The organism is Nitrosospira briensis, from assembly GCF_900115125.1.
GTDB classification, from domain to species: domain Bacteria; phylum Pseudomonadota; class Gammaproteobacteria; order Burkholderiales; family Nitrosomonadaceae; genus Nitrosospira; species Nitrosospira briensis_A.
The window spans coordinates 55,521-106,635 of the sequence record NZ_FOVJ01000008.1; the positions used below are offsets into that span (position 1 = coordinate 55,521).

Annotated in this window: 43 protein-coding genes (1 of these 43 running past the window's edge); 38 read left to right on the forward strand and 5 right to left on the reverse strand. The window is 54.5% G+C overall.

The window, feature by feature from the left end:
* Positions 1-2,588 carry the 5' portion of a phosphoenolpyruvate carboxylase gene (gene ppc / locus BMZ14_RS13070; RefSeq protein WP_074798312.1) on the reverse strand. The gene continues 223 nt to the left of window position 1, outside the view, so 2,588 of the gene's 2,811 nt are visible here — the first part of the coding sequence; the start codon lies at positions 2,586-2,588; its stop codon lies beyond the left edge, outside the window.
* A 120-nt stretch (positions 2,589-2,708) separates the two neighbouring features.
* Between ppc and hemC the strand changes: the two genes are divergently transcribed.
* From hemC to BMZ14_RS13090, 4 genes are read left to right on the forward strand one after another with little or no spacing between them, the layout of a single operon-like run.
* Positions 2,709-3,674 (forward strand): hydroxymethylbilane synthase, encoded by a 966-nt coding sequence (gene hemC, locus BMZ14_RS13075; protein ID WP_074798410.1) that lies wholly within the window; start codon positions 2,709-2,711, stop codon positions 3,672-3,674.
* Entirely contained in the window at positions 3,671-4,474 is an 804-nt protein-coding gene (locus BMZ14_RS13080; RefSeq protein WP_074798314.1) for a uroporphyrinogen-III synthase, read from the forward strand. Before hemC ends, BMZ14_RS13080 begins: the two co-directional genes overlap by 4 nt.
* Positions 4,471-5,532 carry a uroporphyrinogen-III C-methyltransferase gene (locus BMZ14_RS13085; protein ID WP_074798316.1) on the forward strand — a complete coding sequence of 354 codons (1,062 nt, stop codon included), beginning with the start codon at positions 4,471-4,473 and terminating at the stop codon, positions 5,530-5,532. Before BMZ14_RS13080 ends, BMZ14_RS13085 begins: the two co-directional genes overlap by 4 nt.
* On the forward strand, positions 5,529-6,740 hold the full coding sequence (locus BMZ14_RS13090) for a heme biosynthesis HemY N-terminal domain-containing protein (RefSeq protein WP_074798317.1): 1,212 nt from the start codon (positions 5,529-5,531) through the stop codon (positions 6,738-6,740). The genes BMZ14_RS13085 and BMZ14_RS13090 overlap by 4 nt, the downstream gene beginning before the upstream one ends.
* Positions 6,741-6,862: 122 nt before the next feature.
* Here the strand turns inward: BMZ14_RS13090 and BMZ14_RS13095 are convergent, their stop codons facing one another.
* Positions 6,863-7,900, reverse strand: a complete 1,038-nt coding sequence (locus BMZ14_RS13095) for a CDP-6-deoxy-delta-3,4-glucoseen reductase (protein ID WP_074798319.1) — start codon at positions 7,898-7,900, stop codon at positions 6,863-6,865.
* A 58-nt stretch (positions 7,901-7,958) separates the two neighbouring features.
* Between BMZ14_RS13095 and BMZ14_RS13100 the strand changes: the two genes are divergently transcribed.
* The 4 genes from BMZ14_RS13100 (at position 7,959) to BMZ14_RS13115 (ending at position 11,860) form a co-directional block, all read left to right on the forward strand.
* On the forward strand, positions 7,959-8,963 hold the full coding sequence (locus BMZ14_RS13100; RefSeq protein WP_083396796.1) for an SDR family oxidoreductase: 1,005 nt from the start codon (positions 7,959-7,961) through the stop codon (positions 8,961-8,963).
* A 10-nt stretch (positions 8,964-8,973) separates the two neighbouring features.
* Positions 8,974-9,255, forward strand: coding sequence for a divalent-cation tolerance protein CutA (gene cutA, locus BMZ14_RS13105; protein WP_371265776.1), 282 nt, complete (start codon positions 8,974-8,976; stop codon positions 9,253-9,255).
* A 16-nt stretch (positions 9,256-9,271) separates the two neighbouring features.
* Positions 9,272-11,218, forward strand: coding sequence for a protein-disulfide reductase DsbD (dsbD, locus tag BMZ14_RS13110; RefSeq protein WP_074798323.1), 1,947 nt, complete (start codon positions 9,272-9,274; stop codon positions 11,216-11,218).
* A 93-nt stretch (positions 11,219-11,311) separates the two neighbouring features.
* Positions 11,312-11,860 (forward strand): TlpA family protein disulfide reductase, encoded by a 549-nt coding sequence (locus BMZ14_RS13115; protein WP_074798325.1) that lies wholly within the window; start codon positions 11,312-11,314, stop codon positions 11,858-11,860.
* Positions 11,861-11,990: 130 nt separating this feature from the next.
* Here BMZ14_RS13115 and BMZ14_RS13120 read toward each other — a convergent pair whose 3' ends face one another.
* Entirely contained in the window at positions 11,991-12,968 is a 978-nt protein-coding gene (locus BMZ14_RS13120) for a sulfite exporter TauE/SafE family protein (protein ID WP_074798327.1), read from the reverse strand.
* Between the two features lie 159 nt (positions 12,969-13,127).
* Between BMZ14_RS13120 and BMZ14_RS13125 the strand changes: the two genes are divergently transcribed.
* Both BMZ14_RS13125 and BMZ14_RS13130 read left to right on the forward strand, forming a co-directional pair.
* Positions 13,128-13,502: a DUF2784 domain-containing protein gene (locus tag BMZ14_RS13125; RefSeq protein WP_074798329.1), complete on the forward strand. Its 375-nt coding sequence runs from the start codon at positions 13,128-13,130 to the stop codon at positions 13,500-13,502.
* A gap of 129 nt (positions 13,503-13,631) precedes the next feature.
* A complete protein-coding gene (locus tag BMZ14_RS13130) occupies positions 13,632-16,757 on the forward strand; it encodes a DUF748 domain-containing protein (protein WP_256208627.1) in 3,126 nt (1,041 codons plus the stop codon).
* 80 nt (positions 16,758-16,837) lie between these two features.
* Here the strand turns inward: BMZ14_RS13130 and BMZ14_RS13135 are convergent, their stop codons facing one another.
* Entirely contained in the window at positions 16,838-18,544 is a 1,707-nt protein-coding gene (locus BMZ14_RS13135) for an OprO/OprP family phosphate-selective porin (protein WP_074798333.1), read from the reverse strand.
* A gap of 290 nt (positions 18,545-18,834) precedes the next feature.
* Here BMZ14_RS13135 and BMZ14_RS13140 point away from each other — a divergent pair, with 290 nt between their 5' ends.
* The 4 genes from BMZ14_RS13140 to BMZ14_RS13155 all read left to right on the forward strand — a co-directional run bounded on the left by BMZ14_RS13140 (position 18,835) and on the right by BMZ14_RS13155 (position 21,298).
* The gene (locus tag BMZ14_RS13140) at positions 18,835-19,092 is read left to right on the forward strand and encodes a DUF2024 family protein (RefSeq protein ID WP_074798411.1); all 258 of its coding nucleotides are present in this window, start codon (positions 18,835-18,837) and stop codon (positions 19,090-19,092) included.
* A gap of 82 nt (positions 19,093-19,174) precedes the next feature.
* Positions 19,175-19,969 (forward strand): S1 family peptidase, encoded by a 795-nt coding sequence (locus BMZ14_RS13145; protein WP_074798335.1) that lies wholly within the window; start codon positions 19,175-19,177, stop codon positions 19,967-19,969.
* Between the two features lie 153 nt (positions 19,970-20,122).
* A complete protein-coding gene (locus tag BMZ14_RS13150; protein WP_074798337.1) occupies positions 20,123-20,605 on the forward strand; it encodes a response regulator transcription factor in 483 nt (160 codons plus the stop codon).
* 81 nt (positions 20,606-20,686) lie between these two features.
* On the forward strand, positions 20,687-21,298 hold the full coding sequence (locus tag BMZ14_RS13155; protein ID WP_177186989.1) for a response regulator transcription factor: 612 nt from the start codon (positions 20,687-20,689) through the stop codon (positions 21,296-21,298).
* A gap of 9 nt (positions 21,299-21,307) precedes the next feature.
* Here BMZ14_RS13155 and BMZ14_RS14915 read toward each other — a convergent pair whose 3' ends face one another.
* Complete coding sequence (locus BMZ14_RS14915; protein ID WP_143072003.1) at positions 21,308-21,508, reverse strand: hypothetical protein; 201 nt, start codon at positions 21,506-21,508, stop codon at positions 21,308-21,310.
* 817 nt (positions 21,509-22,325) lie between these two features.
* On the opposite strand from BMZ14_RS14915, the gene BMZ14_RS13165 reads away from it, so the two are divergent.
* From BMZ14_RS13165 to BMZ14_RS13280, 24 genes are all read left to right on the forward strand, one after another.
* A complete protein-coding gene (locus BMZ14_RS13165; protein WP_074798342.1) occupies positions 22,326-23,723 on the forward strand; it encodes a TIGR03013 family XrtA/PEP-CTERM system glycosyltransferase in 1,398 nt (465 codons plus the stop codon).
* A 42-nt stretch (positions 23,724-23,765) separates the two neighbouring features.
* The gene (gene prsK / locus BMZ14_RS13170; protein WP_074798344.1) at positions 23,766-25,847 is read left to right on the forward strand and encodes an XrtA/PEP-CTERM system histidine kinase PrsK; all 2,082 of its coding nucleotides are present in this window, start codon (positions 23,766-23,768) and stop codon (positions 25,845-25,847) included.
* Positions 25,848-26,059: 212 nt separating this feature from the next.
* Positions 26,060-27,412 carry a PEP-CTERM-box response regulator transcription factor gene (prsR, locus tag BMZ14_RS13175; RefSeq protein WP_074798346.1) on the forward strand — a complete coding sequence of 451 codons (1,353 nt, stop codon included), beginning with the start codon at positions 26,060-26,062 and terminating at the stop codon, positions 27,410-27,412.
* 37 nt (positions 27,413-27,449) lie between these two features.
* Positions 27,450-29,042, forward strand: a complete 1,593-nt coding sequence (locus tag BMZ14_RS13180) for an acyl-CoA ligase (AMP-forming), exosortase A system-associated (protein WP_074798348.1) — start codon at positions 27,450-27,452, stop codon at positions 29,040-29,042.
* The gene (locus tag BMZ14_RS13185) at positions 29,039-30,274 is read left to right on the forward strand and encodes a pyridoxal-dependent decarboxylase, exosortase A system-associated (protein ID WP_074798350.1); all 1,236 of its coding nucleotides are present in this window, start codon (positions 29,039-29,041) and stop codon (positions 30,272-30,274) included. Before BMZ14_RS13180 ends, BMZ14_RS13185 begins: the two co-directional genes overlap by 4 nt.
* A 125-nt stretch (positions 30,275-30,399) precedes the next feature.
* Complete coding sequence (locus BMZ14_RS13190) at positions 30,400-32,238, forward strand: asparagine synthetase B family protein (protein WP_074798352.1); 1,839 nt, start codon at positions 30,400-30,402, stop codon at positions 32,236-32,238.
* 299 nt (positions 32,239-32,537) lie between these two features.
* Complete coding sequence (locus BMZ14_RS13195; protein ID WP_074798354.1) at positions 32,538-33,662, forward strand: PepSY-associated TM helix domain-containing protein; 1,125 nt, start codon at positions 32,538-32,540, stop codon at positions 33,660-33,662.
* Between the two features lie 243 nt (positions 33,663-33,905).
* Positions 33,906-36,125 carry a TonB-dependent receptor gene (locus BMZ14_RS13200; protein WP_256208629.1) on the forward strand — a complete coding sequence of 740 codons (2,220 nt, stop codon included), beginning with the start codon at positions 33,906-33,908 and terminating at the stop codon, positions 36,123-36,125.
* Between the two features lie 515 nt (positions 36,126-36,640).
* Positions 36,641-37,384: a TIGR04282 family arsenosugar biosynthesis glycosyltransferase gene (locus BMZ14_RS13205; protein WP_074798356.1), complete on the forward strand. Its 744-nt coding sequence runs from the start codon at positions 36,641-36,643 to the stop codon at positions 37,382-37,384.
* Positions 37,371-38,057: a TIGR04283 family arsenosugar biosynthesis glycosyltransferase gene (locus BMZ14_RS13210; RefSeq protein ID WP_074798415.1), complete on the forward strand. Its 687-nt coding sequence runs from the start codon at positions 37,371-37,373 to the stop codon at positions 38,055-38,057. The genes BMZ14_RS13205 and BMZ14_RS13210 overlap by 14 nt, the downstream gene beginning before the upstream one ends.
* 22 nt (positions 38,058-38,079) lie before the next feature.
* The gene (locus tag BMZ14_RS13215; protein WP_074798358.1) at positions 38,080-39,132 is read left to right on the forward strand and encodes a methyltransferase domain-containing protein; all 1,053 of its coding nucleotides are present in this window, start codon (positions 38,080-38,082) and stop codon (positions 39,130-39,132) included.
* A gap of 2 nt (positions 39,133-39,134) precedes the next feature.
* On the forward strand, positions 39,135-40,088 hold the full coding sequence (locus BMZ14_RS13220) for a radical SAM protein (RefSeq protein WP_074798360.1): 954 nt from the start codon (positions 39,135-39,137) through the stop codon (positions 40,086-40,088).
* Between the two features lie 70 nt (positions 40,089-40,158).
* The gene (locus tag BMZ14_RS15530; RefSeq protein ID WP_256208631.1) at positions 40,159-40,827 is read left to right on the forward strand and encodes a TVP38/TMEM64 family protein; all 669 of its coding nucleotides are present in this window, start codon (positions 40,159-40,161) and stop codon (positions 40,825-40,827) included.
* 12 nt (positions 40,828-40,839) lie between these two features.
* Positions 40,840-42,309, forward strand: coding sequence for a dihydrolipoyl dehydrogenase family protein (locus BMZ14_RS13225; protein ID WP_256208633.1), 1,470 nt, complete (start codon positions 40,840-40,842; stop codon positions 42,307-42,309).
* Positions 42,310-42,330: 21 nt separating this feature from the next.
* Positions 42,331-43,170, forward strand: coding sequence for a phosphate ABC transporter substrate-binding protein (locus BMZ14_RS13230; RefSeq protein ID WP_074798362.1), 840 nt, complete (start codon positions 42,331-42,333; stop codon positions 43,168-43,170).
* Positions 43,142-44,002, forward strand: coding sequence for a phosphate ABC transporter permease subunit PstC (gene pstC, locus BMZ14_RS13235; RefSeq protein ID WP_256208635.1), 861 nt, complete (start codon positions 43,142-43,144; stop codon positions 44,000-44,002). The genes BMZ14_RS13230 and pstC overlap by 29 nt, the downstream gene beginning before the upstream one ends.
* Position 44,003: 1 nt before the next feature.
* Positions 44,004-44,861, forward strand: a complete 858-nt coding sequence (pstA, locus tag BMZ14_RS13240; RefSeq protein WP_256208636.1) for a phosphate ABC transporter permease PstA — start codon at positions 44,004-44,006, stop codon at positions 44,859-44,861.
* Between the two features lie 48 nt (positions 44,862-44,909).
* A complete protein-coding gene (locus BMZ14_RS13245; RefSeq protein ID WP_256208637.1) occupies positions 44,910-45,761 on the forward strand; it encodes a phosphate ABC transporter ATP-binding protein in 852 nt (283 codons plus the stop codon).
* An 84-nt stretch (positions 45,762-45,845) separates the two neighbouring features.
* A complete protein-coding gene (locus tag BMZ14_RS13250; RefSeq protein WP_074798369.1) occupies positions 45,846-46,082 on the forward strand; it encodes a hypothetical protein in 237 nt (78 codons plus the stop codon).
* Between the two features lie 338 nt (positions 46,083-46,420).
* Complete coding sequence (locus BMZ14_RS13260) at positions 46,421-46,948, forward strand: cupredoxin domain-containing protein (RefSeq protein WP_083396794.1); 528 nt, start codon at positions 46,421-46,423, stop codon at positions 46,946-46,948.
* Positions 46,949-46,960: 12 nt separating this feature from the next.
* Positions 46,961-48,448, forward strand: a complete 1,488-nt coding sequence (locus BMZ14_RS13265; protein WP_074798375.1) for a cbb3-type cytochrome c oxidase subunit I — start codon at positions 46,961-46,963, stop codon at positions 48,446-48,448.
* Positions 48,449-48,471: 23 nt separating this feature from the next.
* Positions 48,472-49,089 (forward strand): SCO family protein, encoded by a 618-nt coding sequence (locus BMZ14_RS13270; RefSeq protein WP_074798377.1) that lies wholly within the window; start codon positions 48,472-48,474, stop codon positions 49,087-49,089.
* 74 nt (positions 49,090-49,163) lie between these two features.
* Positions 49,164-49,709, forward strand: a complete 546-nt coding sequence (locus BMZ14_RS13275; RefSeq protein WP_256208638.1) for a hypothetical protein — start codon at positions 49,164-49,166, stop codon at positions 49,707-49,709.
* A gap of 35 nt (positions 49,710-49,744) precedes the next feature.
* On the forward strand, positions 49,745-50,590 hold the full coding sequence (locus BMZ14_RS13280) for a formate/nitrite transporter family protein (RefSeq protein WP_074798381.1): 846 nt from the start codon (positions 49,745-49,747) through the stop codon (positions 50,588-50,590).
* Positions 50,591-51,115 lie beyond the last annotated feature (525 nt).

Here is a 51,115-nt window from a genome sequence, read left to right on the forward strand (position 1 = left end):
CAGAGTCGCCATTCCTCCTCTATACGTCCGAAAATTTCTTCTCGCAGGGCAGTATCGGTAACCAGTTCAGCATAGCGGGAGGCAATGCCCATATCGGTCTTGGCCAGCACCATATCCATGTTGGACAGCAGCGTTTGCAGGAACGGCCAGTTACTGTGCATATCCTGCAGGAATCCCAGGCCGTTTTCGCCCCGGCCTTCGCGCTTGACGAACAGCTCCACGGCCGTGCCGAAACCGTACCAGCCAGTGATCATGGCGCGATTTACGCTCCAGCTGAACGTCCAGGGGATGGCGCGTAAATCTTCTATCAAATCGGATTTCTTGCGCGATGGCGGACGGCTGCCAATATTCAGGCCGGCAATTTCCCTGATCGGGGTCGATTCCTGAAAATAGCGTGTAAACCCCGGTGTCTCGTATACCAGGTTGCGATAGGCCGCGAGCGCGTCGCCGGCCAGCACTTCCATGATCCGGTAATAATCGGCAGCACGCTCACCGAGGGTGTCGTGGCTCAACAGTGTAGCCTCGACTGTCGCCGCGACCAATGTCTCCAGGTTACGCCGCCCTATTTCCGGATCGGCGTATTTGCTGCCGATGACTTCACCCTGTTCCGTGATGCGTATCTGGCCATTTACACTAGCCGGGGGCTGAGCCAGTATCGCCTGATAGCTGGGACCGCCGCCCCGGCCGACGGTACCGCCGCGTCCGTGAAACAAACGCAGTTCAACCTTGTGTTTCGCGAAAATCTTCGTCAGTTCCGTTTCAGCTTTATAAAGCTCCCAATTTGCGGCAAGAAAGCCGCCGTCTTTATTGCTGTCGGAATAACCCAGCATCACTTCCTGAACGTTGCCGCGCGAATCCAGCAATTTGCGGTAATAAGGCAGCGAAAACATCTTGTCCATGACGATGCCGCAACCGTGCAAGTCCGCAATGGTTTCAAATAACGGGACAATATTGAGATGCAGGCGTGGTCTTTCTCCGGCTCGCAGGAGGCCAACTTCTTTCAGCAATAGCGCAACCTCCAGCATGTCGGAAACGCCGTCGGCTTTAGAGATAACGTAATTTGGCAATGCGGCGGGGCCGAAACGTCTGTGAATTTCCGCTGCCGTTTGCAGAATACACAGTTCGCTTTGAACAATTTCGGAATAGTCCAGATAAGGCGAACGCAAGGGGCGGGGGCTGCTGATCTCGGTCAACAGCCACTGTACGCGATCTTCCTCGGCGATTTCGGAATAATCGCTTCGACCTGCGCCAAATTTGAACAATTCCGCCACCACCTGCTCATGCACATTGCTGTGCTGGCGCATATCCAGGGGCGCAAGGTGAAACCCGAACACGTCCGCTGCCCGCCGTAGATGGCGCAAATCTCCGCGCGCCAGCAATTCGGATTTGTGCTGCTTGAGGGAATGGATGACGATATCGAGATCACGAACGAGCTCCGCGCTTTCCGTATAGGGCTCGGCGGGCCCGACCGGACGGCGTTGCCGGATGACGTGACCAAGGCCTTCGCTAGTGGCAGCAAGACGTGCATAAATACCGATCAGGGCGCGGCGGTAAGGCTCGTCCGCGCGGCTTATCGCACGGTCAGGGGATGCCTCGGCCAATTTGGCCAGGTCCGCATCGACATCCACCAATCGCTCTGTGAGGCTTAGCCTGCGGCCAATTCGATGTACCTCACCCATATAAAAATCCAGGGCGAGCGCGGACTGACGCTCAGCCGCATGCAGCATTACCTCATGGGTGACGAATGGATTACCGTCGCGATCACAGCCTATCCAGCTACCGATGCGCAGAAATGGCGGAATATGAGGAGCTTCGGCTCCCATCCGGCGTTCGAGCAGATCCTCGATCTCTGCATAAAGACGCGGTACCTCGGTAAGAAAAGTATAGTGATAATAGGCCAGGCCGTTCTTGATTTCATCATATACGGAAAGTCTCTGCGAACGCAGCATGCGAGTCTGCCACAATATCTGAATCGCGCAGCGCAACCCGTCTTCGTTGTTCCGTAACTCATCCGGCGTAAGCCGGACCCGGTCGCGCTCGTTCAACAGGTGTGCAATAGTCAACTGGCAATCGAGTATGCTTCTGCGTTGCACTTCTGTTGGATGGGCTGTCAAAACCGGTGAAACGACCGCTTTGGCGAAAAATCCGGCTAATGCGGCGCCACTCGTTCCGCTGGAGAAGACCCGCTCCAGTGCCATTGCGACGCTACCGGCCTGCGGTCGCGATCCGGCCAGAAGATAGCTGCGGCGGCGGCGATTGTGGTGCATATCCTCGGCAATGTTGGAAAGTTGCGAGAACTGGCTGAATGCCCGCACCACCGCTTCAGTCGCCTTGTTGCTCAACTGATTGAGCATCATATCCAGTTCATGACGAGCCGTCAGGTCCTGCTCCCGGCGAAATCGAATTGCGGTCTGGCGGATGTTTTCAACGAGATCGAAGGTAGATTCGCCTTCCTGCTCGCGCAAAGTATCGCCCAGCATGCGGCCCAGCAGACGAATGTCGTTACGTAAAGGATTATCCTTTTCGTTCTCTTTATCGTCGACATCGTTTTTTTCAGAATCTCTGCTTCGGGAAGGAAGGGAGCTCATACCATAACCTCTTCATAAACGCGGACCGAGCGGATGCGTGCGCACTTCATCCGGCTGGACGCCCAGCATGCTAAAATGGGCACCCGAAGCAATTCCGTCACTTTCTCATTTGTAATAATAATGCCTAATTCATCCATACCCGCAAAAATCGTTATTGCAACGCGTGAAAGCGCACTTGCCTTGTGGCAGGCAAATTTCATTCGTGATCGGCTTGCCAAATTATACCCGCAAACCGAACTCGACATATTCGGTATGACGACCCGCGGCGATCAGATTCTTGATGTGTCCCTTTCTAAAATCGGCGGCAAGGGATTATTCATCAAGGAGCTGGAACAGGCACTGGAAGAAGGACGCGCCGATATCGCGGTGCATTCCATGAAGGACGTGCCGATGGATATGCCGCCTGGATTCGCTCTGGCAGCTATCGCCGAACGGGAAGACCCGCGAGATGCCTTTATTTCCAATCGACACGCGAACCTCGACGCCCTGCCTCCCGGCAGTATAGTGGGGACTTCCAGCCTGCGGCGCGAGAGTCAGTTGCGCGCACGTTTTCCGCATTTGCAGGTGCAGCCCTTGCGCGGCAATGTACAGACCCGGTTGCGCAAGCTGGATGAAGGACAATTTTCGGCAATTATTCTAGCAGCTGCCGGCTTGAAACGGCTGGGGCTGGCGGGTCGCATTACGGCTCTGCTAAGCCTTGAGCTGAGCCTGCCTGCAGTTGGGCAGGGTGCGCTCGGAATCGAATGCCGGGCAGAGCGGACCGATTTGATTCGGCTCATGGCGCCATTGCATCATCTTCCGACGGCTCAATGCGTCGAAGCCGAGCGGGCCATGAGCCGCGCTCTGGGCGGAAGCTGCGAGGTACCGCTGGGAGGCTTTGCGGAAATCAGCGGGGGCATACTCCGGCTACGGGGATTCGTCGCCAGCCAGGATGGAGCCCGCATGATAAGTGATGAAGTAAGCGGTGATCCTGGCATGGGGATGGGAATGGGCGCACAACTGGCGCAAAACTTGAAGATACAGGGTGCGGAAGAAATTCTGACGGCGCTGGGATCGAGAGCAGCTGAGCCCGTGAGCCATCCGTGAACCATCCGCTGGCCGGGATCCATGTCCTGGTCACGCGCCCGGCTCATCAGGCGCGCGCGCTTGCTGATCGTATACAGGCAGCGGGAGGTGATCCCATTTTATTTCCGGTGCTGGAGATCCTGGATATGGCGAATCAGCGTCCCCTGCTGGATTTGACCGAGCGTCTGGATGAGTTCGACCTTGCGGTCTTTGTTAGTCCCAACGCCGTCCGCAAGGCGATGAACCGGATAAGAGAAAGGCGGACATTGCCGTCCCGCTTGAAAATCGCGGCGGTCGGCCAGGGAACTGCAAGGGAGTTGAGAAATTTTGGCGTCAATGAAGTAATCGCGCCAACCATACGTTTCGATAGCGAGGCCTTGCTGGACACGCTGGAATTAACGCAGGTGGAGGGTAAGCATGTCGTCATTTTTCGCGGGGACGGGGGGCGCGAGTTGCTCGGTGAAACATTGCTGGAGCGGGGCGCCAGCGTAGAATATGTTGAATGCTATCGCCGCATCAAGCCGAATTCCGATGTCGCTCCACTATTGCTGGCATGGACAACTGGCAGGATAAATGCGATTACCATAACCAGCAGCGAAGGACTGCGCAATTTGTGCGATATGGTTGGCGAGGCTGGTCAGGCGCCGCTCAAGAAAACACCATTGTTTGCTTCCCACGAGCGAATCGTTCAAGCTGCAAGGAAGCTCGGGTTTGGTCAGGTAATCCTAACCCCTGCTGGAGATGACGGCCTGATGGAAGGCCTGTTGCATTATTTTCGGCCGGAAGCCAGCGGCGAGAATCGTGTTTCAACGAAAATATGAGTGCACAGACTCAATCCGTCGATACCGGCAAGCCACCTCGATCAGGCAAAAGATCGCGTTCGTGGCTGGCTGCGCGCGTCAACCCTTTTTTGCTGCTTGCCCTGATCTTTATCCCCGTGATGGCGTGGCAGTGGTATGACACCCGCGACCAGATCGCCGGATTGCAACATGAGTTGGCAAAACGGCTGGCCGAATCGGATGCGTCCGGCAAGGAGTCGCGCAATGTCGCGGTAGAGGCGACGGAGGCAGGGCGGCGGATAGAAACCAAGGTGAATTTGCTGGAAGCCAAACTGGCTGAATCGCAGAGCCAGCAACTGGCGCTGGAGGCGCTGTACCAGGAGCTTACGCGTAATCGTGATGAAGCAACGCTGGAGGAAATCGAGCAGTTGCTTCTTATTGCGAATCAACAACTGCAACTGGCAAGTAACGTTAAAGCTGCTCTCATCGCGATGCAGGAAGCCGATGCCCGGCTGCAGCGGATTGATCGTCCCCAGTTATCCCCATTACGCAAAATTCTCTCGCAGGACATGGATGTTCTTAAGTCCGCCCCGTATCTGGATACGGTGGGGATCAGTCTCCGCCTGGACAATCTTGCTGCTTCGGTGGATGCTTTGCCCCTGGAGATGGAGCTTCGTCCAAAGGAAAATGCCTCTTCCGGGGGTGCAATTCCAGAGACCGGCAACATTTGGCTCAGATTCGCGCGCGAAGCCTGGGAGGACGTAAAGCGCCTGGTCCGGATTCAATACATGAACAAGCCCGATATAGCACTGCTATCGCCATCGCAGGCATATTTCCTGCGTGAGAATTTGAAGCTGCGCCTGCTGTCGGCTCGACATGCGCTGCTCGCGCGCGACGTCGCCAGCTTCAAGGCTGATCTCGACGCATCCGTCGATTGGATCAGCCGGTATTATGACAACGAGTCGAAACCGGTCGCAAATATTCTCGAATCGCTGCATCAGCTGCGCAACAGCGAAGTGGGTATCGAGCTGCCACGTATTTCCGCGAGTCTCGATGCCGTGCGCAATTATCGCATCGCGCGCGATCGAGGAAATAGATGAAGTGGGCGCTCTGGCTTCTGGTGTTGTTTTCCGTCGCGGTGGCGGTGACACTCGCCGCCAGATATAACAGCGGGTATGTACTGGTAGTGGCCCAGCCTTATCGGCTCGAACTATCGCTCAACCTAATGGCGGTATTGCTGCTGGCGCTATTTTTTTTAACCTATTTCATCCTGCGGCTTGCCGTCATTACCCTCCGACTGCCGGCGGAGGTAAAGGAATTCCGCTCTCGCCGGCGCCGCGAGAAAGCACGCAGCGCGATGCTGGACGGGCTCAAGGCGTTCTTCGAGGGCCGCTACGCCAAGGCCGAGAAATCTTCTGCTGCCGCACTGGAACTGAAAGAATCTCCCGTCATTAGCGCGATCAGTGCGCTGATCGCCGCCCGGTCCGCGCACGAACTGGGAAAATATACCCGCCGCGATGAGTTTATTGCCATGGCGGAAAGTAACGCACCAAAGGAAATAACCGTCCGGCTGATGACACAGGCTGAATTGTTGCTGGATGAACACCGTCCTGAAGAAGCGCTGAAGATATTGCGGTCCCTGCACACCGCGGAAACGCGTCAGCATGCCGCTGCGCTGCGGTTGGAGCTGAAAGCGCAGCGGCAATTGAAAAACTGGGACGCGGTACTGAGTCTGCTCCCGCAACTGGAACAGCTTGACGCGACAGACATAACGCGGATGAAGCAACTACGCCGCCAAGCTCATGTGGAAAATCTCAAGAGCAGAACGTTGAATCCGCAGGCGCTGCAGGAGTATTGGCAGAATACTTCTTCAACTGACAAGAGAGACAGCAAGGTGGCCGCCGTTGCTGCCCGTGCGTATTCCTTGATGGGTGATTGTGCAACTGCCCGTCAGATTATCGAGGAGAGCCTGGACAGCCAATGGGATTCCGAACTGGCGGAGTTGTACGCGCAATGTCTCGGCGATGATGCCATCAGGCAAATTGAGCGTGCTGAAACCTGGCTACGCGCTCATCCCAATGACGCAAGCTTGCTGCTTGCGCTGGGCAGGCTTTGCGTCCAGCGCGAGTTGTGGGGCAAGGCGCAGAACTATCTGGAGGCGAGCCTTTCAGTGGAACCTGGTTATCCCGCTCATCTCGCATTGGCGAAATTGAACGAGAAACTTGACCGGCCTGAATTGGCAAAGGATCACTATGGCAAGGGACTGGAACTTGCGTTGAGGCGACTTGATGCGCGGGAGCAAGCTTAAGCCAAAGGGGACCCAGGGCAGACAGTAGCGCAAATTCCAGAGCAGATGGAATGCTTTTCCCGCAAATAACTGCCGGAGTGGGTTCTTCCTGGATTGCAGGGTTCAGATGGGACGAGACAAATTCAGGGCTTTGGCTGGCTGGCCGATGTAGTAAATGCATCGGAAAAGAATTCATCTTCGGGGAGGCCGCGCAGCCTGGTGAAATCCCTGTGGGCGGCTTCCACCATTGCCGGGGTGCCACACGCATATACCTGATACCCGCTGAGATCATCGAAATCCTGCAGCACGGCTTGATGCACCAGCCCGGCCCTTCCACTCCAGTTATCCGCGGGTGGGGACTCGGAAAGCACCGGGATAAAGGTAAAATTGTCATGCTCCTGCTGCCAGCTTCCAGCCAGTTCCGCCATATAAAGATCCGCGCTGGTGCGGTTACCCCAGTAGAGCACCATCTGCCGGTAGCCGTGGAGGTTCCGCCCATGAAATACATGCTCGAGTATGCTTTTAACCGGCGCGAAGCCTGTGCCACTGGCTACGAAGATGATCGGTTTGTCTGAATCCTCACGCAGGAAAAATGTGCCGAGTGGTCCTTCGAAGCGCAGGATGTCCTTCTCCTTCATCCGCGTGAACACATGCTCGGCGAACGCGCCACCGCTGTAGTTGCGGACATGCAGTTGCAGCAGTTCGTCATCGTGCGGCGCATTAGCCAGCGAGTAACTTCGGCGCTTGCCGTCCTTCATGAGAATATCGATATATTGCCCGGCGAGGAACTGCAAGCGTTCGTTGGCGGGAAGCTTCAGGGAAATAACCATCACGTCGGGCGCGACCCGTTCCAGCTTTTGAACACGGCACGGCAGCGTTTTGATTTTGATATCCTTTATTGCCCCGATCTCGCGGCACTCAATGACAAGTTCCGACAGTGGCACGGCGCAGCAAAACAAAGCCATCCCCGCCTGCTTCTCGATTTCCGTAAGCGTACTTTCGTTATGGCTGCCGAAATCGACCTTTCCCTGTATGATTTTGCCCTTGCAAGTGCCACACGCGCCGTTTCGGCACCCATAGGGAAGTGAATAACCTTCGCGAAGCGCCGCTTGCAATACGGTTTCACCAGGTTGGGCGAAAAAAACGTGGCCGCTCGGCTTGATAGTAATTTGATGCGGCATCGGGTTGTGAATGATTCAGTAAGACAGGCCCTAACTGGCGACAAACAAAATGAATGCGATGAAACGACGGACTCTTTTAATTGTTGGCTGCGGCGACATCGCCTTGCGTGCGGCTCCTCTGCTACAGGCGCACTATCGGTTGCTGGGCCTGTACCGCAAGCCGGAGAGCCGCGACCTCCTGCGTCGGCATGGAATTACGCCGGTATCTGGAGATCTCGACATACCCGGTAGTCTTGGCAAGGTGGCCGGAATGGCACATGCAGTTCTGCACCTTGCTCCGCCACCTGTTCGAGGTCGACGAGATACCCGCACTGCAAACCTCCTGGCAGCACTGGCAAAGCGGCCAAAGATGAAGGAGGCAATATTACCACAACGCCTTGTTTACATCAGTACCAGCGGTGTATATGGCAACTGCCGGGGTGCGCAGGTAGATGAAACCCGCTTGATCAATCCGCAGACGGAACGTGCTTTGCGCCGTGCCGATGCCGAAAGACAGATACGCGGTTGGGGGCTGCGCAACGGAGTGAATGTTTCGATTCTTCGCGTGCCTGGAATTTACGCAGACGATCGTCTGCCGTTCGCCCGTCTGCGCGAAGGTGCACCGGTACTCTTGCCGGAGGACGATAGCTATACCAACCATATACATGCCGACGATCTTGCGCGTATTCTTTTCGCTGCGCTGCGCCATGCGAAACCCGGAAGGATCTATCACGCCTGCGACGACTCGGACTTGAAAATGGGCGAGTATTTCGACCTGGTAGCAGACCGGCTCGAGCTGCCACGACCCCCCCGTATTCCCCGGATTCACGCAGAGGCACGCATAGGGCCGGGCATGCTATCGTTCATGCAGGAATCGCGGAGGCTCACCAATACCCGCATCAAGCATGAGTTGCACGTGAACTTGCGCTATCCCACCGTCGCGGAATGTTTTGCCGAGGGAGCCGCAGCGAAAGCCATGGAAAATAGTAAAATCGGATCTATTTCAAGGAAAGAGAAAGTCGACCCCGGTAGACCTGCTCATCAAGATGGAACCCATACTCATCATTACCAACTTGCCCGATAGGGCGGGGGCCATGTCGCTTGCTCAAAAACTGATCGATGAGCGGGTTGCGGCCTGCGTGAACGTACTGGCGGAATGCACATCGGTCTATCACTGGCAGGGAAAAAACGAGAGCACGGCAGAGGTGCCAGTGCTCGTCAAAACGCTTGCCCGGCATTATGGGCGCGTAGAGGAATTGATAACCTCCCTGCACCCCTACGAACTACCTGAAATCATTGCTGTCCCAATAAGCAACGGTCTTCCCGCTTACCTGGACTGGATCGCCGGGGAAACATCAACTCCGGACAACAATTGAACAGAATCTGTCTTCTATGCGCCTGAGCCGATATTTCTTCTTGTTACTGTTTTTTTGCAGCGTCAGCGTCTTCGCTCAGGAGAGGCAGTCTTCCGGCTTTCTGTCAGGGTTAAAACAGCTTGGCGCAAGTTTTGATCAGACTGAGCAGGAATTGCTGCCTCCGGACCAGGCGTTCAAACTGACGGTCAAGGTCCGGGATGCGAATACGCTGGTGGCGCAATTTGAGCCGGCAAAAGACTATTATCTCTATAAAGACAAGGTTGCGTTCAAGCCCAAAGACACCGGAACGTCGGTCGAGAAGATCTCGCTACCTCAGGGTACGGTCAAAAGCGATCTCACATTTGGACAGGTCGAAGTGTTTCACGACCCGTTCGAGGCGCTGATTTCCCTGAAGCGCGACGCAACGTCAACCGACAAGTTGACCTTGGTAGCGACTTACCAGGGTTGCAACGAGCCAATAGGGGTTTGTTATGCCCCGATCAATAAAGTTGTTGAACTGACGCTCCCGGTGGCGAAAGCGGCAGCGGGAGCAGTTGCCGATGCGGTGAGTGGGAATGCTTCGGCGGCACCGGCCTTGTCAGGTATCAAGCCAGGCCCGGCAGATGAATTGTTCCAGTCCTCCGCATCGCCCCCCATCGAGACGGAATCAAGCAAAATAGAGCAAATGTTCGAGACCGGAAATTTCTGGCTGATTCTGACCGGTTTCTTTGGCATCGGCCTGCTGCTTTCGTTCACTCCCTGCGTGTTTCCCATGTTTCCGATTTTATCGGGAATCATCGCCAAACGGGGAGAGCGCATAACGAAGATGCACGGGTTTATCCTGTCTCTGGCCTATGTAATGGGGATGGCAATTACCTATGCCGCGGCTGGCGTGGCGGCAGGTCTTTCCGGCGCCATGCTGTCGGCAACCTTGCAGAACGCCTGGGTACTCGGCGCATTCGCGCTGATTTTTATAACGCTGGCTTTTTCCATGTTCGGTTTCTACGAATTGCAGTTACCCACTTTTCTTCAGAGCAAGCTCTCCGAGGAGGCAGGCCATCTGAAAGGCGGGCATCTTACCAGTGTGTTTGGCATGGGGGCATTGTCGGCGCTGATCGTGGGACCTTGCGTGGCGGCTCCACTGGCTGGGGCGCTGCTTTACATCAGCCAGACCCGGGATGTCGTGCTGGGCGGCTCAGCGCTCTTTTCCATGGCTCTGGGCATGGGCGTGCCCTTGCTGATGCTGGGTGCGTCCGCCGGGGCGCTACTCCCGAAAGCGGGCCCATGGATGGAGTCGGTCAAGCAATTTTTTGGTGTTTTGTTGCTGGCGGTCGCAATATGGCTGATATCGCCCGTTATTCCCGCGGTAGTGCATATGCTACTGTGGTCAGTTTTATTAATCATCTCTGCCATTTATCTACACGCCATCGATCCGCTGCGTCCAGGCGCGCCCGGCCTTCAAAAATTCCTGAAGGGTTTGGGTATTATTGCGCTACTGACCGGCGTCGCACTGCTGATCGGTGTTTTTTCAGGTAGCCGGGATATCCTGCAACCTCTCTCGAAGATAAACGTTGCCGCCGTCGACGCGACTGGAATGAAAAAAAATGGCATTGAACCAGCCGGGCATTTGGCGTTTCAGCAAGTGAAGTCGATAGCGGAACTCGAGCAGCATATTCTCCAGTCCAGAAACAAATACGTCATGCTGGACTTTTACGCTGACTGGTGCATTTCCTGCAAGGAAATGGAGCGCTTCACCTTTACTGACCCCGAAGTGCAGTCCCGGCTGAAAGATGTGACGCTATTGCAGGTTGATGTTACCGCAGGGACGCCTGATGACGCGGCGCTACTTAAGCGCTTCAAGCTTTTTGGCCCGCCCGGTATCCTGTTCCTTGATCCGCAGGGGCGCGAGGTCCCAGGCGTCAGGCTCATCGGATACCAGGACAAGGAAAGCTTTCTGAAGATACTCAATGCAGTGCTGATCTAGCAGCCTGCCGGATTGAAAAATCGAAGCGTGTTCGCCAATTATAGAGCCGGTGGCGTGGCCTTGAAGTATATTTTCCTCTGGGTTAATGCCTAAATGACGAAATCGCAACAGATATTGTTGTATGCAGGAGTTGCGGTGCTTGCCGTGGCTGCCGGTTTTTTGCTGCGCGGCCAGCTGATGAGCAGCAATACTCAGCCCGGCGATGCGGCAGCGGCGGCCAAAGGAGCCGAGGTGATATTCGCGGCCAGCTTGCCTGATCTCCAAGACGAGAGTCAGGCCATTTCGCAATGGCGGGGGAATGTGGTGGTCGTAAATTTCTGGGCGACCTGGTGTGAACCTTGCCGCAAGGAGATTCCCGAGTTCATTGAACTCCAGGAAAAATTCAGGGATAAAGGCCTGGTTTTCGTCGGAATCGCAGTGGATCAGAAAGAAAAGGTGGCAGCTTTCAGCAAGGAGATGGGTATCAACTATCCCGTGCTGGTCGGAGACATGAAGGCCATGACGCTTGCTGAAGCAGCGGGAAACCGCCAGGGAGCACTGCCCTTTACTGTCGTCATCGACCGTAACGGGAAAATCACCGGTACCAAACTAGGCCGCCTCAGCCGCGATAATCTTGAATCGATGTTCCAGCCCTTGCTATAGGAACAAGCTCGTCTTCACGCAGTTATCGCAGGCTACCGGGTTGTGTGGACCTGGTCGTTTTCCATACCGCCTGATGAGTTCGGGCTGAGCTGCCGGTCCCCTTGGAAGGGCCTATGACCGGGCCGTTTTTTCAGGCGGCAAGGGCTCGGTACAGATTATATAGACTGATGCTGATGATCAATACCCCTACCAGTATCAGCAGAGTTCGGGCATGAAGCTTCTTGCACAGTACTGCCGCGAACGGCGCTGCAAACAAGCCGCCGAATACCAGCCCTACGATGATGGGCCAGGTGTTCGTCTCCATCAACAATGTAAATACAGCCGCGCCTGTCAGCGTCAGAAAGAACTCCGCGAAATTGACGGAGCCAATAGTGGTGCGTGGATCGTTTCCCGAGCTCACCAGCGTCGAGGTGACCACCGGCCCCCAGCCGCCGCCCCCCGCTGCATCTACGAATCCGCCGAATAACGCCAGCTTTCCGACATGCCTGGGGGCATTCTCGCGCAAGCGCAGGGGGTGAAATGCCTTGCTGAGGATGTAAATCCCCAGCAGCAGCAGATAGGCGGAGATATAGGGCTTGAACATGGCGCCGTCCACCTGGGTCACCAGCACCGCGCCCAATATTCCGCCCAGAATACCGGGCACCAGCAAACGTATGAACAACGTTTTATTGACGTTGCCGAACTTTACATGGGAAATACCCGAAACCCCGGTAGTGAAAATCTCCGCAATATGCACGCTCGCGCTTGCCACTCCGGGCGTAGCGCCTGTCGCCAACAGAAACGAAGTAGCTGTAACGCCATACGCCATGCCTAAGGCGCCATCCACCACTTGTGCAAAAAACCCGACCATTACGGCCGTCCAGAAATCTCTGCCACTGACTGTCTCGCCAATGATTTGCCAGCCGCCAAACCAGTGATTGGAAATAAAAAAGCGCCCAGTCAAGAATATGACCAATGCAATCAACACGACAACAACGAACCACACTGCGGCCTGAAGGAGAGGATGCGCTCCAGGATGGGAGACGGGCTCCTCCACAGGAGGAAGTCCTAATTGCTGGTGTTCCACATTTATCGGATTGCCTGTTAGATCCAGGTTGCGAATCTTCATAAGTCTGCTTCTCTGCCTCTTCTATTGGCGTAACACTATACCGATACCGGCAAATATCCAGAAATAACCTAATAGAATATGTTTATTCTTTTGCTTTTTCCGAACGGAAAGAAAAGGTGGAGGATGTACTGATCATGAATTCGAAGACAATGGAATAGTATGCTGCTAGCCGATATCATCCTCGTCATCCATTTCATTTTTGTATTGTTTGTCGTCGGCAGCCTGCCGCTCATCTGGATCGGCGCATGGATGAGGCTGGATTTTATACGGAATCGCCGGTTTCGGTTTGCGCATATTTCGGCCATCCTCTTCGTTGTTGTCGAGTCTCTCATCGGCATCGTATGTCCGCTGACGCTGCTGGAAGACCAGTTGCGCGGTACGGAAACGGGCGGAAGTTTCATTCAGCGATGGCTGCACCGCATCCTCTTTTACGACGTGCCGGAGTGGCTACTCGCAGGAATTTATGTTCTATTTGCACTTCTGGTCGTCATTACCTTCAGACTCGTTCCGCCCCATCCTCGAAAGTCCCTGTGATCGGCCTTAACCTGCCACAGTAATTGACCCAACTTTAAGCTAAGCGTAAAGTTGGCAAAGAAAGGCTTAAATTTCCGGTTGTTAACCTATCCCGCTGCTTCCCGAACTCTTCCAGGAAACCGTGTGACCATGTCTGCGAGAATGCTCCTTCATCGTTTTACCCGCAATAGACGACTCGTTGCCGGTCTTGGCATTTTTGCCGCCGTCATCGCCCTGTTCGGGCTGATTGGCTATTTCTGGCTGCCGGGGTATGCCAAGACCAAGCTGGAAACAGCGTTATCGGACGCCCTGCAGCGGCCTGTTACAGTGCAGTCGATCGATATTCAACCGTATACGCTGGAATTGACGGTACGCGGTTTCCGCATCGGGGAAAAGGAAACGAGTATTGACGCCGCAAAGGCGCTTTTTTCCCTTGATGAACTGTACGTTAACCTTAGCATTGCCTCTATTGCGCGCGGCGCGCCGGTAATCAGCTCTGTGTCGCTGACAGCGCCAGCGTTTCGTCTGGTTCGCGAAAGCGATCAACGTTTCAATATAACGGATCTGATCGAAGATTTCTTGAAACGGCCCGACGAAGGCGGTGAGACGAATTTTTCAGTGAGTAACATTCTGGTGGAAGGCGGCCGGTTCGAATTTGTCGATCGGCTTAAAAAGAGTCATCAGGAAATCTCCGGGATCAGAATCGGCATACCCTTCATCGCCAACTTCGAAAGTGATGAGAAATCTTGGGTAGAACCATATTTCACCGCGAAGATCAATGACGCCCCAGTGGAGCTAAACGGAAGGTTGCGGCCGTTTACCCAAAATCGGGAGGCGACCCTTGAGCTTAAGCTCAGCAATGTGGATCTTACCCGAATAGACGAGTATTCGCCGGTCCCGACCGGCATCAGGCTGCTTTCCGGTTATTTTGACAGTGATTTATTGTTGACGTTTGCACAGGCTGATGGCCAGCCGCCCAGTATCGTCCTGAGCGGCCGGACAGCGTTAAGGAAGCTGGAGATAGAGAATAAGGCGGTGGAAGCGCCGTATACAGCAAAACTGGACCAACTCGATGTCAAGCTGACCGAAATCAATCTTAATGGTGCGAAGCCGTCGCGCGCCTCGCTGGTTTTGTCGGAAGCCTCAGTGATCCCGAAGGAAGATTCAGACCCTTTACTGAGCTTGCCGAAGTTAAGCATAGATGAGGTTGAGGTCGACACCAAGCGGCAGGCGGTCACGCTTGGTACGGTCGTGCTGGACCGGTTCAAGGCATCGGCGCGCCGCGAACCTGATGGCCGCCTCGATCTGGAAAAGCTCTTTGCGCAGGCACCGGGGGCTACCCAGGCACCGAAGCCGTCCTCCGCCAAGGCGGAGACGGATAAGCCCTGGTCTGCGCAGCTAGGCAGTTTGAAGCTGGCAGGGGCGATACTGCGCTTTGAAGACAGCACCCTGAAAAATTTGGCACCGATGGTTGCCGATCCAGTCGACCTGACTGTCAGCGATATTGATTTGACCGGCGCAGCACCGCTGAAACTGGCCCTGAAGGCCGCGATAAATCAACGCGGGAGTCTCGAAGCAAACGGTGCTCTGGGCTGGTCCCCGGTGACCGCAGATCTCGAGATAAATGCCCGGGACGTTGATCTGGTTGCGCTTCAGGGTTGGGTGGGCGACCGCCTGAACGCGCTACTTACGCGAGGCGCCATATCTTTCAATGGCAATATACAAGCGAATGGGTCGCCATTAAAAGTGGCAGTAAACGGAAAGGGCCAATTTACCAATTTTAATGTCGTGGACAAGCTGAGCACGACGGATCTCATGCGCTGGCGAAACCTGGACATTGATGGCATCGAGTTCGTTAATGACCCGCTGCGCGTCAAGATTGCCTCTATTGCGATTGCAGACTTCTTTGCCCACGTCGTACTTACGCCTGAAGGAGAACTTAATCTTAAACATATCGTCCGGGAGGACGATAGCGGGGGCGCAGGCGTAAAGACTGCTTCGGCTAACCGTTCCGAGGCCGGGCAGCAAGCAATTTCCGCGACCCTCACCCAGGCTGCCGCAGCAAGTGCTCCCCAGAAAAAAAAACCTGCGCCGTTACCCGTTCATATCGGACGCGTTGTAATGCAGGGCGGGAACGTCAATTTTCACGATCAGTTCATCAAGCCCAACTACCGGGCCAGATTGACAGGACTGACAGGCCGCGTCGGTCCTCTGGATCCGCGAAAGCCGGGAGAAATCGATATACGTGGCGCAGTGGACAAAACCGCACCGCTGAAAATCGTAGGCAAAGTCGATACGCTGGGCAGCGAACTCTTCCTCGACGTTACGGCGTCAGCCAAGGGCATCGATATGCCGACTTTCAGCCCCTATTCAGGCAAATATGTCGGCTACGCTATCGAGAAAGGCAAGCTATCGGTCGATATTCATTATCATGTCGAAAAAGGCGAGCTGACAGCGGAAAACAGTATTTTTCTTGATCAATTGACTCTCGGCGAAAAAATTGAAAGTCCCGATGCACTGTCGATCCCGGTAAATCTCGCGCTAGCGCTTTTGAAGAACCGGCGTGGAGAAATTAATGTTCACCTGCCAGTGAGCGGTTCCATCAACGATCCGCAATTCAGCCTGGGCGGCGTCATCTTCGACGCCATAATTAATCTTCTCACGAAAGCCGCAACTGCGCCTCTTGCAATGCTTGGCTCGCTCTTCGGCGGTGAAGAGTTATCCCAGATAACTTTTTTACCTGGCCAGGCACAGCTTACGCCTGAAGCCGAGAAAATCCTCGAGACCTTATCAAGGGCATTGATAGATCGTCCCGCGCTCGAGCTCGACATCACTGGTTGGGCCGATGCCTTGCATGACCCGGAAGCTCTCAAGCGCAGCCTTCTTGAACGCAGGGTTAAAGCGCAGAAATTGTCGGAGAAGGTAAAAAAGGGAGAGGCGGTGGACTCGTTACGTGACGTCGAATTGAGCGACGAGGAATACGCCAGGTATTTGACGATGGCCTACAAGGAAGCAAAGTTCGTGAAGCCAAAAAATGTAATCGGCCTTACAAAAAGCCTGCCTGTGCCGGAAATGGAGCAATTAATGCTGGCCAACATTGATGCCGGTGATAACGAAATGCGACAACTTGCGGAGCGCCGCGCCCAAGCGGCGCGGGACTGGGTGATCGAGCGGGGCGGGGTTGCCGGTGACAGAGTGTTCGTGCTCGCGCCCAAGATCGAGGCGGAGGCCGATGGCGAGAAATCCGGTAGCCGGGTAGAATTCTCGCTCAGATAAATACTGTCATGCCCTACCGGAGATTCCCGGAATCAATCGAAATCTCGGCAGGGCATGCGTGGACATATCAATTCGCTGTCTTAAAACTCAACTTGAGCCTGTGTCAGGAAAGCACTCAGGTCTGCGTTATGAAAGCCTGCAGTACGAGGAATGGCGGACCCTGCCGTATCCACATTTAGCACGTGAATAATATTGTTCTGAATTTTAATATTCGGATGAGGGTACCAGTTCAGGGCAAACCTCACCATATCCGCTTGTCCGCCTCTTATTATCCCGCTATTCAAGTTAATGTAGTCATAACCGGCGGCGACCTCCCAGGCTCCCCAGCCTGAACCGTTCCATTGAAAGTTCTGCCTTGGTTTTATCCGGTTCGCGGCACCATTTTTGACATGGTAGGCTTTGGACTCACCGGTTAAAAAGTAACTGGCGAAACCATAATAGCCGGTAAAATGCTCGTCGTCATAGCCCAGCCCATTTATATTCGTTCGCAAATATTCCCCTTGAACCGAAAATGGACCGTGAACCAGCCAGCCCTCCGCCCCGAAGCGGTCATAACTGTCTATTCGGCGCGAGCCAGGTTCACCCTTGTTTCCTACGCTCAAATTACCGGTGTTCAGCATATTGGTGCGGTCTACATTGGTTCCCGGAAAGGCAAAGAAGGCCATTCCGCCACCTCCCCCGCCTTGAGCGGATGGGGTAGTCGCTATTTGACCTGCAGCGTTGTACTGCGTGTTTACAGCAGTATGCCCGGCCGAAATTCCGACATGCAGGAACCTGGTTTCGTCTTCCATCCACGGACGGCCTGTTATCCGGCCGATACCTTCCCAGCTGGAATCGCCTGAACCATTGTTTCGGTTAACGTTGCCTGCGGCATTAACCGAGGTGGAAGCGGCCGACCAGGATCCAATCGGCTCGGTCTGAAAAGCGACCCCAAACTGGAAACGGGGCACCGCGTAATTGACTCCTATACCGGTTTTGTAGGTATTGGGGTTATCGACGAACGAGTTGACGGACATATGACGCTCGATGAACGTGAGATAGCGGTTACTGGCCGCTTCTTCCAGGCTGAAAGGTTCTTTAAATGAACCAACCTTGATTGAAAACGGCTTGGTCACGTTCAGCCGGGTGTAAGCGTCCGTAATTCCCGATGCTACAGAGCCGTTACCTCGACTGAAGTCATACTCGAATTTGTAATCCCAGAGCTTGAAAAAAGTACCTTCGACACCAAGGCGAGCGCGTCTAAGCGTCGCCCCGCTATTCAATTCATTAGGGAGGTTGCTGCCGGTAGCGGGCAAAACATCGTTGATGAAATTGTATTGCGAACCTGCCTGCATCCGCCCATTGATGGCAAATGTAAAATTGCCGTCTTTACTTGCAAAATGCGGGGCACTATCTGTGAATTGAATGTGAACATTCTCTGTTTCCTTGACTCGCTCTTCCAGCGACGCAATATCACTGGCTAAACGCTCTCCCATTATCTTTGACTTTGATTCAATCTCTTTACGGACAGCGGTTAAATCAGCGGTGTTCGTTTTACCGGCTGCAATATCTGCCGTCTTTGGGGATGCGTTATCGCCTGTTGCCGCGGTTGTGTCCGCGGCTGACTTTTCCGCGGCTTTGGCTGCATCTTCTTTCACGAAAGAACCCAGGTGTACGCGCCCGGGGCCAGGTTTCGCATAAATTTGCTCGGTTCTGGTATCGACGTAAAGATCAAGGGCAAAAGCGGCGGTTGATAAGCTTGAGCCTGAAATTGCGGTGATCGCTAACGTAAGCCCGATTATTCTCATCAGTTTTCTCTTCTCGCCCGCTTATGAAAAACTGCTGTGAGAATACGGTCGAAAAATGACGCTTTGATGACAGTTTTGTCACATTTTTATGACAAGAAATGATGAGTTGGAACTCGAAGCCGACGAAGGGGACAATGAGAAGTCGGTTGGAGACCGGGCTGCTCATAAGCAGAGGGATATCAGCGAGGTCCGATTGCGATGTTCCGCATTCCACTTTTATCGTCGCCGTGATAGTCTATGTATCTGGTTTAGCGTCGCTTACGATCCAACTACCATTAAAGAGGAACAGCATGGAAATTCATGTATACGACACCTATGTCAAGGCTAAAGATGGTCATACAATGCACTTCGACGTATTTACCGCGGTAAAAGACGACAAGAAAGCCGTTGAGTACGCGAAAGAGTGGTTGACGTCCATTGGCGAAGGCGACGCCACCATTACCAGTAGAGAATGTCGTTTTTGTCACAGTGAAAGCGCTCCGCCAGATGTCGCCGATGCAATCAATAAGGACGGCTATTTCATCTACAAGATGCAAGGATGCAAGTAGTTTCCATCTATTGCTCCGGAAGAAGACGGTATGAGCGTCGGGGGCCTGCGTGGGTGGAAATCGCGGATGAATTCGAAAGACGATGAATCTCCCACACATCTTCCCGGCCCGTTTCGCGTCCCGCATCAGAAGTTTCGGTATTTTTGGACTCATACTTGTTACTCCGCTGTGGGCCAGCGAGTTGGTCAAGACCATCGAAGATGTCAAACCGTCGATAGTTGGAGTAGGAACTGTCCAGAGAACACGCTCCCCCGCAGTCAATTTTCTGGGAACCGGCTTTGTACTGGACGACGGCCTTCATGTAATCACCAATGCTCACGTTGTTCCGGAGATTCTGGATATCGCCAACAACGAGTCGTATACCGTGATTACAGGCAAGGGCAAGAAGCCGGAACTTCGGGCTGCGACCATTGCTGCTATCGATAAAGATCACGATCTGGCGCTGCTGAAAATCAGCGGCGACGCTTTACCCGCCATGCGACTGGGAGATGCGAGCAAGGTTCGGGAAGGGCAAACCCTCATTTTTACGGGGTTCCCTATTGGAATGGTGCTGGGATTCTACCCGGTCACTCACCGTGCGATGGTTTCCTCGATTACCCCCATCATTCTGCCTGCGCACAACTCGAGGCAACTTAATGCGAAGATGATCAGTCAGTTGCAAAAGGCTGCCTATGCCGTGTTTCAGCTTGATGGTACTGCCTATCCCGGTAGCAGCGGAAGTCCTCTCTATGATCCTGACACGGGGTTGGTATACGGGGTGATCAATATGGTGTTCGTGAAGGGTAAGAAAGAGGCGGCGCTCAGCAACCCTAGCGGCATAACGTATGCCATTCCTGGCAACTATATCAACGACCTGTTAAAACAGGTAAGCAAATGAACAGGCATGATTACGGTCATGAAACGCTTTCGGGATCGGCAGATTTCGAAAAGAGATGGAAATCTTTAAAGACTGAATTCAATATAGCTGGAAGTTTAACTGCTTGACGGCATGGTTTTTTAATATCTGACGCGCGAGCTGGAAGGAGAAACGATGCAAATGGTCACCGTGGCGATAGCAGATACGGACGCGGGGAGACGCGCAAAGCTGGAGCAGTTCCTGCAAGCGGAGTCCGACATCAAGGTGCTGAAAAATTCGGTGTCAACTGGAATCAATATTCCTGACGACCCTCAACTTGAGCCAGATAAGGCCGTTATAGCAATTGACGATACAGTTACCAGAATCAGCGAATTGAAACCTCGCATCCTTTTTGTCCATCTGGATCAGTCTGAATGGAGCTTTGCCTTGCTGGAAGCCTTGCACCGGGAATGTCCGGAGACGCTTGTATTATTATTAACCGATAAATCGGTCCAGGAGGAGCAGATAATACAGGCTCTGGCTAATGGCGCACGTGGTTGCCTGAGCCATGAAGCAGACCCATTTTATTTCTTGAAGGCTGTACGTGTAGTTGACCGCGGTGAGATCTGGGTCACACGTAAAATGCTTGGCAAAATCATGGACAAGGTTTTGCACTGATTTCACGGATTTTGGCGGGAGACACTTTTGATTTTGCTGGCTAGTTCATCTCAGGACGATCTGTATTGCTGGGAAAGGGGGGTGAGCGCTCTTGCTCCCATATTCTGCTCAACCAACATTGGCTCGCTCAGTGATGAGATGGTGCGGATAAAGCCCAAAATACTCCTGCTGGATTATGATTTACCCAAACTGGATGGGGTGGGTGGAATTGCTGCACTCATGAAATTGAATCCCGATACTAAAGTCGTCATTTTGAGCGGGCCTATCACTGATGAAATAGAATGGGGATTATTCAGGACGGGGGTAAGAGGATGCTGCCAGCGCAATATCGAATCCGAGCAGCTCAAGAACGTCATCATGGCTGTTCAGCGAGGTGAATTGTGGATTCGACGAACGCTCAGTTGGCATCTGCTCAACGAACTGGTTATGATCACCCAGGAGAAGAACAAACTCAAGCAGACCATTGGCGACCTGCTTGCGAATCTAACCCGGCGCGAGTACGAAATTGCTACGCTGGTGGGAGATGGTGAAAGCAATAAACAAATTGCACGCCGGCTTGCGATTACGGAGCGTACCGTGAAGGCCCATCTGACGGAGGTTTTTCGTAAACTGGACGTCGCCGACCGGCTCAAGCTGGCGTTGATTGTCAAAGGCTCGATGTCATCCCGGGACACGACACAAATAGAACACTAGGGTCAAGAGTCATGACGGGGCGGCTCTGACGCGAGGCTGATCGCCAGGCATTTTTTGTGGTTCAGCGCCGCGCGGATCACCGGGGTCAAAGAAGGACCTGACCGGCGCTCGTGGATTGAAGAAGTGGCGGCTAAACGTGACGATGTCGTGCCGTTCAATCTTGACCTTCCAGAATTCAGCACACTGACCGTTTTTTGCAGGAAGGTACATATTCTGGCTCCTGGCACCTTGAGCCTGGTACCCACGGCGAATGTTTGCCCATGATCGTCCTCCGCTGCCGTGTAATCACGAAATTTCCGTCTAGCCTCCGCACCCGCAATGCGTAGGGGGCGCTTGTGCACAACCCAACTCGCGCCACAGTTACTTCCGGGCGCTTTTCCGCTTCAATTCCCGTCCTTCGCTGGCGCCTCGAAACAGGCTGGCGGGCCGACTTCGATAACGCGCCCCGTTCTGACTGCCTGTAAAAAAATCGGGCCGTCGTGAAACCCTTTGCAAGCGTACTGCCCCTGAATTGCCGTACTTAAGTCCAATTGTTCTTGCTGCCCAAGTTGATATGATGAATATGCCGAGATATGGCTTTGGCGCAAGATGACTACTCATCAGAAGAATCATCTCATATAATGCTTTCGTAAATTAAAGGGTTATCTCGCGTTGTTCCGCCGTTAAGGGTGAATTCAAGGTAAGGGGAAGGTATGTTGCTCGACCGGTTGCAGTTTAAACAATCGCGCGTAAGGGAAATCCGAACATTCTGCCCATGAAAGCAAAAACTGCCGGATCCGTCCCTGGAATGTCAATAGGCCGAACAGTGCATCAACCATCTTTCCGGAAAACATGGATGCGGACCCCGATAATGATCAGGATAATGGAGCGAAGCTTTTAAATCGGATGCTGACGAATATTAACCAGACCTCGACTTTTGTGCTCACGCAGGCGCGAACCTCGCCCGGCGAGGGGTATGCGCCACTTTCATGCTTACCGAGACGAAAAACAGGATGCGGCCGTACCCTGATGCGGATGAGGACGAAAATTGCTCCGTATTTATAACCATTTCATTTCCAGGACGGTGATCCTGCTTATCAGTGCGGAAATTTTCGTGCTGATATTCATGGTTTACGTCGCCGCGAGTATTCGTTTTTTTGATTACCTTGATCCGCTTCCTTTCACTTTCTTATCCCTGCTTCCGGAAGCCGTCACTTTCACCTTCGTCATGATCCTGTCCATGTCCGCTATGGGCCTGTATCAGGTGGACTCCCGGTTGAATATCAAAGACACCTTATTCCGTCTCATGCCATCCATGATGCTGGGATTCGGAATAACGACCCTGATTTTTTATTTGCTGCCTGACCTCTATCTTGGCCGCGGCATACTGGGGTTGGTAATGCTTCTCGCTTTGTCCGGAATTCTCCTGACACGAGCGGCTTTTCTCAAATGGTCCCGCTTGGGAATTCTCGAGTCCCAAGCAATCGTACTCGGTATAGGGGGCAAGGCAAAGGAGTTCGTTGAGCAGGCTAAAAAAGACCCCAGCCACCGGGGATTCAAGATCATCGGTTTTGTCCCACTGCCGGATGAAGAACTGCACGTGCCAGCGTACGCAATCTTGCCGAAGGTGGATTCCCTGATGTCGCTGGTCAACCGGTACGGGGCGCGGGAGATCATCGTTGCAATCCAGGAACGCCGGGGCGGCTGCTTTCCCATCCAGGATCTGCTGGAATGCAAGTTGAACGGGATAAAAGTGACGGACTCAGCCGCTTTTTTCGAGCGTGAGCAAGGCCAGATTCGAGTAAACAGCCTTTACCCGAGCTGGCTGGTCTTTGGTGGAGGATTTGATCAAAGCCTGCTCCGGTCAGGTATCAAGCGCGTTTTTGATCTGGCGGCAAGCGGCGTCCTTCTGGCTGTTACGCTACCGGTAATGCTTGTTACCGGCCTCTGTATCTTTTTCGAGGATGGCGCTCCCGTTTTTTACCGGCAGGAAAGGGTGGGAAAAGGGGGCAAGACGTTTATGGTTCTGAAATTTCGCAGCATGCGAAGTGATGCGGAGAAAAGTGGAAAACCCCAGTGGGCGGCGGCGGATGATCCCAGGGTAACGCGGGTGGGCAGAATCATCCGGAAGCTGCGAATCGATGAGCTTCCCCAGATATTCAATGTCTTGAACGGAGATATGAGCTTTGTCGGTCCCCGTCCGGAGCGGCCCTATTTTGTAAACCAGCTCTGCATGGAAGTTCCCTATTACAACGTAAGGCACAGTATCAAGCCCGGAATAACCGGATGGGCTCAAGTACGGTACCGGTATGGCGCCTCCGTGGATGACGCCATCGAAAAGCTTCAGTACGATCTGTATTATGTAAAGAACCATAGTTTGTTCCTTGACGTTATTATTTTGATAGATACCGTCGAAGTTGTTGTGCTGGGCAAGGGCGGAAGATGATCTGGAATCTCTATCCGGAGATTCTCCAGGCGGCAATCTGACATGTTGGCCAGCATAGCGACGTTCAGTTACAGCATGGCCGCCATCGGGCACTTTGTTCTGGCTGTGCTCCTGCTGACGAGCTGGAGGGGTCGCCTGCACGGAATGGTGCTGCCTATAGCCTGTTGCCTGTCAGCATTGTGGGCGTCATTGCTTGCCTATCAAGCCACCCAGGACCCTCCCCTCACGCTACTGACAGATGTAGTGGAAATCCTCAGAAACGCAGGGTGGTCGGCCTTTCTCATCACGTTGCTGGGGCTGTATCGCCATGGAAACTCCCTCATTCCAAAGCTCAGCCCAGCCATGGTGGCCATCATGGCGCTGTATATCGCTTGCCTTATCGTTGCCCTTTACTCTCATGGGGATTTCGACTTCTCTTCGCACAAAACGATCGACTTCATCAATAGCATCGTTGGAAGCCTGGCAATGGCGATACTCGGCATGATCCTGGTGGAGCAGCTTTACAGGAATACGCCGCTCAAGCAGCGTTGGGGAATAAAGTTTGCCTGTCTCGGTATAGGGGGCATTTTTGCGTATGATTTTTATCTGTACAGCGATGCGCTATTGCTCAGGCAGGTGAATCCGGAGATCTGGGCGGCGCGGGGGATCGTCAATGCGCTGGTAGTCCCGCTCATTGCCATATCAGCCGCGCGTAATCCCCAATGGTCGGTCGGCATCACGGTATCACGCCATATTCTCTTCTATTCAGCTGCACTGTTCGGCGCCGCCGCATATTTGCTGGCTATGGCTGCTGCCGGTTATTACCTCCGGTTTTTTGGAGGAAACTGGGGCACGGTCATGCAGGTGAGTTTCTTGTTCGGTGCCGTGGTTCTGCTATTGGCTGTCCTGTTCTCGGGTACCTTGCGTTCATGGCTCAGGGTCTTCATCAGCAAGCATTTTTTCAGCTACAACTACGACTACCGGGAAGAGTGGCTGCATTTCACGCGTACCCTTTCCGAGGGCGAACACGGACTCGGAGAGCGCGTGATCCAGGCGCTGGCGCAACTGGTGGAGAGCCCTGGCGGAGGTTTGTGGATGCGCCGGGAATCCGGTCATTGCGAACCGGTAACACATTGGAATATGCCGTCGGCTAGCGGGTCCGAATCCCTGGATAGTCCTTTCTGTCAATTTTTGGCAAACAAGGAGTGGGTGATCGATTTGCAGGAATATGCTGCAACTCCTGAAAAATACCCGTCACTCGTGCTGCCTCAATGGTTGCGAGCCGTTTATAGGGCATGGCTTGTGGTACCGCTGATTCAAGATCGAAAATTATTTGGTTTTGTAGTGCTGGCGCAACCCAGAAGCAGAGTAAAGCTGAATTGGGAGGTGAGCGATCTGCTCAAGGTGGCAGGCAATCAGGCAGCAAGCTATCTGGCGCAGCACGAGGCCGTCACGGCGCTTATGGTGGCGCGTCAGTTCGAATCTTTTAATCGGATGTCGACCTTTGTGGTGCATGACTTGAAGAATCTTGTTTCACAGTTGTCCCTTCTGCTTTCCAATGCCGAGAAACACAAAAAGAATCCGGAGTTTCAGAAGGATATGATTGAAACGGTATATCTTTCCGTCCAAAAGATGAAACGGCTCCTGGAGAAATTAAGTAGTGGCGATTCGTCGGAAAAAGCCGGTCCTCTCATTATTGCGCGGTTGTTGCAAGAGGCGGTAAAGAGTAAATCCATTGCCGAACCACGACCAATTCTTGAAATACAGGATCCAAACCTCTCGGTGTGTGCGAACTCGTCGCGCCTTGAGCGAGTCGTCGGGCATCTCATCCAGAACGCCATCGACGCGACATCGCGGAATGGACAGGTTCGGGTCCAACTGAGAAGAGAGCAGGATTTCGCGATAGTTGAAATAAAGGATACGGGTCATGGCATGAGCGAAGAATTCATCCGTGAAAAGCTTTTCAAGCCTTTCGAATCCACCAAATCCGCAGGCATGGGTATAGGTGTTTTCGAGAGTAGAGAATATGTATCTGAATTGGGTGGCGAACTGGAAGTCAGCAGTAGTGAATTGGACGGTACGATCTTCCGCATCGTCCTGCCTCTTCATCAAACGGGTCAACAAGCCATTAAAGCGGCAACATAAAGCGATTCGTCCGATGTTCCTGGAGATGCAATAACAAAACGTTCGCCTACATTGGACCAGCGCAAGAAATTGGTAAAAGTGATAACTCCGGGGTTATGAGCATCTACCGGCTACATGAGGGACAATTTAAAGCGCCTGGATAAGTTTCAAATAGCAAATGCCTCAAAGAAGCACAAAGTTGGATTGATCCACAACAATATAAGAGGACCAAAGTGAGTCAGGATAAAAAGAGTCTATTAGTAATTGAAGATGACCCGGGATTACAGCGTCAAATGCGTTGGAGCTTTGATGCTTATGAAGTATTGGTGGCGGGCGACCGGGAAAGCGCGCTCGCGCTGGTCAGGCGCCATGAACCCGCTGTTGTTACCATGGACTTGGGGCTTCCCCCTGATCCCGATGGTGCATCAGAAGGACTGGCTACCCTGGAGCAAATACTCGAGCTCGCGCCGGAAACCAAGGTAATCGTTCTAACCGGTAATCAGGATCACGGCAATGCGTTAAAAGCCATCGGCGCCGGCGCCTACGATTTTCATCAAAAACCTTTTGATCCCGATATGCTGGGCCTTGTCGTGGAGAGAGCCTATTACCTGCATGCGTTGCAGCAAGAGAACCGCAGGCTACTGCAAATTCAGGCCCATTCACTCGTGAGCGGAATCATAACTCGCGATCCGGCACTGATTAAGGTATGCCGAAATATAGAGAAAGTGGCGCCGTCAGACGCTACGGTTATCCTGCTGGGAGAGAGCGGCACGGGCAAGGAAATTCTCGCAAGAACTCTCCATCAATCCAGCGCCAGGCGGGAGAACCGCTTCATGGCGATCAATTGCGCCGCAATCCCGGAGACGCTTTTGGAAAGTGAACTGTTTGGCTATGAAAAAGGCGCATATACTGGAGCAGTCAAGCAGACACCGGGTAAAATAGAATTGGCAAATGAAGGCACTTTTTTTCTTGATGAGGTCGGCGATTTGCCAATGGCGTTACAGGCAAAACTTCTTCGTTTCCTGCAGGAAAGGGTGATCGAAAGAGTGGGCGGGCGTAAGGAAATCCCGGTCGACGTCCGCATCGTGTGCGCAACCCACCAAAATCTCAAGAAGCTCATCGTGGACGGTCGTTTTCGCGAAGACCTGTATTACCGCCTGAGCGAAATTGTCATTACCATCCCTCCCCTGCGAGAGCGGGGAGGCGACGCTGCATTGCTGGCGCACCACTTCAAGAATAAGTTTTGCGCTCAGGAGCGTCGGTCATCCCTCAACTTCAGCCAGGAAGCGCTTGCTGCGATTGAAAGCCACTCCTGGCCGGGCAATGTGCGAGAAATGGAAAACTGCATTAAACGGGCAGTCATTATGGCAGATGGTCCTATCATTAGCGCCGATGACCTCGGGCTGCAGGTTTCAGCAACTTCGGCGGAACCGATCAATCTTCGTCAAGTGCGTGACAAGGCGGAATGTGAGGCCTTGGTGAAAGCGCTGGCAAGGGTGGATGGAAATGTGGTCAAGGCGGCCGAGTTACTGGGCGTCAGCCGTCCCACCATTTATGACCTGATGAACCGCCACCGGCTAAAATAGCGGTCCTTATGTATAACCTCTTTTAGTAGTCTAACCGATGGCAGATCTTCTCCACGAGCTTATTTTCAAGTCCGCTGATCGTTTTCCCGGCAAGCACGCCCTGATTCACCAGAAAAACCGGATAAGCTACGCGGCTCTGGCCGAGGATATCAATTCAGCTGGGGCGGCCATGCTGGCCTTGGGGCTTGGCCGATCCGAGCGCGTCGCTGTTTACCTCGAAAAACGACGGGAAACCGTAGCTGCTCTTTTCGGCGCGGCCCGGGCAGGGGGTGTTTTCGTGCCAGTCAATCCGCTTCTGAAGCCCGAGCAGGTGGCTTATATTCTGCGCGACTGCAATGTCAGAATTTTGGTGACCTCGGCCGACCGGTTGAAATTGCTCGCGCCAGTTTTACCACAATGCCACGACCTGCATGCAGTGATGATCGCCGGTCCGGTAGAGGCCTGCCCGATAATTTCCGGTCTGACCGTCATATCATGGAACGACGCACTCGCTTCAGGCAAAGGTGGCCATCTGAAGCCGCATCACGGTATCGATTGGGATATGGCCGCGATTCTTTACACGTCCGGAAGCACGGGGAAGCCGAAGGGCGTAGTCCTCTCCCACCGTAACATGGTGGCAGGGGCAAAGAGTGTGGCTGAGTATTTGAAAAACACGCCTGATGACCGGATTCTGTCGGTACTGCCGTTAAGCTTTGACTACGGGCTCAGCCAGCTCACTACGGCATTTCACGTCGGCGCTACCAATGTCCTGATGAATTACCTGATGCCGCGGGATATTATCGATACCGTTACGGAGGAGAAGATAACGGGTCTTGCCGCCGTTCCTCCATTGTGGATTCAACTGGTCCAATCGAATTGGCCGCGGGATATTTCCTTGCGGTATATCACCAATTCCGGCGGCGCCATGCCCCGTGCGACGCTTGATTCGTTGCGCAATATCCTTCCCGATACCGAAGTATTTCTCATGTACGGGCTTACAGAGGCGTTTCGTTCCACTTTCCTCCCGCCCGACGAAGTGGAGGTGCGCCCCGACTCCATCGGCAAGGCCATACCCAACGCGGAGGTGCTGGTAGTGCGCGACGACGGATCGCTCTGCGCACCCGGTGAGCCGGGTGAACTGGTGCATCGCGGCGCTCTGGTTTCCATGGGGTATTGGAACGATCCGGAAAAAACCGCTGAGCGTTTCAAACCCCTGCCTTCCCGCCAGCCCGGACTGACTATCCCGGAGCTGGCGGTATGGTCGGGCGACACCGTACGCGTGGATGAAGAAGGGTTTCTGTATTTTATCGGCCGTCGCGATGAAATGATCAAGACCTCCGGTTATCGCGTCAGCCCAACCGAAGTCGAAGAGGTGATTTATGGCACGGAACTCGTGGGAGAGACCGCCGCCGTCGGGGTTCCTCACCCGGTCTTGGGGCAGGCTATCGTTTTGATCGCTACGCCGCGGACGGGATCGGTGCTGGATCAGGATGCGCTGCTTGCGGCATGCAAGCTTCATCTTCCGGCATTCATGCTGCCCAGCCGCATTGAGTGCAGGGAAGGTAATCTGCCCCGTAACCCCAACGGCAAAATCGACCGCAAACTCCTTGCTCAGGCGCTGCAAGACGCTTTTATGGAATCTGAGGCATGAGTAACGCGCGGCCAAGACATGCGCCCGTCACTCAATTTCCAGTTCGCGCCGACTGCCTGCAGATCGGCGGAATGCCGCTTACTCGCTTGGCGCAGCGGGTAGGCAGAACCCCGTTCTATGCGTATGACCGGCAAAGGATTACCAACCGTGTTGCCGTTTTGCGGCAACACCTGCCTGAGGAGATTCACCTTCACTATGCAATGAAAGCGAACCCCATGCCGGCTGTCGTGCAGCATTTGGCGAGTTTGGTGGATGGGCTGGATGTGGCGTCAGCGGGTGAAATGAAAATTGCTCTCGATACACCAACTCCGCCGCATCAGATCAGCTTCGCCGGACCAGGAAAGGCTGATGGCGAGCTTTCCTGCGCTATTGCCGCGGGTATCACGTTGAACATGGAGTCCGGGCAGGAAATGGAGCGAATTGCCAAACTGGGTGATCAGCTCGGTATTCGTCCCAAGGTGGCAGTTCGCGTCAACCCCGACTTCGAACTGAAATCTTCCAGCATGAAGATGGGTGGCGGCCCGAAGCAATTTGGTGTGGACGCAGAGCGGGTTCCAGCCATGCTGGCCCGCCTAGGTGAACTTGGACTTGATTTCGAGGGATTTCACATCTTTAGTGGTTCGCAAAACCTGAAAGTGGCGGCCCTCCAGGAATCCCACGAAAAAACCTTGCAACTTGCCATTGCTCTTGCCAGGCACGCCCCGGATACGGTTCGCCTGTTGAATATCGGTGGCGGTTTTGGCGTGCCGTATTTTCCCGGGGATGAAGCGCTGGATGTGGCGGCGGTCGGGGAAAACCTGCGACGCCTGATGCCTGAGGCAAAGCGGCAACTCCCGGACGCACGCCTGGTAATCGAACTCGGGCGGTATCTGGTGGCGGAGGCGGGCGTTTATGTATGCCGCGTGCTTGAGCGGAAGGAATCGAGGGGACAGATATTTCTGGTGACCGATGGAGGTTTGCATCATCATCTTGCCGCCTCCGGGAACTTTGGCCAGGTGATCCGCAAGAACTACCCGGTCGTCGTCGGCAATCAGGTACAAGGTGCCGAACGGGAAATTGTCTCGGTAGTGGGACCACTTTGTACTCCACTGGATCTGCTGGCGGACCGGATGGAAATGAGCAAGGCGGAAGTGGGAGACTTAATTGTTGTGTTTCAGTCAGGTGCATATGGCTTGACTGCCAGCCCGACAGCATTTCTCAGTCATCCGGCCCCTGCTGAAGTACTGGTTTGACAAACCACGATACGTCCGGTTGATTTGGCGCATAACGCAGTACATTCACCGGGAGTATGACCGGAAGCGGCAATTACCAACAGCAATATGGAAAGGATAATGTTTAGAAAAATCGGAGAGCTACCTTGAGCGGATTGTGCGGCTGGCTGGCCCATGGCGGCTCTGTTACTGAAAACTTGCATCTGGCCCAGCAAATGGCTGCGCCGCTTGGCCGTTTTGACAGCAGCGGCGTCCATGCGTCCGCCGGGGGCAAGAGCGCCGTTGCTGTTGCTGCCCGTGACGGTAGCGCTCATATTTATCAAAAGGAAGGATTGCTAGCATCGGTATGGGGACGAGCCAGATTTGTTGAGCCTCGCCTCGCCGAACTTGCGCACGCCGAAGGTATCGCGAAAACGCTGGCTGATAATTGGCGGGAAAGAGGCGAGCAAACCTTTGCGAGTCTGACAGGCTCATTCTGCTGTTGCATCCTGGACGAAAATACCAATGAGGCTGCGCTGGCGATTGACCGTATGGGCACCTACCCGCTCTCCTACCAGATTGCAGCGGGCGGATTGGTATTCGGCTCGTCGGCGGACGCCATCAATTTGCACCCCTTGATTAAAACCGAGATTGCGCCACAAAGCTTATACAACTACGTTTATTTTCACATGGTACCGGGTCCGGACACCATTTACCAAGGGCAAAAGCGTCTCCTGCCGGGCGAGTGCCTGGTTTATCGAAAGGGGCGCGTCGAGGTTAGCCAATACTGGCAGATGCGATTTCTTGAGGACGAGAAGCGTCCCTTCCAGGAGCTCAAGCAGGATTTTCTAGACGTATTACACGCCGGCGTACGTGAAGTGGTTGGTGATCAGGAGGTGGGTGCTTTTCTCAGCGGCGGGACCGATAGCTCGACGATTGCAGGATTATTGGGCGAAGTGACCGGCAAGCCGGCGCGGACTTATTCCATCGGCTTCGATGCCTCAGGTTATGACGAAATGGAGTATGCGCGTATCGCCGCAAGACATTTCGCTACCCGGCATCAGGAATACTATGTTACTCCGGATGATATCGTGACCGCTATTCCTCAGGTTGCGGCTATCTTCGACCAACCTTTCGGCAACTCTTCCGCAATCCCTGCCTACTATTGCGCAAGCATGGCGAAGGCAGACGGCCTCAGCATGATGCTGGGGGGAGATGGTGGGGATGAGCTGTTCGGAGGCAATGTACGTTATGCCAAACAGCATCTCTTTTCTCTTTATGAGCAAGTGCCTACGCTGTTGCGCAAGGGAATTATCGAGCCACTGGTTTTCGGCTTTCCCGGTGGCGCGGTGCTGCCACCAATAAGAAAGGCTCGCAGCTATGTAGAACAGGCTTCGATACCCATGCCCGCACGCACGGAAACCTATAATCTGCTGGAGCGTTACGGTCATAGGGAGGTTTTTACCCCGGAATTTCTCGATATGGTAAATCCGGGGTATCCGGCGGACCTTCTAAGCGAAACCTATCATCAGGGAAACGCCAGAAGTTTGATAAATCGCATGCTCGCTTTCGACCGGAAGTTCACGCTTGCCGATAACGACCTGCCTAAAGTAGCCAAGGCCTGCGAATTAGCAGGAATGGATGTGGCGTTTCCGCTTATCAGCGACGAGATCGTGGCTTTTTCCTTGCGGCTGGAGCCTCATTTGAAGCTCAAAGGCACGAAGTTACGTTATTTCTTTAAAGAAGCGCTGCGGGGATTCTTGCCGGACGATATCATCGCCAAACAAAAACACGGCTTCGGGCTGCCGTTCGGCGTATGGCTTCAAACGCACAAACCGTTGCAGACTCTGGCTGCGGATAGCTTGAGCGACCTCAAATCACGAAACATCGTCCGCTCGAATTTTATAGACAAGCTGCTGGATCAGCATCTGGACGAGCATGCGGGATACCACGGCACCATGGTTTGGGTATTGATGATGCTGGAGCAATGGTACAAGCAACGGTAGGGATGAGGCGCAGAGCAGTCTGAGCCTTTTTGACTTGATAGCTGTTCTCAGGATAGCGGATAACCCGCTCTGGCGATTTTTTTACTGCTCGCCATCAGCACCTCTTGATGCACCCCTTTGCCTGCTTTTTATTAATACAATTCGCTTCCAAAATTCTAGCTTTGCATGAGAATGATTGTTATTACAATAAGACCCGCGACCGCCAGGGCACCGGAGTAATGGAGGGGAATGGGGCGAAGCCGGAGTTCTGGAGGACCGGGGCCTTCCCCGGTTAGCAGAGCCATTCAAGGTCTCTCTTCATGAGAACACGTAGAACCGTCTTTAATATTCACCTTTATATTGGTCTTGCTGTCGGCCTGTTTCTGATTCTAAGCGGGCTAACCGGAAGCATGATTGTTTTCCGGGAAGAGATCGAGAAACTCATGCATCCGGAATTGCTGGAAACCACCGCAAGTGGTGAGCGACTCCCTGTGCAGTCGGTACTTAATACGATCAAGCGAGTGTATCCGGAAGACAAGATAGTTTTTATCCGAATGCCGCGCACGCTGCGGGAAACCTATCTTTTCAAGATGAATAGTGCTCATGACTTGTTCGTCTATGCGGACCCTTACAGCGGGGAAGTGCTTGGGGCACATAGACAGGAAGATACTCTTATAGGATGGGTTGCCCTTGTGCATACCGAACTTCTGATCGGAGAGCGCGGTAAAACCACCCTCGGCGTCGCCGCATTGCTCCTGATCTGCATGAGCATCACTGGCATTTACCTGTGGTGGCCGCCTAATGGAAAGATTTCCCGAGGCCTTAAAATCGATTGGCGGGGACCCTGGAAAAAGCTTGTTTTTGATATGCACCGCGCATTTGGAATCTATTCTGTGCTTTTTCTTCTAATCGTTGCATTCACTGGTATCTCGCTGGTGTTCAACAAAACTGTTGCCGAAGTTACAAATTTTCTGACAGCCAGTGCGCCGAGACCTTCGCCCCCTCTCTCTAATTCTCTTGAAGAGACCGGAACAATGCCTCCCATCGATGACTTGCTGCATAAGGCAAACCGCATTCTATCCGGCCCTACAACCTGGATCACTTTCCCTCAAACGCCCGATGCACCGCTTGTGATCCGGAAAAAGATGCCCGGTGAACTCAATCCAAACGGAAAAAGCTTTATCTATTTCGATCAGTATAAGGGCGAAGTGCTGCTTGTCGAAGATACTTCGTCTGCCCCTGTGGGCACACGCATCTACAATGCATTTTATCCGCTACATACGGGTGTTTTAGGGGGCTTGCCCACCCGTATCCTTCAGGTGATCGTTGGTTTCTTACCGCTCCTCCTGTTCGTCACAGGCTATGTCATGTGGATAAATCGGCGCAAGGCGAGAGGGTATAGAAGCGCTTCCAAAAATTCAAGCGGGTCGCGCCATGAGAAGTAATTTGAAGCGAACATGATTTCTGAAAATCCCGAATCCAGGAGATCACGCGGCAGAACGGTGGCCTGACTAGCACGATCCCGGATGAACCGGCCATTCGTCCTGGCGCTACGGAGAAGGCGGCGTTGCGTTAACCGTCATCTGGACTTTGCGTGAGAATGATTATGATTTACAATAAAGCTCGCGCCCGCCAGCCCATTGCCAGCCAGCACTCTTTCAAAAAAGACCAAGAACAAGGAAAACACTGTGCTGTGCAACAATGCGTCTGCTGCCCGCTCTTCGTGCACCCCGGCGCCACTGCGCCTTAAGCTGCTGTCTTTTGCCATTCGCATGGCCTTCGCAGGCTTGGTGTCTGGCGGATTCGTGAACCATGTTCATGCCCAAACTGCGCCGCAGGCAAAGGAAGCGGCCGCCGGAGGTGTGGCGACGCTCCCTGAGATGAAAGTCAGCGCAGAACGGCCTGATGAGCTTCCCCAGCCCTATGCGGGCGGACAAGTCGCCCGCGGCGGCCGGCTTGGGATACTCGGCAATACGGACATCATGAAAGCGCCTTTAAGCATCAGCAGCTATACATCGCAGATGATCCGGGACCAGCAGGCAATCACGGCGGCTGACCTCTTGTCCAAGGATCCTTCAGTCCGCTCTACCGGTCAGAGGGGTGGCGTCGTCGATTCTTTCTATATTCGTGGCTTTCCGATCGGTGAAGGCAACGTGGGAGAACTTGCCTTCGACGGACAGTACGGGGTAGCGCCCAATTACCGGATATTCACAGAGTACGCCGAGCGGGTCGAGGTGATAAAGGGACCTGCCGCCCTGCTGTACGGCATGTCCCCGAACAGCGGCGTAGGCGGCGTCATCAATATTGTTCCAAAGCGCGCATCTCCAACCGACTTGACACGGCTTACGGGCACCTACATGTCCAATACTCAGGGCGGCGGGCATCTCGATGTCAGCCGGCGGTTTGGTGCTGATCGCCAGTTCGGCATCCGGCTCAACGGTAGTCATCACCAGGGTAATACGCCGTTGGACAACCAGTTCCGTCAGGCGGATGTCGGTGCCGTGGCACTCGACTATCAGGGCGAAAGGTTTCGGGCGACGCTTGATGCCCTTGGGCAGTATGAGCGGTTCAAGGCTCCACAGCGCCCATTCCTGGTTGCCGCGGACATTGACGTGCCCTCGGCGCCCAACGGCAGGCGCAACGTAACACAGCCTTGGGGCCGGTCGACGATCGAGGACGTCTCGCTCCTGTTCAAGACGGAATACGATATCTCGGATTCGCTGACACTGTTCGGCAGTGTCGGCGGATCCCACTCGTGGGTAGACCGGCTCTCGGATCAGACCCCGATGATCCTGAATGCGGCCGGCGATACCACGTCGACGCCAATGCGCTTCAGGTTCGGCGTCAACCGCTCCAGCGCCGATGGCGGAGTGCGCGCCCGATTCAATACGGGGCCCATTCGCCACACTGTGACACTTCAGGGGAGCGGTTATCGTGATCGTCTGGAGCGAGGCTCCAGCACTGGCACGGCCGTGTTGTCGAACATGTATTCCCCGGTTGACCGTCCCGGTCAAGACCTGGCGAGGCCCGATCTGATGAAAATTTCGGAGACAGAATTCTACGGAGGCGCATTAACCGATGTCTTGTCTATAGCCGACGAGCGCGTGCTGCTTACGCTCGGTGTGCGCTTGCAGCAGATCCACTCGGAAAACTTCGGGCCAACGGGCGCCGTCACGTCTTCCTACAGCAGGCTTGCTGCCACCCCGCTGGCTGGTCTCGTCGTGAGGCCGTGGCAAAACGTCTCGATCTACGCCAATCGTATGGAAGGGCTAAGCAAGGGTGACATTGCACCACAGATTGCGGCTAATGCCGGCCAGATCTTCGCGCCCTACAAGACCGAGCAAGTCGAGGTCGGCGTCAAGATTGATTATGGCCGCTTGATCACTACGCTTAGTCTCTTCGAGATCAAAAGGCCTAGCGGCCAGCTCACCGGCAACGTCTTTGCCGTAGATAGTGAGCAGCGCAACCGTGGCCTGGAACTCGCCCTGTTTGGCGAACCCATGTCAGGCGTTCGGTTGCTTGGCGGCATGACGCTGTTCGATGCCGAGTTGACGAAGACCAGCAGCGCGGCAACAGTGGGCAACAAGCCGGTCGGTGTGCCGTCGTTGCAAGCCAATCTTGGCGCTGAATGGGATGTGCAATGGCTGCCCGGCTTCACCTTGACCGGAAATCTTATTCATACCGGAAAGCGATATATCAACCAGGCGAATACGCAAAGTGTGCCTTCCTGGACGACATTTGACTTTGGCGCACGCTACAGCGCGAAGGTCCTTGGAAAATCCACCACCGTCCGGGGCAGTGTACTTAATGCATTCGATACTAACCACTGGTCAGGCGTGGCCTCTTTCAGCACTTTATCGCTAGGTACGCCGCGCACCGTACTGGTATCGGCTACAGTCGACTTTTGAGTTGAGATGGAGCACGACTTGTAGAACTTGCTGTAGTAATTGATCGAACCTGCAGTACGGGTGACGCTGGGGGCCAGTTCTTCAATGCAAGTCGAGTCCATCGGCGTGTCCTTCCAGCTACCATCGTTTGCCGGCTCGACTTCGCTTTACGTTCATAACGTATATCGAGCAGGAACTCGTCCCACGACGTACCTTTGTGAGTGTGCCTGGCCCGGCCATAGCGATTGCGTATTGCCTCCAGACAGATCCACTTTCCATGCTTGCCCAAGTTAATAGCCCCTGCTGGATTTGGTTGCCGACAATTTGAGGCAACGTGCCCACTTGATGCCTCCTCCAGTTACTTTTTCCTTGAGGCAATCCGCTTTTGGAAAATTTTCGTGCTCGACAGGCAAATGGTGTCTATGATGTAACTGACTTCGCCATCGTCTCCGTCCGTAAGCAATTAGCCGGTCCGTGTATCGGCACAAAGAAGCTTATTAGCCTGCACTTGCCATTGACCAGATGAACAGATATTTATGCGAACTGCGAACCGGCAAGAAGCCGGTGGTGCCCAAGCCGCTTTAGTACTGGTGTGTAAACGGCCGGCATCGGGCATCGGCAAGCAACGGCTTGCCGCCCGTTTGGGCCAGGAGACGGCGAGCCGCATCGCCGAGGCACTGCTCGCCTGCGCCCTGGAAGACGCACGCCACTGGCCCGGTCCTGTGATAATCGCGCCTTCACGTTCGGCTGATTATGCCTGGGCCGACGCACTATTGCCGGAAATGCGGTCTAAAGTGGATGTGAAACCGCAATCAGCCGGGAATCTGGGACAGCGGTTGAATGCACTGGATCACGAACTGCGCGGGACAGGCCTGGAACAACTGGTATACATCGGAAGTGATGCTCCCGCACTGACAGCCGCGGATTATGCAACAGCTATCAGAGCCTTGCCGAATTATGATGTCGTGTTGAAACCGGCAGTGGACGGAGGCGTGGTGCTGATGGCCAGCCGCCGGCACTGGCCGGCCCTGGACGGCCTGGCATGGAGCACGGCCCGTCTGGGCACAGACCTGGCTCGCTGTTGCCGGGCAGCGGGCCACTCCATGGCCGAGCTGGCTCACAGTTTCGATGTAGACGAAGAGGACGACGTCGTTCGACTGATTACGGCGCTGAAAGCGGATCGGCGGCCGGCACGGAGAGCCCTGCATTTATTGGCATGCGAGCTTTTCCGGTCACGGAATACAGGAGATTCAGGGGAAGAAAGCCGTGTTGAATCTTAGTGTCATTATTCCTTGCTACCGCGATGAGGATAAATTGGCTGACCTCCTCGCCCAGTTGCGAAGCCTGTATCGCCGGCCGCTGGAGATCATCGTGGTGGATGGCGCCAGTGCCGGCACATGTCGTAGCGTGTGCGATCAATACAAGGCGCGCTGGGTTGCGAGCGAACCCTGCCGAGGGTCTCAATTACTTACGGGCGCTTCGCTGGCACAAGGTGACGCATTATGGTTTTTGCACGCTGACAACCGGCTGCCGCCGGATCCGATAGGGGCGATGGAGCGCTCTTTTGAGCAAGGCGCAGTGGGCGGCTATTTTTGCTTCCGTTTTGATGCGCCGCGCGCCCGGGCCGCCTTACTGCTGGAGCCGGCTATCGCTTTTCGCTGCCGTTTTGGCGTCCCTTATGGCGATCAGGGCTTATTCATGACTCGGCAGGCTTATTTCAGCGCCGGCGGACATTCGCCCTGGCCCCTGTTCGAGGAAGTGTCTTTAGTGCGTGGATTGCGCCGCCTGGGGCGCTTTATGCCTTTGCGTGAATCCATTTTCGTCGACCCCCGGCGCTGGCATCGCGATGGCTGGTGGCGCCGGACATGGGTAAACCGCAATCTGGCGTTAGCCTTTGCACGCGGCGTAGCGCCGGAAAAACTGGCCGCTCGCTATCGTTCCAAAACCAATTGAATCCAATCACGAGGTAAATATCATGCATGACGCTGTCCAGCAATACTACGGCGATACCCTCAGTTCTTCGCTCGATCTTCAGACCAACGCGTGCACGACGGATGCCGGTTTACCTGAATACGTAAAGCCGATACTGGCGCAGATACATGATGAGGTGCTGACACGCTATTACGGCTGTGGCCTGATACTGCCGGAATCGCTCGAAGGCTTGACCGTACTTGATCTCGGCTGTGGTGCAGGACGCGATGTTTACGTGCTATCCAAACTGGTCGGCGAGCATGGCCGCGTAATCGGGGTGGATATGACTGAAGAGCAACTGACTATCGCGCGCCGTCACGAGGAGTACCATCGCAAGGTGTTTGGCTATGGCACAGGCAATGTGCGTTTTTTGCAAGGTTATATCGAGCGGCTCTCGGAACTCCAACTCGCCGATGCCAGCGTGGACATAATAGTGTCCAATTGTGTGCTCAACCTTGCGCCCGACAAGGCGGCGGTGCTGCGGGAGGCCTGGCGCGTGCTCAAGCCGGGGGGCGAACTTTATTTTTCAGACGTTTATACCGACCGGCGGGTACCGAAAGCGCTTACCGGCGATCCGGTGCTATACGGCGAGTGCTTGAGTGGCGCGCTGTACTGGAACGATTTCCTTAACCTGTCCCGTGAGCATGGCTTTGCCGATCCCAGGCTGGTTGATGATCGCAGTATCGCCGTCGGCAATGCGGAACTGGCTGCGCGCACCGGGAACATCCGCTTTTACTCTGCAACCTACAGACTGTTCAAGCTGGACAGACTGGAGCCAGCCTGTGAGGACTACGGTCAGGCCGTGGTTTATCGTGGCACGATACCGCATCATCCTCATGTGTTTGTGCTCGACAAGCACCATCGCATCGAGACCGGCAAGCATTTTCCCGTGTGCGGCAATACCTGGCTTATGCTGCACGATACGCGGCTCGCCGCTCATTTTGACTTCCACGGTAATTTTGAGCGCCACTACGGCATCTTCCCGGGTTGTGGCATGGGCCTGCCCTTTGACGATAGTACCGAAGCCAGTGGCAATCGATCAGATGGATGCTGCTAGCCATGAACATCGGGTCTGACGAGCTTGCTCCTGTGCGCGGCGACCGAACCCGTCGTCCTCGATCCTGGCATCGCACCCAAGACAATGAGTCCCGGGGATTTATTCATTCGCACACGCTGGATGAATTATGGTTTCACACCGGGACTGCCTGTAACCTCTCCTGCCCATTCTGCCTGGAAGGTTCAAAACCGGGAGATAACCGCGTACAAATGTTACGCTTTGACGAGGCCGTCCCTTTTGTGGACGAGGCGATCGGCCTTGGTGTCAAACAATTTTCCTTCACCGGGGGTGAACCGTTCGTCAACAAGGATATAGTACGCATCCTTGATTATGCGTTGCTGCACAAGCCTTGCCTGGTGCTGACCAATGCGACCGAGCCGCTGATAAAGCGCCTCAACCAGATGGAATCCCTGCTTGACCGCCCGAATCCGCTGACTTTCCGTGTCAGCCTTGATTACCCGGACCCGGCGCGCCATGACGCCAGCCGTGGCGAAGGCATGTTCGCTTGCGCACTTGAAGCCCTGCGAAAACTTCATGTAATGGGATTCCGTGTATCTGTTGCCAGCCAATTCATGCCTGGTACCGAAGCGGATGTCGTCTCAGAGCGTTTTGCCGGAATTTTCCGCGCTGCCGGCCTACCGGACGATCTGCCGCGTATCGAGTTTCCTGAATTCCATCCTCCCGGCGCGCAGGTAAACCCACCGGCGATCACTGAGCACTGCATGGCCCACTTTCACACGGAAGAGACCCGGCGTGCCTTCATGTGCGCGTACAGCAGGATGGTTGCGAAAAGTAATGGCCGCCCATCGGTTTATGCCTGTACCCTCGTCGATGACGATCCGGATTACATCCTTGGAGAAACCCTGGCGGAAGCCATTCAGGTTCCCGTGAGCATGAAACACCACCGCTGCTATAGCTGTTTCAAATACGGAGCCTCATGCAGCGAGCGAAAATGAATGAAATCCAGTTCAACCGATAAGGGACGAAAGGACGCTTTTACAGTTTTTAACTTACAGAGGCGCCCGAATGAAACATTGGTGGCCGCTAGTATTGCTGGTACTGTTGGGCGGCTTATTCTTCGCTTTTGATCTCGGTCGATTCATCAGCCTCGAGTCCCTCAAAAGCGGCCGTGATGAGTTGCAGCAGGCCTATCGGGCGCGGCCATTGCAAGTGTTGGGATCGTATGCCTTGGTTTACATCCTCATAGCCGCGCTCTCCCTGCCCGGCGCAGGCGTCATGTCATTGGCGGCCGGCGCTATTTTCGGGCTATGGGTTGGCACTCCGGTAGCGCTCATTTCCGCCAGTGTGGGCGCCACGCTCGCTTTCTGGGTGGCACGCTATGTCTTTCGCGATGTCATACAGGAACGTTTCGGTGACCGGCTGGCGGCGGTGGACGCCGGCATCAAGCGCGACGGCGGATTGTATCTTTTCACTTTGCGCCTGGTGCCGGTATTCCCATTTTTCATTATCAACCTGCTGATGGGTCTGACGGCCATCAGGAGCGGAACGTTCTTCATCGCCAGCATGTTGGGAATGTTCGCCGGTACCGCAATTTATGTCAATGCAGGGACCCAGTTAGCCTCGCTTACCCATCTCTCGGACATTCTCTCGCCAGCACTAATTGGATCTTTCGCCTTGCTTGCGGCATTTCCCTGGGTAGCGCGGTGGGGTGTAAACCGCTTGAGAAAGGGGTGAGAGGATGAGGATATGAAGGGTTTGCGTTCCAGTTGGCCCAAGCCGCGGCGATTTGACCGAAATCTGGTCGTGATTGGCGCCGGGGCGGCGGGCTTGACGGCATCCTACATTGCCTCGGCCGCTCGGGCCAAAGTAACGCTGATTGAGGGGCACAAGATGGGCGGCGATTGCCTCAATTATGGCTGCGTGCCTTCCAAGGCGTTGATTCGCTCAGCTACTTTCCTGCGACAGGCAAGGCGCTGCAAAGACCTCGGCATCGCTCGCGCACCTGTCGAATATGATTTTCGCGAAATTATGGTGCGCGTGCACCACGTCATAAAAACAATCGAGCCGCATGATTCGGTGGAACGCTATAACAGACTGGGAGTGGAGGTAATTCATGGCATGGCGCATATTACTTCACCCTGGACGGTGGAGGTCAATGGGCGCACCCTGACCACGCGCGCGATTGTCATCGCCACCGGTTCTCGTCCCGTAGTCCCGCCGATTCCAGGACTCGAGCAGGTGCGTTACTATACTTCCGACACTATCTGGTCGCTCACAGAGCGTCCGAAACAACTGGTGGTTCTGGGAGGGGGACCTGTCGGCTGCGAGTTGGCGCAGGCGTTTGCACTTCTGGACTGTCAGGTCATCCAGGTGGAAAGAACAGGCTTGATGGGACGTGAAGACCCGGATGCCGTCGCGCTGGTTGAAGCCGCACTTCGCGCAGACGGAGTACGTGTATTGACTCAAACCCATGCTATCCGCTGCCAAAGCGAGGCTGGCGGGCAGCAGTTGATCGTGCGTCACCAGGATGGAACGGAAGAAGCGCTTCCATTCGACGCCCTGTTGTGCGCAGCAGGGCGGGTCGCTCGTACCGAAGGTTTCGGCCTGGAGGAGATGGGAATCCCGATTTGGCCGAACGGCGTCATTGAAACGGATGCATGGTTGCAGACGCTCTACCCCAACATCTATGCCTGCGGCGACGTGGCCGGACCCTATCAGTTTACCCATGTTGCGGCCCACCAGGGCTGGTATGCTGCTGTCAATGCATTGTTCGGCAGCGTGAAGCGTTTCAAAGTGGACTATTCCATAATACCCTGGACGACCTTTACCCACCCGGAAGTTGCCCGTGCCGGATTATCCGAGACCGAAGCGAACACGCGCGGCGTCCGGTTCGAGGTGACCCGCTACAGCCTGGAGGACCTGGACCGTGCCATTACCGACGAGGCCGCGCATGGTTTTATCAAGGTACTAACTGTGCCGGGTAAGGATCAAATACTGGGCGTGACCATTGTTGGAGCGCGCGCGGGCGACCTGCTGGCGGAATTCGTGCTGGCGATGAAGCATGGCCTCGGCCTCAAAAAGATTCTCGGCACCATCCATAGTTATCCTACCTGGCCCGAAGCCAACAAATACGTTGCAGGAGAGTGGAGGAGAGCGCACATGCCATCTCGCCTGCTTGGCTGGGTAGAGAAGTACCACGCCTGGCGACGGGGTTAGGGGGCTAGGGGGATGAGGGGGATGAAAATAAAATCAGCAGTACATTACGTGATATTCATTGCCGCATTATTTGTGGTAGCCGGCTGGAGTCGGCCTGGCAATGCTGCCTCACAAAAACTGGTTTTGACGGGCGCCAGCACAATTGCTCCGTTGGCTGGAGAGCTTGCCCGGCGCTTTGAATCGCTCCATCCCGGCGTGCGGGTGGATGTGCAGACCGGTGGCTCTGCGCGAGGCGTTTACGATTCCCGCAAGGGAACTGCCGACATCGGCATGGTTTCCCGCAGCTTGAAACCTGAAGAGCAGGATTTGCAAGCGCACACCATCGCCTGGGACGGGATCGGTATCATCCTCCATGCCAGCAATCCGGTCGCTTCGCTAAGCCGGCAACAAATCATTGATCTCTACAGCGGTAAAATCATTAACTGGAACGCTGTGGGTGGAAGAGACGCGCGCGTGACCGTAGTTAACAAGGCTGAGGGCCGCTCGACGCTTGAGCTGTTTCTGACCTATGCGAAGCTGAAAAACAGCGACATAAAATCACATGTGGTAATTGGTGATAATTCGCAGGGGATAAAGACCGTAGCCGGCAATCCGAACGCCATTGGCTACGTATCGATAGGCGCGGCGGAATACGAAGCGGGACACGGCGTGCCTATCAAGTTAATGCCGCTGGACGGCGTCGCGGCGACCGTGGCGAATGTGCGCAACGGCACTTTCCCGCTTTCACGGCCGCTCAATCTCGTAACGAGAACGCTACCGGAAGGACTGGCCCTGGAATTCATCGAGTTTGCTCGCTCCGGGCAGGTACACGATCTGGTGGAGGCACAATATTTTGTCCCCGTCTCAGTCCTCCTCCATTGACGGGCTGATGCTTTGGCTGCTGCGCGGCGCAGCAGGTATCGCAGCGAGCGTTGTGTTGCTGATCCTCTTGTTCCTTGCGGTTGAGTCCTGGCCCGCGTTACGGCAAATATCAGCCGAGCGGTTTCTTGCCGACCCGTCCTGGAATCCTGGAGAAGGCATGTACAACCTGGCGCCCATGCTGTCGGGCACGCTTTATGCCGCAGGCGGCGCATTGCTGCTGGCCACCCCGCTGGGCATCGCCTCGGCGCTGTTTATCGCGTTTTACGCCCCGCCGCATGGCGCAAGCATTTATCAGCATTTGGTCGAGCTGCTGGCCGGGATTCCGTCGGTGGTCTACGGGTTTTGGGGGCTGACCACGCTAGTGCCGCTGATCAATCAGCTGCATCCTCCCGGCGCCAGTCTGCTTGCTGGAATTCTGGTGCTGACACTGATGATACTGCCGACCGTCGCGCTCACCGCGCACGCCGCCCTGCTTGCCGTGCCTGCTGATTATTTGCGTGGTGCCGCAGCGTTAGGCATGTCACGCTGGGGCATGATTCAGGGCATCGTTCTGCCATCGGCAAAAATGGGCATCGTCGCGGGAATCATTCTCGCCGCCGGCCGGGCTATCGGGGAAACCATGGCCGTGTTGATGGTCACAGGAAATGTGGTGCAGCATGCCGCAAGCCTGTTCAATCCAATACGTACCCTCGCCGCCAATATTGCATTGGAAATGCCCTACGCCATGGGTGATCACCGCGCGGCCCTTTTTGTATCCGGCCTGGTACTCATGCTGTTCGTAATGGCGCTCTTGGGCCTTGCAGCATGGCTTGGCCCAAATCGCGATGCCTGAAATGGCTACCCTGAAATCAATACACGCCTGTCGGGATCGCTTCGCGCAATTTGCCATCTACACCGCTGCTTTCATGGTTTGCGCTGCATTTGTATGGATATTGAGTGATCTCGTACTCGGCGGGGCAGCGCATCTTTCGTGGGATTTTCTTGTCGACTCGCCGCGGGATGCCGGTCGGGCCGGAGGCATCGGTCCGATTCTGGTTTCCACCGGCCTCGTCTTGATGGTTGCCCTGATGGCGGCTCTGCCGCTGGGATGGACGACCGCCGTGCTGCTCGCGGAATATATATCGGCCGACAGCAGTTTCGGCTACGCGGTGCGCTATAGCCTGCACGTGCTTGCCTGCGTGCCATCCATCGTTTTCGGCCTGTTTGGCAATGCCTTTTTCAGCATCTATCTCGATATGGGGTTTTCCATATTATCCGGAGGACTGACCCTGGCCTGCATGCTGTTGCCTATTCTCATCAGTACCGCCGACGCCGGCCTGCGCGCGGTGCCCGATACGTATCGCCTTTCCGCTGCTGCGCTGGGGATGTCCCGCACAACAACCTTATTCCGGCTGCTTTTGCCGGCCGCCTCGCCGTCGCTGGCCGCTGGTCTGCTGTTGGGAACAGGACGTGCCGTTGCCGAAACCGCCGCGCTTCTGTTTACCAGTGGCTATGTCGATCGCATGCCAGGCTCTCTGCTGGATTCGGGCCGCACCCTGTCGATACATATTTTCGATTTATCGATGAATATACCCGGTGGCGATGCGCGCGCGCATGCTTCGGCGCTTGTGCTGATCACGGCGTTGTTGCTCCTCAATGTGGCTGCAATGCGGCTGGCTGCCGGATGGCAGCGCAGGAGGATAACGGAATGAACGCAAACAGGATCGCCAGTTCGAATGTGCCCCGGACCCCGGCAAGCCATGTCTGAGCAAAAGCAAATGGCAGGCGAGGACAACATCGCCTATACGCTCGGGCCAATGCAGGCAGGGCCGATATGCTGCGACCCGCAACCCTTGATCCAGGTTGAGGACTTGTCTCTCCATTATGGCGCCAAAGCCGCGCTCGATCGCGTTACGCTGGATATCCATCGTGGTTGCATCACAGCGCTGATTGGCCCTTCCGGCTGCGGAAAAACGAGTTTCCTGTTATCCATCAACCGGCTTACCGACCTGATTCCCGGTTGCCGGATCACTGGACGCATCCGGATCGATGGCCGCGATATCCACGATCCGCTCTGCGATGTGCAGACGTTGCGGCGGCGGATCGGTATGGTGTTCCAGAAGCCGATCCCGTTTCCACTTTCGATCCACCGGAACATCGAGCTGCCTTTACACGAACATGGCATAACGCGGCGGGCGGACACCGGACCCATCATCGAACAGGTGTTGCAAGATGTCGGGTTGTGGAATGAAGTGCATGACCGGTTGCACTCTCCTGCCCTGCGCCTGTCAGGCGGCCAGCAGCAGCGTCTCTGCATTGCTCGCGCGTTGGCGTTGAATCCCCATATTCTGCTGATGGACGAGCCATGCAGCGCGCTCGACCCCCTTGCATCGGGCATAGTCGAAGACCTGATCAGCCGGCTAAGCGGCCGCTACACTATTGTCATTGTCACGCACAATCTGGCACAAGCCGGCCGTATTGCGAATTACGCAGCGTTTTTCTGGACCAAGGGCCAGGCCGGGCAACTGGTCGAATTTGGCCGCTGCCGTCAAATTTTTGAGTCCCCCTCTCATGAACTTACCGCGGCTTATGTAAATGGCGTGAGAGGATGATATCCGCTCCGCCACCATTCTTCCCAATGGAGCTGCTATTGACCAACAGCTTACAGGTACAGGCCGGGAATTCCTGCATCACAAGTGTGGGAATTCTGGTTGTTTGCCAGCATTTCCAGTGGCTTCTTCACGCTTGACACCATGTTCACCATAAAGCATACTCTTGGCCTTCACGAAGTAACCAAAATGCATACCAGCGTGGTGAGTATGGGTATTACTAGTGGAATCGGAAGGATTATTTTCGATGTGACGCATACAAGCAGTTCGAAGTGCCAGGTAAAAACGACGGTAAAGAAGGCCGTTGGCGACAACAGTCTTTAGCCATCGTACTTGTTTTGCATAGGGGAAGCACAACGATCGCTATTTCAAGCAGTGCGCTAGTAGAGTCTTTATTTTTGTTCCGGCGCGTTCCCGATAGAAAGCCATAAAAGCATCACTTTTCTGTCGAATCCGGTTTCGTACCACGCTGTGAACAATATGGTTTGCGCTGTCCTTGTCGTGGCTTTTAGTGTCACCCGTCTGAAGAATTGCCTGAATATGAGTATCTGATTTGAACCGGCGTCAAATATTTTTCCCGATCCGCCAGAGTTGTTGTCGACACATACCTCGTGATTTAACTGGGCACTACCGATGATATATATAGAAAGAAGGAGAATATAATGCAAGAAACCGCGTGGATGGTTTCCCTTGTATTGATGTTGTTGATCACATTCGGAGTTATTTTTGTCGCAATCAATTCCGATAAACGCCAGGAAGACTATGGACCATTGGTGAAGAGTGCGTATGGTTTCCGCACCAAGCTGTTCTGGGCCGTTGCACTGGTGTTCCTGCCGGCAATGATTTTTAACCTCATGGACTTGCCGTATGATGTCAGTCGGGCCGCGGGCAAGGGTGCGCCACAGGTTATCAATGTAACCGGGCATATGTGGTATTGGGAAATGGACCGGGACGAGGTCAGCGTGGGACAACCGGTAGAAATCCACATTACCAGTGCCGACGTGAATCATGGCTTTGGTATTTACGATCCCAGTTTGCGACTGGTTGCGCAGGCTCAGGCTATGCCGGGCTATACAAACGTGATACGACACACCTTCGATAAGGAAGGGACGTACAGGGTGCTGTGCATGGAATATTGTGGTGTTGCGCATCACAATATGATGACCGAAATCAAAGTTGGCAAATCTTAGAGAGGAATAAGCATGGCAAGCTATACCTATACCCCAACTCCCGATCAGGGGGCAAAGGCCGGCGTGCTGGCCTATCTGGTTATCTCAGCTGTTGTATTGCTGCTGATGATGCTTTTCGGCCTGCTCATGAGGATGGAGCAAGCACAGTTCATCTCCATCGGAGGGCTCTGGTTTTATAAACTTTTGACGTTGCACGGCGCAGGGATGGTGGGGATTGTGGCCTTGGCCGGAGCAGCTGTCATGTGGCATTTTCTCGGGCAATATGTGCAACTCACCCAAGGCATATTCATGGCGAACCTGGTCTTGTTCCTGACCGGTGTCGTCATGATTCTTGGCAGCGTTCTGGTTGGCGACTTCCACGCAGGATGGACCTTTCTCTTTCCGCTGCCGGGGACCTCAATGGGCCTCTGGAGCCAAGGAGCTGCCGCCTCGTTCATGGGGGGCTTGCTGGTGATTGGCGTTGGCTTCGTGCTGCTGCATCTCGATATCGCCCGCGCCATCATCAAGCGTTACGGGGGCCTTGGGCGCGGGCTCGGCTGGCCGCAGCTTTTTGGTCCCGACGACGGCAATGCGCCGCCGCCAGCAGTTGTCGCCAGCACGATGGTGACAATCGTCAACCTGATCGGTCTGGTCGTCGGCGCCAGTATCCTCGTGATGATGCTCGTGAATCTTTATGTCCCTACCTTTGAAATCGATGCCTTGCTGGCAAAGGGAATGATTTATTTCTTTGGCCATGTATTCATCAACGCGGTTATCTACATGGCTGTGATCGCGGTATATGAAATTCTGCCGCGCTACACCCAGCGCCCATGGAAATCGAACAAGGTGTTTCTGGCCTCCTGGACCGCTTCCACGATCATGGTCATGTTCATCTTCCCGCATCACCTTTTGATGGATTACGCTTTCCCCAAGTGGTTTCTGATCATGGGTCACATTATCGGCTACCTCAACACCTTCCCGATTCTGATCGTGACCGGCTACGGTGCAATGATGATCGTGTACCGTTCGGGCATCCGTTGGGATATGTGCTCCAGGCTACTGTTCGTATCGCTTTTCGGCTGGGCCGTGGGCGCGATGCCGGCGTTTATCGACGGCACGATTACCGTCAACTACGTGATGCATAACACCTTGTGGGTACCGGGTCATTTTCATACGTATCTGATACTGGGTATGGTCGCAATGGTTTTCGGATTCATGTACTATCTTGGAAAGCCAGATGAGAATGCCAAGGATAGTCCCATTGACGTTGCGGCATTCTGGGGATTCGTTATCGGCACCATGGGTTTCACGATGAGCTTCCTCTATGGCGGAAAAGAAGGTGCGGCGCGACGCTACGCCGAGCATCTTCCGAATTGGGTGCCCTATGACCGTCTTGGTTCGATATTTGCAATGTTGCTGATCGCTTCCGTGCTGGTGTTCATTTTCCGCTTTCTTGGCCGGTTGGGTTTGGCGCGGCGCGATTACCAGCGTGCCTCCCTGGCCCGAAGTATGGCTACATGATGCAGGGCGCAACATAACATCCCATGAGGAGCCCAGTTAAACGCGGCGTAATTGTGACATCGCTGGTCGTTTTGCTGGGCACCGGGGTTTTCTGGTGGGGTACGGACGGGTTTACTGCACTTACAGCGGAAACAGCCAGGCGTGTGGAAATTCTGCGTTCCCCGCGTCCTGTGCCAAATGTTACGCTTGAAGATCAGGATGGAAACATCTTCAAGTTGCAGGACTATCAGGGTAAACTTCTGGCAGTAGACTTCATCTTCACCCGGTGTACTACACTGTGTAGAAGCATGGGTATGATCTTCAAGCAAATTCGCGACCTCATCCCTGAGAAATCATTGGGGCGCGATTTTATGCTGATCAGTATCAGCTTTGACCCGGACCACGATGATCCGGCCAGTTTGAAGAAATATGGCCAGGCATATGGAGCGGACGGCGAGATCTGGCGGATCGCTCGGGTGCCTGACAAGGCGGAGCTCAAGGCTTTGCTCGAAGCCTTTGGCATCATCGTAATTCCGGACGAATTCGGAGGGTTTGAGCATAATACGGCCCTTCATCTCGTTGGTCGCGATGGAAAGTTAAGGCTGATTAGCGACATTGATAAAGCGGTACCGTTTGCTGAAGAAGTCGTTGCGCTGCTATGAAACGAGCTTTATCTCATCATTCTGGCAAAATCGGGCTTGGTCTCGGGGCATTCTATTTGCTTCTCGGAACGCCTATGGCGCGAGATTGGCTGGAGGCATCGATGAGCAGCCACATGCTGGTGCAGATGCCCTTGCTGGCGGTAATCGGGATCGTAGCCTGTCGCATGCTGCCGGTCCGGTTGCAGGATTCCATTCTGGTCAAGGTCGGGGGCTCCGTGCCCTGCGTCATGGTGGCACTATTTGCTTCGAGCTACTGGATGCTTCCCCGGGCGCTGGATGCGGCATTGAATGATCCCCTGGCCGAGTTGGCAAAATTCCTCAGTCTACCGCTTCTGGTCGGATTCCCTCTGGTCTTGGCGTGGAGGCGGCTCACTCTTATTGGCCGGGGTTTTGTCTGGACCAATTTCATCAGTATGCTCGCGGTCCTCGGCTGGCTATATATTGTAGCGCCCGTTCGTGTTTGCAACAGCTATCTGGTGAATGACCAGGAAAGTGCCGGCTGGTATATGGTCATAATTTCGGTGCTGATTTTCCTGTGGTGGCTCGGCACCTTAATGGTCGGTGGCGGCATGGGCCCGGATAAACATGATAGTAGCGGTTCGGGTACGACGCTCGCGTAAAACTAAAACTTTCGATTAGGAGAATAGAGAAAAGTATGGACTACCATCCGCCGTTAAAACTAATGGAAGAGGTTGAGGCTGCCAGTAAAAAGAAAGCTGGCCTGCCTGTTGGCGGAATGCTGGTTAAAGGCTTCCTGTCAGGCGCCCTTCTCGCTTATGGCACCGCGCTGGCTTTCAAGTGTTCTGTGGGTTTTTCCGAAGGCGCCGCCGCACTCGTTGCGGGAGCAGTCTTTCCGGTAGGGTTCGCCATGATCATATTGCTCGGTATGGAACTTGCCACCGGCAACTTCGCCGTGCTGCCGGTGGGCGTCGTACGCGGCAAGGTAGCGCTCAACAAAATGTTTCGTAATTGGGGTTGGGTATACCTGGGAAATTTTTTCGGCTGCGTGTTTGTCGGTTTTCTGATCGCCATTGCATTGACAGAAGCCTTTATCGAACCCCACGGAGCGCTCGGCGACAAAATCATCGCTGTGGCGATATCCAAAACGCTCGTTTATGAACACGCTGGAGCGAATGGATGGGTGACCGCGTTCGTCAAGGGCATACTATGTAACTGGATGGTTGCGCTTGGAACTATTCTGGGCATGATTTCCACATCGGCATTCGGCAAAATAGCCTCTATCTGGTTGCCGGTATCCACATTTTTCGCCTTGGCGTTTGAGCACTCGATCGTGAATATGTTCGTGATGCCAACTGCCATGCTGCTGGGTGCTGACATTACCGTCGGGCAATGGTTATTCTGGAACCAGATCCCGGTCACTTTGGGTAACATTGTCGGAGGCGCCGTATTCACAGGCCTGTTGCTGCATTACTGCTATAAGCCTGTTCCCCAGGCTACCGAGGAGAAGTCGGTACATAATGTAACCCGGACCGCGCCGTAAAGCATAAGAGCATATCCATCCCTGAAGAGGCATCTCCATCCTGGCGGGAGCCAGTGTCCGGCTATTTAAGGATATATTGCTAGTCCTTTTTCACCGTGAATTCCATTTAGACAGAAAATACGCGAGCAAGCAGCATAGATTTAGGCACGCTTGCTCGCGATAGCGCTATTGCTATTAACTGCTCAATGCCGATTCCGGCAAGCTTCCTGCACCGGAACATCTCGCCTTCCTGTCCGACAGGGATGTCCAGCTTTAATACATCCTATCGATCTGTTTTTATCTGGGATCACACCTCAATTTTCTTGACACCCGAGTATCTGGCGGGTAGTCTACGCGGTGTTTCAGGGAGGGCCTGGGGACAGCCCTGGGTTTTTGTCGGACAAGACAGGCATCGTGAGAATAGGGACGGTCTGGTTTTCTGCGCGGGATAGAGCGTTTTCAGGCAGGCAAGAGCCCACTGTTAGCGAAGCACAACGAATATCAAAACGGAGTAAAGGAGAGAGAAATGTTAGTGAAGCCTTGGCT

Coding starts and splice junctions, on each gene's coding strand:
- hemC (WP_074798410.1), top strand. CDS start 2,709: ATGCCTAATTCATCCATACCCGCAAAAATCGTTATTGCAACGCGTGAA.
- BMZ14_RS13085 (WP_074798316.1), top strand. CDS start 4,471: ATGAGTGCACAGACTCAATCCGTCGATACCGGCAAGCCACCTCGATCA.
- BMZ14_RS13090 (WP_074798317.1), top strand. CDS start 5,529: ATGAAGTGGGCGCTCTGGCTTCTGGTGTTGTTTTCCGTCGCGGTGGCG.
- BMZ14_RS13095 (WP_074798319.1), bottom strand. CDS start 7,900: ATGCCGCATCAAATTACTATCAAGCCGAGCGGCCACGTTTTTTTCGCC.
- BMZ14_RS13100 (WP_083396796.1), top strand. CDS start 7,959: ATGAAACGACGGACTCTTTTAATTGTTGGCTGCGGCGACATCGCCTTG.
- cutA (WP_371265776.1), top strand. CDS start 8,974: ATGTCGCTTGCTCAAAAACTGATCGATGAGCGGGTTGCGGCCTGCGTG.
- dsbD (WP_074798323.1), top strand. CDS start 9,272: ATGCGCCTGAGCCGATATTTCTTCTTGTTACTGTTTTTTTGCAGCGTC.
- BMZ14_RS13115 (WP_074798325.1), top strand. CDS start 11,312: ATGACGAAATCGCAACAGATATTGTTGTATGCAGGAGTTGCGGTGCTT.
- BMZ14_RS13120 (WP_074798327.1), bottom strand. CDS start 12,968: ATGAAGATTCGCAACCTGGATCTAACAGGCAATCCGATAAATGTGGAA.
- BMZ14_RS13125 (WP_074798329.1), top strand. CDS start 13,128: ATGCTGCTAGCCGATATCATCCTCGTCATCCATTTCATTTTTGTATTG.
- BMZ14_RS13130 (WP_256208627.1), top strand. CDS start 13,632: ATGTCTGCGAGAATGCTCCTTCATCGTTTTACCCGCAATAGACGACTC.
- BMZ14_RS13135 (WP_074798333.1), bottom strand. CDS start 18,544: ATGAGAATAATCGGGCTTACGTTAGCGATCACCGCAATTTCAGGCTCA.
- BMZ14_RS13140 (WP_074798411.1), top strand. CDS start 18,835: ATGGAAATTCATGTATACGACACCTATGTCAAGGCTAAAGATGGTCAT.
- BMZ14_RS13145 (WP_074798335.1), top strand. CDS start 19,175: ATGAATCTCCCACACATCTTCCCGGCCCGTTTCGCGTCCCGCATCAGA.
- BMZ14_RS13150 (WP_074798337.1), top strand. CDS start 20,123: ATGCAAATGGTCACCGTGGCGATAGCAGATACGGACGCGGGGAGACGC.
- BMZ14_RS14915 (WP_143072003.1), bottom strand. CDS start 21,508: ATGTACCTTCCTGCAAAAAACGGTCAGTGTGCTGAATTCTGGAAGGTC.
- prsK (WP_074798344.1), top strand. CDS start 23,766: ATGTTGGCCAGCATAGCGACGTTCAGTTACAGCATGGCCGCCATCGGG.
- BMZ14_RS13180 (WP_074798348.1), top strand. CDS start 27,450: ATGGCAGATCTTCTCCACGAGCTTATTTTCAAGTCCGCTGATCGTTTT.
- BMZ14_RS13185 (WP_074798350.1), top strand. CDS start 29,039: ATGAGTAACGCGCGGCCAAGACATGCGCCCGTCACTCAATTTCCAGTT.
- BMZ14_RS13195 (WP_074798354.1), top strand. CDS start 32,538: ATGAGAACACGTAGAACCGTCTTTAATATTCACCTTTATATTGGTCTT.
- BMZ14_RS13205 (WP_074798356.1), top strand. CDS start 36,641: ATGCGAACTGCGAACCGGCAAGAAGCCGGTGGTGCCCAAGCCGCTTTA.
- BMZ14_RS13215 (WP_074798358.1), top strand. CDS start 38,080: ATGCATGACGCTGTCCAGCAATACTACGGCGATACCCTCAGTTCTTCG.
- BMZ14_RS13220 (WP_074798360.1), top strand. CDS start 39,135: ATGAACATCGGGTCTGACGAGCTTGCTCCTGTGCGCGGCGACCGAACC.
- BMZ14_RS15530 (WP_256208631.1), top strand. CDS start 40,159: ATGAAACATTGGTGGCCGCTAGTATTGCTGGTACTGTTGGGCGGCTTA.
- BMZ14_RS13225 (WP_256208633.1), top strand. CDS start 40,840: ATGAAGGGTTTGCGTTCCAGTTGGCCCAAGCCGCGGCGATTTGACCGA.
- BMZ14_RS13230 (WP_074798362.1), top strand. CDS start 42,331: ATGAAAATAAAATCAGCAGTACATTACGTGATATTCATTGCCGCATTA.
- pstA (WP_256208636.1), top strand. CDS start 44,004: ATGGCTACCCTGAAATCAATACACGCCTGTCGGGATCGCTTCGCGCAA.
- BMZ14_RS13245 (WP_256208637.1), top strand. CDS start 44,910: ATGTCTGAGCAAAAGCAAATGGCAGGCGAGGACAACATCGCCTATACG.
- BMZ14_RS13260 (WP_083396794.1), top strand. CDS start 46,421: ATGCAAGAAACCGCGTGGATGGTTTCCCTTGTATTGATGTTGTTGATC.
- BMZ14_RS13265 (WP_074798375.1), top strand. CDS start 46,961: ATGGCAAGCTATACCTATACCCCAACTCCCGATCAGGGGGCAAAGGCC.
- BMZ14_RS13270 (WP_074798377.1), top strand. CDS start 48,472: ATGAGGAGCCCAGTTAAACGCGGCGTAATTGTGACATCGCTGGTCGTT.
- BMZ14_RS13275 (WP_256208638.1), top strand. CDS start 49,164: ATGGCGCGAGATTGGCTGGAGGCATCGATGAGCAGCCACATGCTGGTG.
- BMZ14_RS13280 (WP_074798381.1), top strand. CDS start 49,745: ATGGACTACCATCCGCCGTTAAAACTAATGGAAGAGGTTGAGGCTGCC.